Source organism: Dethiosulfatibacter aminovorans DSM 17477, from assembly GCF_900142005.1.
GTDB classification, from domain to species: Bacteria; Bacillota; Clostridia; order Tissierellales; family Dethiosulfatibacteraceae; genus Dethiosulfatibacter; species Dethiosulfatibacter aminovorans.
Genome location: NZ_FQZL01000013.1, coordinates 1 through 57671 on the forward strand (window position 1 = coordinate 1; position 57671 = coordinate 57671).

51 protein-coding genes (1 of these 51 running past the window's edge) are annotated in these 57671 nt (G+C 43.2%); 42 read left to right on the plus strand and 9 right to left on the minus strand.

The features are described 5' to 3' along the window. Positions 1–119 precede the first annotated feature (119 nt). Both BUB05_RS09580 and hcp read left to right on the plus strand, forming a co-directional pair. Entirely contained in the window at positions 120–362 is a 243-nt protein-coding gene (locus BUB05_RS09580) for a hypothetical protein (RefSeq protein ID WP_073049390.1), read from the plus strand. Between the two features lie 108 nt (positions 363–470). Continuing rightward, positions 471–2117, plus strand: coding sequence for a hydroxylamine reductase (hcp, locus tag BUB05_RS09585; RefSeq protein ID WP_073049391.1), 1647 nt, complete (start codon positions 471–473; stop codon positions 2115–2117). 130 nt (positions 2118–2247) lie between these two features. Here hcp and BUB05_RS09590 read toward each other — a convergent pair whose 3' ends face one another. After that, positions 2248–3495, minus strand: coding sequence for an MFS transporter (locus BUB05_RS09590; protein ID WP_073049392.1), 1248 nt, complete (start codon positions 3493–3495; stop codon positions 2248–2250). 512 nt (positions 3496–4007) lie between these two features. On the opposite strand from BUB05_RS09590, the gene BUB05_RS09595 reads away from it, so the two are divergent. The 4 genes from BUB05_RS09595 (at position 4008) to BUB05_RS09610 (ending at position 8396) form a co-directional block, all read left to right on the plus strand. Next, on the plus strand, positions 4008–4964 hold the full coding sequence (locus BUB05_RS09595; RefSeq protein WP_073049393.1) for a TAXI family TRAP transporter solute-binding subunit: 957 nt from the start codon (positions 4008–4010) through the stop codon (positions 4962–4964). A gap of 2 nt (positions 4965–4966) precedes the next feature. Further along, the gene (locus tag BUB05_RS09600) at positions 4967–6646 is read left to right on the plus strand and encodes a TRAP transporter permease (protein WP_073049394.1); all 1680 of its coding nucleotides are present in this window, start codon (positions 4967–4969) and stop codon (positions 6644–6646) included. A gap of 23 nt (positions 6647–6669) precedes the next feature. Next, the gene (locus BUB05_RS09605; protein ID WP_073049395.1) at positions 6670–7710 is read left to right on the plus strand and encodes a mannose-1-phosphate guanylyltransferase; all 1041 of its coding nucleotides are present in this window, start codon (positions 6670–6672) and stop codon (positions 7708–7710) included. A gap of 128 nt (positions 7711–7838) precedes the next feature. Further along, positions 7839–8396 carry a helix-turn-helix domain-containing protein gene (locus BUB05_RS09610; protein ID WP_073049396.1) on the plus strand — a complete coding sequence of 186 codons (558 nt, stop codon included), beginning with the start codon at positions 7839–7841 and terminating at the stop codon, positions 8394–8396. A gap of 102 nt (positions 8397–8498) precedes the next feature. On the opposite strand, the gene BUB05_RS09615 is transcribed toward BUB05_RS09610, so the two are convergent. Together BUB05_RS09615 and BUB05_RS09620 are read right to left on the minus strand one after the other, a co-directional pair. After that, complete coding sequence (locus BUB05_RS09615; RefSeq protein ID WP_073049397.1) at positions 8499–9164, minus strand: helix-turn-helix transcriptional regulator; 666 nt, start codon at positions 9162–9164, stop codon at positions 8499–8501. A 160-nt stretch (positions 9165–9324) separates the two neighbouring features. Further along, entirely contained in the window at positions 9325–10278 is a 954-nt protein-coding gene (locus BUB05_RS09620; RefSeq protein WP_073049398.1) for an ornithine cyclodeaminase family protein, read from the minus strand. 269 nt (positions 10279–10547) lie between these two features. Between BUB05_RS09620 and BUB05_RS09625 the strand changes: the two genes are divergently transcribed. Then, positions 10548–10925, plus strand: a complete 378-nt coding sequence (locus BUB05_RS09625) for a RidA family protein (protein WP_073049399.1) — start codon at positions 10548–10550, stop codon at positions 10923–10925. Between the two features lie 70 nt (positions 10926–10995). On the opposite strand, the gene BUB05_RS09630 is transcribed toward BUB05_RS09625, so the two are convergent. Next, the gene (locus BUB05_RS09630; RefSeq protein WP_073049400.1) at positions 10996–11628 is read right to left on the minus strand and encodes a helix-turn-helix transcriptional regulator; all 633 of its coding nucleotides are present in this window, start codon (positions 11626–11628) and stop codon (positions 10996–10998) included. A 277-nt stretch (positions 11629–11905) separates the two neighbouring features. Here BUB05_RS09630 and BUB05_RS09635 point away from each other — a divergent pair, with 277 nt between their 5' ends. The 24 genes from BUB05_RS09635 (at position 11906) to htpG (ending at position 39855) form a co-directional block, all read left to right on the plus strand. Beyond that, positions 11906–12301 (plus strand): RidA family protein, encoded by a 396-nt coding sequence (locus tag BUB05_RS09635; protein ID WP_073049401.1) that lies wholly within the window; start codon positions 11906–11908, stop codon positions 12299–12301. 311 nt (positions 12302–12612) lie between these two features. Further along, on the plus strand, positions 12613–13536 hold the full coding sequence (locus BUB05_RS09640; RefSeq protein WP_175548543.1) for an ABC transporter ATP-binding protein: 924 nt from the start codon (positions 12613–12615) through the stop codon (positions 13534–13536). Then, positions 13537–14595 (plus strand): ABC transporter permease, encoded by a 1059-nt coding sequence (locus tag BUB05_RS09645; RefSeq protein ID WP_073049403.1) that lies wholly within the window; start codon positions 13537–13539, stop codon positions 14593–14595. Positions 14596–14603: 8 nt separating this feature from the next. Continuing rightward, on the plus strand, positions 14604–15608 hold the full coding sequence (locus BUB05_RS09650; protein WP_073049404.1) for an ABC transporter permease: 1005 nt from the start codon (positions 14604–14606) through the stop codon (positions 15606–15608). Positions 15609–15852: 244 nt separating this feature from the next. Continuing rightward, positions 15853–16659 (plus strand): FAD binding domain-containing protein, encoded by an 807-nt coding sequence (locus tag BUB05_RS09655; protein WP_073049405.1) that lies wholly within the window; start codon positions 15853–15855, stop codon positions 16657–16659. Beyond that, positions 16649–17098: a (2Fe-2S)-binding protein gene (locus BUB05_RS09660; RefSeq protein ID WP_073049406.1), complete on the plus strand. Its 450-nt coding sequence runs from the start codon at positions 16649–16651 to the stop codon at positions 17096–17098. Before BUB05_RS09655 ends, BUB05_RS09660 begins: the two co-directional genes overlap by 11 nt. Next, on the plus strand, positions 17095–19416 hold the full coding sequence (locus BUB05_RS09665) for a xanthine dehydrogenase family protein molybdopterin-binding subunit (RefSeq protein ID WP_245819841.1): 2322 nt from the start codon (positions 17095–17097) through the stop codon (positions 19414–19416). The genes BUB05_RS09660 and BUB05_RS09665 overlap by 4 nt, the downstream gene beginning before the upstream one ends. A gap of 2 nt (positions 19417–19418) precedes the next feature. Next, positions 19419–19772, plus strand: a complete 354-nt coding sequence (locus BUB05_RS09670) for a CGGC domain-containing protein (RefSeq protein WP_073049407.1) — start codon at positions 19419–19421, stop codon at positions 19770–19772. Between the two features lie 325 nt (positions 19773–20097). Next, positions 20098–22170 (plus strand): xanthine dehydrogenase family protein molybdopterin-binding subunit, encoded by a 2073-nt coding sequence (locus BUB05_RS09675; RefSeq protein WP_073049408.1) that lies wholly within the window; start codon positions 20098–20100, stop codon positions 22168–22170. Continuing rightward, positions 22167–22637: a (2Fe-2S)-binding protein gene (locus tag BUB05_RS09680; protein WP_073049409.1), complete on the plus strand. Its 471-nt coding sequence runs from the start codon at positions 22167–22169 to the stop codon at positions 22635–22637. The genes BUB05_RS09675 and BUB05_RS09680 overlap by 4 nt, the downstream gene beginning before the upstream one ends. Beyond that, a complete protein-coding gene (locus tag BUB05_RS09685) occupies positions 22630–23472 on the plus strand; it encodes an FAD binding domain-containing protein (protein ID WP_073049410.1) in 843 nt (280 codons plus the stop codon). The genes BUB05_RS09680 and BUB05_RS09685 overlap by 8 nt, the downstream gene beginning before the upstream one ends. Further along, complete coding sequence (locus BUB05_RS09690) at positions 23465–24682, plus strand: YgeY family selenium metabolism-linked hydrolase (RefSeq protein ID WP_073049411.1); 1218 nt, start codon at positions 23465–23467, stop codon at positions 24680–24682. Before BUB05_RS09685 ends, BUB05_RS09690 begins: the two co-directional genes overlap by 8 nt. Continuing rightward, positions 24667–25629 carry an ornithine carbamoyltransferase gene (locus BUB05_RS09695; protein ID WP_073049412.1) on the plus strand — a complete coding sequence of 321 codons (963 nt, stop codon included), beginning with the start codon at positions 24667–24669 and terminating at the stop codon, positions 25627–25629. The genes BUB05_RS09690 and BUB05_RS09695 overlap by 16 nt, the downstream gene beginning before the upstream one ends. Before the next feature lie 219 nt (positions 25630–25848). Further along, on the plus strand, positions 25849–27258 hold the full coding sequence (locus BUB05_RS09700; protein ID WP_073049413.1) for a PLP-dependent cysteine synthase family protein: 1410 nt from the start codon (positions 25849–25851) through the stop codon (positions 27256–27258). Continuing rightward, on the plus strand, positions 27251–28531 hold the full coding sequence (locus BUB05_RS09705; RefSeq protein WP_073049414.1) for a dihydroorotase: 1281 nt from the start codon (positions 27251–27253) through the stop codon (positions 28529–28531). Before BUB05_RS09700 ends, BUB05_RS09705 begins: the two co-directional genes overlap by 8 nt. Positions 28532–28534: 3 nt before the next feature. Continuing rightward, complete coding sequence (locus tag BUB05_RS09710; protein ID WP_073049415.1) at positions 28535–29800, plus strand: amidohydrolase family protein; 1266 nt, start codon at positions 28535–28537, stop codon at positions 29798–29800. After that, positions 29797–30867 carry a 4Fe-4S binding protein gene (locus BUB05_RS09715; protein WP_073049416.1) on the plus strand — a complete coding sequence of 357 codons (1071 nt, stop codon included), beginning with the start codon at positions 29797–29799 and terminating at the stop codon, positions 30865–30867. The genes BUB05_RS09710 and BUB05_RS09715 overlap by 4 nt, the downstream gene beginning before the upstream one ends. After that, positions 30867–32096, plus strand: a complete 1230-nt coding sequence (gene thrC / locus BUB05_RS09720) for a threonine synthase (protein WP_073049417.1) — start codon at positions 30867–30869, stop codon at positions 32094–32096. The genes BUB05_RS09715 and thrC overlap by 1 nt, the downstream gene beginning before the upstream one ends. Continuing rightward, positions 32086–32826: an FAD binding domain-containing protein gene (locus BUB05_RS09725; RefSeq protein ID WP_073049418.1), complete on the plus strand. Its 741-nt coding sequence runs from the start codon at positions 32086–32088 to the stop codon at positions 32824–32826. The genes thrC and BUB05_RS09725 overlap by 11 nt, the downstream gene beginning before the upstream one ends. Next, a complete protein-coding gene (locus BUB05_RS09730; protein WP_073049419.1) occupies positions 32817–33269 on the plus strand; it encodes a (2Fe-2S)-binding protein in 453 nt (150 codons plus the stop codon). The genes BUB05_RS09725 and BUB05_RS09730 overlap by 10 nt, the downstream gene beginning before the upstream one ends. Continuing rightward, positions 33266–35551, plus strand: a complete 2286-nt coding sequence (locus BUB05_RS09735; protein WP_073049420.1) for a xanthine dehydrogenase family protein molybdopterin-binding subunit — start codon at positions 33266–33268, stop codon at positions 35549–35551. Before BUB05_RS09730 ends, BUB05_RS09735 begins: the two co-directional genes overlap by 4 nt. A gap of 9 nt (positions 35552–35560) precedes the next feature. Then, positions 35561–37291 (plus strand): adenine deaminase, encoded by a 1731-nt coding sequence (gene ade, locus BUB05_RS09740; protein ID WP_073049421.1) that lies wholly within the window; start codon positions 35561–35563, stop codon positions 37289–37291. 43 nt (positions 37292–37334) lie between these two features. Continuing rightward, positions 37335–37787, plus strand: coding sequence for a nucleoside deaminase (locus tag BUB05_RS09745; RefSeq protein WP_245819843.1), 453 nt, complete (start codon positions 37335–37337; stop codon positions 37785–37787). Between the two features lie 181 nt (positions 37788–37968). Next, the gene (gene htpG, locus BUB05_RS09750; RefSeq protein ID WP_073049423.1) at positions 37969–39855 is read left to right on the plus strand and encodes a molecular chaperone HtpG; all 1887 of its coding nucleotides are present in this window, start codon (positions 37969–37971) and stop codon (positions 39853–39855) included. Between the two features lie 100 nt (positions 39856–39955). Here the strand turns inward: htpG and BUB05_RS09755 are convergent, their stop codons facing one another. From BUB05_RS09755 to glsA, 5 genes are all read right to left on the minus strand, one after another. After that, positions 39956–40642: an ABC transporter ATP-binding protein gene (locus BUB05_RS09755; RefSeq protein ID WP_073049424.1), complete on the minus strand. Its 687-nt coding sequence runs from the start codon at positions 40640–40642 to the stop codon at positions 39956–39958. Continuing rightward, positions 40635–41792, minus strand: a complete 1158-nt coding sequence (locus BUB05_RS09760; RefSeq protein ID WP_073049480.1) for an ABC transporter permease — start codon at positions 41790–41792, stop codon at positions 40635–40637. Before BUB05_RS09760 ends, BUB05_RS09755 begins: the two co-directional genes overlap by 8 nt. After that, positions 41776–42438 (minus strand): cobalamin B12-binding domain-containing protein, encoded by a 663-nt coding sequence (locus BUB05_RS09765; protein ID WP_073049425.1) that lies wholly within the window; start codon positions 42436–42438, stop codon positions 41776–41778. The genes BUB05_RS09760 and BUB05_RS09765 overlap by 17 nt, the downstream gene beginning before the upstream one ends. 4 nt (positions 42439–42442) lie before the next feature. Further along, complete coding sequence (locus BUB05_RS09770) at positions 42443–43714, minus strand: efflux RND transporter periplasmic adaptor subunit (RefSeq protein ID WP_073049426.1); 1272 nt, start codon at positions 43712–43714, stop codon at positions 42443–42445. An 88-nt stretch (positions 43715–43802) separates the two neighbouring features. Beyond that, positions 43803–44702, minus strand: coding sequence for a glutaminase A (gene glsA / locus BUB05_RS09775; RefSeq protein ID WP_073049427.1), 900 nt, complete (start codon positions 44700–44702; stop codon positions 43803–43805). Between the two features lie 333 nt (positions 44703–45035). Between glsA and BUB05_RS09780 the strand changes: the two genes are divergently transcribed. From BUB05_RS09780 to BUB05_RS09830, 11 genes are all read left to right on the plus strand, one after another. Next, on the plus strand, positions 45036–46463 hold the full coding sequence (locus BUB05_RS09780) for a sodium:solute symporter family protein (RefSeq protein WP_073049428.1): 1428 nt from the start codon (positions 45036–45038) through the stop codon (positions 46461–46463). Continuing rightward, on the plus strand, positions 46447–48090 hold the full coding sequence (locus tag BUB05_RS09785; RefSeq protein ID WP_073049429.1) for a sensor histidine kinase: 1644 nt from the start codon (positions 46447–46449) through the stop codon (positions 48088–48090). Before BUB05_RS09780 ends, BUB05_RS09785 begins: the two co-directional genes overlap by 17 nt. After that, positions 48065–49426 carry a sigma-54-dependent transcriptional regulator gene (locus tag BUB05_RS09790; protein ID WP_073049430.1) on the plus strand — a complete coding sequence of 454 codons (1362 nt, stop codon included), beginning with the start codon at positions 48065–48067 and terminating at the stop codon, positions 49424–49426. The genes BUB05_RS09785 and BUB05_RS09790 overlap by 26 nt, the downstream gene beginning before the upstream one ends. A 311-nt stretch (positions 49427–49737) precedes the next feature. Continuing rightward, positions 49738–50967: an Nramp family divalent metal transporter gene (locus tag BUB05_RS09795; RefSeq protein ID WP_073049481.1), complete on the plus strand. Its 1230-nt coding sequence runs from the start codon at positions 49738–49740 to the stop codon at positions 50965–50967. A 183-nt stretch (positions 50968–51150) separates the two neighbouring features. Next, positions 51151–51897, plus strand: coding sequence for a LamB/YcsF family protein (locus tag BUB05_RS09800; protein WP_073049431.1), 747 nt, complete (start codon positions 51151–51153; stop codon positions 51895–51897). Positions 51898–51912: 15 nt separating this feature from the next. Next, the gene (pxpB, locus tag BUB05_RS09805) at positions 51913–52611 is read left to right on the plus strand and encodes a 5-oxoprolinase subunit PxpB (protein WP_073049432.1); all 699 of its coding nucleotides are present in this window, start codon (positions 51913–51915) and stop codon (positions 52609–52611) included. Then, positions 52604–53632, plus strand: coding sequence for a 5-oxoprolinase subunit C family protein (locus BUB05_RS09810; RefSeq protein WP_073049433.1), 1029 nt, complete (start codon positions 52604–52606; stop codon positions 53630–53632). Before pxpB ends, BUB05_RS09810 begins: the two co-directional genes overlap by 8 nt. After that, positions 53632–54420 carry a putative hydro-lyase gene (locus BUB05_RS09815; RefSeq protein WP_073049434.1) on the plus strand — a complete coding sequence of 263 codons (789 nt, stop codon included), beginning with the start codon at positions 53632–53634 and terminating at the stop codon, positions 54418–54420. Before BUB05_RS09810 ends, BUB05_RS09815 begins: the two co-directional genes overlap by 1 nt. Before the next feature lie 441 nt (positions 54421–54861). Further along, positions 54862–56001: an acyl-CoA dehydrogenase gene (locus BUB05_RS09820; RefSeq protein ID WP_073049435.1), complete on the plus strand. Its 1140-nt coding sequence runs from the start codon at positions 54862–54864 to the stop codon at positions 55999–56001. A 17-nt stretch (positions 56002–56018) separates the two neighbouring features. Further along, positions 56019–56798 carry an electron transfer flavoprotein subunit beta/FixA family protein gene (locus tag BUB05_RS09825; RefSeq protein ID WP_073049436.1) on the plus strand — a complete coding sequence of 260 codons (780 nt, stop codon included), beginning with the start codon at positions 56019–56021 and terminating at the stop codon, positions 56796–56798. A gap of 16 nt (positions 56799–56814) precedes the next feature. After that, positions 56815–57671 carry the 5' portion of an electron transfer flavoprotein subunit alpha/FixB family protein gene (locus BUB05_RS09830; RefSeq protein WP_073049437.1) on the plus strand. The gene runs 154 nt beyond the window's last position, so only the first 857 of its 1011 coding nucleotides appear in the window; it begins with the start codon at positions 56815–56817; its stop codon lies beyond the right edge, outside the window.

The window sequence follows — 57671 nt, forward strand, 5'->3', positions numbered from 1 at the left end:
TACAAAGCAAGTTTCGTACTTATTCATTCAATAGATGATGTACAGTAGAACCATCTATACTTCATCTCTCTCATGAATAAACTCAACTAAGCTTTGTCTTGAAACTAGGAGGTAATAATATGCATGAAGGATGTACAGGAAAGTTTGAAACAGGTAAGGATACGGTGGACAAGGTAAGGATGATGGGATTTTCAGCCCAGTACATGCCAATGCCCTTTGACATCAAATGCGAGGACTGCGGCGATACCTTTGAGATGGACAAGTTTGAAGGCAAGTGCCCAAGCTGCGGCATGGTATACGGGGTGACTCCCTGCCACGCATTCGACCCGGCCAATGTCATGGCGGCAGGGAAGGACTATTAATTTACCAACTTCGTAACAACGGTTACGGATAATGGTTTCTTAATGATGTATTATTAACACATGGAAAAGAATTAATACATAAAAAAATAAATCTAAGGAGATATTATTATGAGTATGTTTTGTTATCAATGCCAGGAGGCTTCAAAAGGAACGGGGTGTACAGTAAGGGGGGTATGTGGAAAGACTGATATTGTGGCAAACCTTCAGGACCTGTTGATCTATACACTTAAGGGTGTGGCCCTTGTTGCCAAGGAAGGACTGGAAGTGGGAATAAAATTCCCTGAAGCCAACCATTTCATAATGAATGGACTTTTCATCACAATCACAAATGCAAATTTTGACGATGCGGCCATAGCGGCGAAAATTACTGAAGGACTTGCCCTTAGAGATGAAATGAAGAAAGACCTGGCAGCAAAGGGTGTGGAATTCAAGAACACTCATGATGCTGCAACATGGACAGGAAACACTGTTGCTTCATTTGAAGCAAAGTCTGATGCCGTAGAGGTTGGAGTTCTTGCTACTGAAAACGAGGACGTAAGGTCATTGAGGGAGCTTATCATTTACGGGGTCAAGGGAATGGCTGCTTATGCGGAGCATTCATTCAACCTTGGAAAAGAGAACGAAGAAATATTTGAATTCATGATCAAGGCCCTTACAGCAACCCTTGACGATACGCTTACTGTAGAGGAGCTTGTGGCCCTAACCCTTGAAACAGGAAAGTTTGGTGTGGACGTAATGGCTGACCTTGATGCTGCAAATACGGGAGCATATGGAAATCCGGAAATCACGGAAGTGAACATAGGAACAAGAAACAAGCCTGCGATACTTATTTCAGGTCACGACCTGAAGGACCTGGAGCAGCTTCTTGAGCAGACCCAGGGGACTGGTGTAGATGTGTATACACACGGTGAAATGCTTCCTGCGCACTATTATCCTGCATTCAAGAAGTATGAAAACTTCGTGGGAAACTATGGAAACTCGTGGTGGAAGCAGAAGGAGGAATTCGAGACATTCAACGGCCCTATCCTTTTCACAACGAACTGTATAGTTCCTCCAAGAGAAGAGCATATCAAGAGAATCTACACAACCGGAGCTTCAGGATATCCAGGATGCGTACATATAGAAGCTGATGAGAACGGCAGGAAGGACTTCTCCCGGATAATCGAGCAGGCAAAGACTCTTGAAGCGCCTGTCGAAATCGAAAACGGAACAATAGTAGGCGGATTCGCCCACGAGCAGGTGTTTGCCCTTGCCGACAAGGTAGTTGATGCAGTCAAGTCAGGAGCCATAAAGAAATTTTTCGTAATGGCGGGATGTGACGGAAGGATGAAGTCTAGAGAATATTATACCGACTTTGCCGAGAAGCTTCCTAAGGACACAGTAATACTTACAGCGGGATGTGCGAAATACAGATACAACAAGCTTGACCTTGGTGATATAGGTGGAATACCGAGGGTTCTTGATGCTGGTCAGTGCAACGACTCTTATTCACTGGCCGTAATAGCACTTAAGCTCAAGGAAGTGTTCGAGCTCAACGATGTGAACGACCTTCCCATAGCATACAATATAGCATGGTATGAGCAAAAGGCTGTAATAGTCCTCCTTGCACTTCTTTACCTGGGAGTGAAGAACATAAAGCTTGGACCAACTCTTCCTGCATTCCTTTCGCCAAACGTGGCAAAGGTGCTTGTTGAAACATTCGGAATAAACGGAATAGGAACCGTAGAGGAAGACTTGGAGCAGTTTCTGGGATAATTCTCTATTACAGACACTTGGATTGAATGATTAAAATTAAAGTGCAAATGCATAACATCGAATTAATGATATAGAGCATTTGCACTTTTTAGTTCATAGTACTTATTATAGATTCGATCTGTACTGAATGTTACTCCTCCACAAATACGCTGACCTTTTCCGTATCTTTTGGAACGGCCAGCAATACAAGGAATCCAAGGATGAAGAGAGGAATGATGCCAAGTATTGAATACCTTGCAACACCTGTCATGTCTGTAACCAGGGACATGATGAAGGGGCCTATGATTGCAGCGAATTTTCCGAATACATTGTAGAATCCAAAAAACTCATTGGAATTCTGTTTCGGTATAATCTTGGCATAATAGGACCTGCTGAGAGCCTGAACGCCTCCCTGTGCGGAGCCTATCAATGCACCCAGTATGAATATATCACTGAGTGCATCTATGCTGTAGGCGAAGATACAGGCGACTATATAGGTGAATATTCCAAAGAAGAGCATTCCCTTGGCTGTGAATTTCTTTGCAAGCTTTCCATAAATGAGAGCGCAGGGGAAGGCAATAATCTGGATTACGAGTAGTATCCCCAGTAGTACGAACATGTCAAAGGAGTCTCCGCCAAGAACGCTTTGTGAATAGGGCACTGCCATCTTTATGATTGTTCCAACTCCGTCGATATAGAAGAAATAGGCGAAGAGGAATACGAAGACGGTCCTGTGCCTGCTGATGTTTTTGAACGTTTTGCCGAGTCTTGTGAAGCTTCTTGAAATGGCATGAGGTTCCGTCTCTATATAGTGGTTTTGATGTACGTTTTTGATCATAGGGATCGTGAAAAGCCCCCACCAAACAGCTGTTATTACAAAGCCCAGCTGATAGCCAAGAAATTTGTCCAGACCCATAAACCACACTACGGCAAGGCTTATGCCGAAGGGGATTATACTTGCTATATATCCGAAGGCGAATCCGCTTGAGGAAACACAGTCCATTCTGTCATTGTCTGTTGTATCCACAAGGAATGAATCATAGAATATGTTGGATCCTGCAAAGCCTATGGCTGTCAATATGTAGAAAAAAACAAGAAGTTGCCACTGTCCTTTTGGTACTATGGCCAAGGCTCCTGTGAATATTACTCCAAGGAGGAAGAAGAATATGAAAAATCTTTTCTTTTTATCCTTGTAGTCTGCTATGGTGCCCAGAACGGGACTGAGCACTGCAATTAAAATGCTGGCAATGGAGTTGAAATATCCAAGGTCCATGCTCTCTCCGGCTTTAAACATTCCGAAATAAATTGGAAGAAGTGCCGTAGTTATTGACATGGAATAGGCTGAATTACCACAATCGTAGAGTATCCAGCTTTTTTCAGTTTTTGTAAGTTTTCCCATAAAACCATCCTTTGTTTTGAATTCGTGAAGTTAATAATATTATACTACAAGATTGAATCTTAATTCGTGAATTTTTCATAAATAATAACCCTGCTTATGCATTGAAAGCCAGCTAAATGTAAAAAATGAGTAAATATGCATTTCACAATTAGTTAACATGGCACAGACAACATGTGGATAACTCTGTGGATAATGTGCACAACTTAGAAAAATCAGTGTATACAATATTCTTTATTGTTTTCAAATGTATGTTCGAAAATAATGAACAGTTGAAATTTCAATGGTTGCGGCTATTGTTAACAAGTATTAATATTTGGATAAATATTATATGCGGGTATAAAACATCCATGACCTGGAATTCTAAAAAAAGAATTTTTGTATAATTATCTTTCAAATTCATTATTGATGAGATTTTGTTTCCCGTTGAATAAATGAATTGATTAACCTTTGTTTTTCTAATATAATGGATGAGATATATTTATTTGTTGGAAATCTTTTGTGGAGGAGACATAATGTTAAAAAAAGTGAATTGTTTGTTTATTGCGTTAATGATAATGATAACTTCAACTGGATGTTCATCTGAAAATGTAAAGAACTACACCTTTGCTGCAGCATCACCGGGTGGAACATACTATGCAATGAGTGGCGGCTTCAGTACTGTATTCGGAGAAATCATGAAGGGATACAGTCTAAATGTTCAGACGACGGCAGGTTCCGCCGAGAACATCAGGCTGGTGAACAGCGGTGAAACAGACATGGGACTGGCTAATGGCTCGGAACTGTACTGGGCATGGAATGGCGAAGGTGTCTTTGAGGGACAGAGCATAGACAATATCAGGATAGTAGGCTTTGGATGGACAAATGTCTATCACTGTGTAGTACTTGAAGATTCAGGAATCAATGCCTTTGAAGATTTCAAGGAGAAGAATGTGGGTGTGGGACCACAGGGTTCGGCTGCAGCCATATTCAATGAGATTCTTCTAGAGGAAGCAGGTGTGTGGAATGAACTGTCTCCTGTGTACCTGCCTCCCGGAGACCAGGTTTCTGCCATGAAGGATGGAAATCTTGATGTCTTTGGATATTTCAGTGGATTGCCATTGTCACTTGTAATGGACCTTTCTTCAGTTAAGGATGTGAAGCTTCTTGATATTGGAAAGTTTGGAGATGACTTCGGATTCAGTGAGAAGTATCCATTCTATGGAAAAAGTATAATACCTGCAGGGACCTATGAAGGACAGGATGAAGATGTGGTGTCGTACTCCAACCTTACATATATAATTGCAAACAAGGATGTATCTGAAGAAACCGTCTATGAGTTTTTGGAAGCCTTGTATTCGGAAGAGGGTCTTGAACACATGCGTTCTGTCCATACCAGGGCGTCGGAACTGTCTGTAGATTCCATAGACAAGATGGTTGACGTGCTTGGGATACCAATGCATGATGGAACATTGAGGTTTCTTGAGGAATAAAGATGAATAATAAAGGCTGGCTTTTAAGGATTTGCTATATAGCCTTTTCACTGTTTTTTTTGACAGCGGGAAAGTCAGGGATTTTTGCTCCACAGATAACAAGGGGATTGTTCATTGGTGGAGTTTCTTTCATTGCGATTATCGAAAGCATGACTGATAGAAACAGGGCAGTGGATGTTGTCCTGCTTCTAATGACTGCAGCTTCAACTGCTTACTTTATTTTGGAATATCCAAATCTTGGGAGCAGGGCAGGAATTGTGAACGGTTTTGATAAAGTCCTGGGGATGATGATGATTACGGTCTGTATTGAAACAAGCAGAAGGAAAAACGGATTGACTCTTTCCCTTATAGCCTTGTTTTTCTTTGCCTACAACATTGGAGGTGGATTACTTCCGGGCATTCTCGGCCACGGAGGGCTCAGCCTTGGAAGGACTGTTGGATTTTTATATACATCCCTTTTCGGAATATATGGAAGCGTTGCAGGGATCTTTTCAACCTATGTCTTTATGTTCGTACTTTTTGGTGCAGTATTGAGGATGACGGGGGGAGCAGAGTTCTTTACGCAACTTCCCTACCTGGTTACCGGAAAGTCAAAAACAGGCTCGGCAAAATCAGCCGTAATTGCCAGTGCACTTATGGGTTCTGTGACCGGAAGTGCAGTTGCAAATGTCATGACTACGGGGACATTTACGATTCCTCTAATGAAAAAGGCAGGATTTGAAAGCCATGAAGCAGCCGCAATAGAAACGGCTGCCTCCACCGGAGGCCAGCTCATGCCGCCGGTCATGGGGGCGGGAGCTTTTGTAATGGCGGAACTGACGGGGGTGCCCTATTCAAGGATCATACTTGTTTCCGTAGCGCCGGCGCTGCTTTACTTTATAAGCATATATATAATGATAGACATGAAGAAAGAAAGATCATCCAGGGTGGGGATTGACAGGAAACAGGTTGTAGACCTTGTCAAAGGAGGCTGGCATCATTTCATTCCCCTTGCAATGATATTTTTTCTTCTTATAAAAGGGCATTCCCCTGTATTTGCATCTTTCTGGTCCATTATGGCTGCAATTGCCGCTAATCTGATTTTTTCAAGGGAAAAGATAGGACTAAGGAATATTATGGATTCTTTAGAGGATTGCGGGAAAAACATTGCATTTATAGGAACTACAGCAGGAGCCATTGGTATAATAATAGGGACGGTTTATCTTACTGGCCTTGGATTCAAGTTTTCAAGCTTGATACTCGGAGCATCCATGGGTATATTGCCGCTTATGATATTTTTCGTTGCGCTTGCCTCGTATGTACTGGGAATGGGTCTTACGGTTACATCTTCATATATAATACTTGCTGTGCTTGCTGCCCCTGCCTTTGTCGATAAGGGAGTCAGCGTCCTTGGAGCCCATATGATAATTTTCTGGCTCAGCCAGGACGCCAATATAACTCCACCTGTATGCCTTGCGGCATATGCAGCAGCTGGCATCGCTGGAGCAAATCCCCTGAGGACAGGAGTTGCAGCCCTTAAATATGCAAAAATAATCTATGTCGTACCTCTGCTTATTGTCTATACCCCACTTATAGACGGCAGTCCAGTTGAAATAATAATTTTATCTTCAGCAAGTATTTTGTTGATATTTGTAGTGCACAAGTTATATAATATTATTAAAATAAAAAGAAAGACCGCATAAAATTACACAACGGAGGAAAGGGAATGATTACTACATATATAATGGCAGGAGGATCAGGAAGTAGATTTTGGCCTTTGTCAACAAAGAAAAGACCGAAGCAACTGCTGAATCTTGCATCGGAAAAATCAATGATAAGAGAAACCGTAGACAGGGTTTTGCCGATAATAAGACCGGAAAACATTTATGTAGGAACCAACATACTTCAGGTTGATGAAATGAGGAAAGAGCTTCAGGACATACCGGCGGAAAATATTATTGTAGAACCTGAATTCAAGGATACGGCTGCCGCCATAGGATATGGAGCATTGATAATAGAGAATAACCATGGGAACATACCAATGATTGTATTGCCGGCAGATCATATAATAAAAGACGAGATAGGCTTCAGACATATACTGTTAAAGGCTGTAGAGGAATCCAAAAGAGGAAATATCATAACCCTTGGAATCAAGCCAAGCAAGCCGGATACTGGATATGGATATATAGAGACGAATTCTACGATATCAGTTGACTTGTTCAAGTCTACGTCTATAGATGTAGTGAAATTTTGGGAGAAGCCTGATATAACCAAGGCGACTGAATATATAAATTCAGGAAAGTTTTTGTGGAACAGCGGCATGTTTGTATTTACTACCAACATGATTCTTTCGGAATTTGAAAAGTATTTGCCGGAACACTACAAGATACTTATGGAAATAAAGAGCATACTTAAAAATGATAATGTGAATTTAAAATCCCATTTTGACAAGTTTGAGAAAGTTTCGATAGATTATGGCGTAATGGAAAAATCTGATAAACTAAAGACCATTCCTGTTGATTTCGGCTGGAACAATATTGGCAACTTTACAGCCCTTGAGGATATCTTTGAAAAGAATCAGAATGGATCCATCAACAAGGCGGGAAAGCTTATCGAAATAGATTCCAAGAACAATATAGTAATATCCAATCAGACAGTAGCTTTGGTTGGAATAGAAAATGCGGTAGTTGTTGAGAAGGATGGAAACATACTAATATGCAGCAAGGACTGTGTTCAGAACATAAAGAATGTTCCCGACAAGCTGTAGCAAAAGCAAAAGGGATATATTATTAAGAAAAATTCATATAATCGTCTGCAATTTCAGGATACATTGTGGTATAATCAGGTGCCGAGTATCAAACTAACGATAAAAGTAATGGATTTCAGGAGATTATAGTGGAAGAGTTGAACAGCATTATAGCTGATAATTTAAAAACCATAAGGACCCAAAGGGGATTGAGCCTGGACAATGTGGCTGCCCTGTCCGGAGTCAGCAAGAGCATGCTGGGACAGATTGAGAGGGGAGAGTCCAATCCTACAATTGGCACCGTATGGAAGATAGTCAACGGTCTTAAGGTTTCACTCACATCCCTGGTGCAGAAGCCGGTGCAGGAGAACAAGGTAATACTGAGATCGGACATGGCTGCTATTGTAAGCGATGAAGGAAAGTACAGCATATATCCTTTCTTTCCCTTTGAAGAGGGAAGAAACTTCGAGATGTACCAGGTTGAGATAGAACCCGGCGGAGGAATAGACGCTGAGGCGCATAATATGGATACTCTTGAAATGGTCGTAGTTTTCGACGGTCAAATTACCATATCCTTTGAAGGTGACGATTATGTGATAAACAAAAACGACGCCTTCGAATTCAGGGCGGACAGGATGCATTCATATCATAACGATGGAACTGAAACAGCCAGGATAGCCATGGTCATATATTATCCTGAAGTATAGATTTCGCTAATATACTAAATATGTAAATTTGAGATTTTAAAAATCTTCCCGTTTCCGGAAAAAGGAAAGGGAAGATTTTTTTGCAGCACAGCCGCTTTCTTGTTATGAAGTTGTATTTTCAAGTTCCTTCAAATACCTGTAAATAGTTTGTTCGGAAACCTCCAGCGCCTTTGCAACTTCGACTACAACACCCTTGAGCCTGAAAACATCCTTTTCCGACAGATGCCTTACGATTTCCTTTTTTTCCTTCATTGTCATTCTTGAAGGCTCGGCATCGAATTCATCCATAGCCTGGCTAATATATGAGTTTATCAGGTCGTTCAGGTTCAGGTCGAAGTTTTCCTGTGTTCCCTTGACATTGTTGTTAAGAAGCTCTTCGTTGATAATAAGATCATCGATGGCTTCTCTTGCCTTTAACAATGGTGTTATGTCTATATTTATGCAAAGCATGCCGATGAGATTCTTTTCGCCATCCCGTATGAGATACGTTGACGAACGGAGAGTCTTGTTTCCTCTGCTGGTCTTGCCCGTATAGTTGCATATGAAGTTCTTGTCCTGGTATTTGTCCAAATTATGGAGAATGTTCAGAGCCATGTCGGTGACAGGGCCGTTTTCTTTTCTGCCTGTAATATGATTGTTCCTTATTGCGATTATTGAATTTTCAAGATCCCTAAGGTCGTGCAGCACTACTTCGCAGTTTTTGCCGTATGTATTGGCCATGAAGTCTACCATTGGAATATAGCTTTTTAATATTTCATCTGCATTCATAATTATTCCCCTCTGATTAATAACAAATATCTGTCGTCAAATAACAGAATAAATTACATGCCCTGTGTTTGTCAAGTTTTAATAAAAAACACAGAATCTGCAATTGAGTCAGATTCCATGTTTTGTTATAGTTGATTTATTTTATTATCATGGGGTTTGATTATTTGATTCCTGCTGCTTTTTGGTAGATGTATGTAGCGGATGCGATATCTTCTACTGCAAGTCCCATTCCTTCGAACATTGTTATTTCGGTATCTGTCTCTCTTGCGCCTGCTTTGCCAAGGAGCACATCTCCGATTTCTGCAACTATGTGGTCATCTGATATTTTGCCTTCGCTTAGAGGGACTAGATAGTCACTGCTTTCTCCGGTACAAGATTCCTTTTTGTCCACATACAGTCTTGCCTGTGCAACGGCATCACTGTCGATTTCCCTGTAGGCTTTGGCAGATGCTCCGATTGCGTTGATATGAGTTCCAGGCTTCAGCCATTCTCCCTTAAGAACGGGCTCTTTTGCAAGGGTTACTGTTGTTACTACATCTGAGTTTGAAACCACTTCTTCTGCGTTGTTGCATACTATGACTTTTACATTATGCTTTTCTGACATTTCCTCTGCGAATTTCTCGGCTGCTTCCTTATGAAGGTCCCATACCCTAATTTCTTCGACATCCCTTACCAGCATAAGCGATTCAACATGGTTTCTTGCCTGCACTCCGGCGCCAAGGAATCCAAGCTTGTTTGCATCCTTTCTTGCCAGAAGGTCCGTCGCAACTGCTGTTACAGATGCAGTTCTAAGTGCTGTTATTGATATACAGTCTATTGTGGCCTTTTCCTGTCCGTCTTCTGCACTGAAAAGAAGGACAACTCCCTGGTGAGATGGGAGGTTTTTTGCGTGGTTGGATGGCAATATGGTTATGAGTTTGACTCCGAAATATCCCTTTTCGTTCAAGTAGGCAGGCATCAGGAGGTAAAAATCGTCTCCGGCAAGTTTGTTCATGGATCTTAATGACATAGAAGCCTTTCCTTCGTTAAGATCCATTAGTGTTCCCTTCATGAGTTCGATACATTCTTTCATTGATAGAAGTTCTCTGACTTCTTCTTTTCCAATTACTAGCATTTAAATTCTCCCTTCAAATATATATTTTATTTTCATTGACTTAATAAATTATTATCATAATAACAAAAAATTAACAAAATGTCAAACTGGGGAGTGGATTTTTGCAAAAATATCGACAATGTTCACATAATAAATACAAATGTATTTACCTTAAATATAATGATGACAAAAACGTAACAATACTGTATAATCTAAATAATAACCAAGAAATTAAATTTAAGTAATGAGAAAAAATTCTTATTACTGAATGAATGGACAGGGAGGAATAGATGAAAAAAGTAATATCAACAAAGAATGCGCCATCGGCTGTTGGACCGTATTCACAGGGAATTGAAGCAAATGATACATTGTTTGTATCCATGCAGATACCTTTTGTTCCGGAAACAATGACTTGTGTAGGGGATGATATTGAATCCCAGACGAGGAGATGTCTTGAGAATATAAGGGGAATAGTTGAAGAAGCGGGATATGAGTTGGAGGACATAGTCAAATGTCAGTGTTTTCTGGCTGACATCAATGATTTTGTTGCCATGAACGGTGTTTATGAAGATTTTTTTGAAGGACACAAGCCTTCCAGAAGTGTAATTGAAGCTTCAAAGCTTCCAAAAGGGGCAAGAATCTGTATAGATGCTGTAGCTGTAAAATAAGATGAAATATTGTTGCAAATAGAACAACTGTTGCCGGATTGATTATGATATCAACCTGACAACAGTTTTTTTAACTCAATTCCTTAAGGTAACGATAGAGTGTGGGTTCTGAAATTTCCAGGCTTCTGGCTGCTTCTGAAGCTCCGCCCTTTATGTCGAAGAGTCCCTTTTCCTGCATCTGTCTTACTACCTCGATCTTTTCTTTCTTTTTCATCCTACTAATGGAAATATTTTGTGTTTTCAATACATCCTGGATTATGGACTCGGAAAATGATGAAACGGGAGCTGAAATTTCCTCCTGGTAGTCCGATGTTGTCTTGGAGAAATATTTTTCCAGTTTGCCGAACTGTTCCTTGAATTCCAGATAATCCGTCACATCGTTGTTTATGCAAAGGAAGCCTTGAAGGGTGCCCTCGTCATCCTTGATGAAATATGTTGAGGAAATGAACTTGCGCCCGCCTTTACCCTTTCCTTCATAATTGACGATATAGTTCTTCTCTTCGTACTCCTTCTCATTGAGTATCATAAGTGAAAGATCCGTGAATGAATCTCCTACTTTCCTGCCTGAGATATGACTCTTGTCTATCCATATTATTGAACTTTCCGGTGAACTAATATCATGGATTACTACTTCGCTGTTGTCTCCCATGACTTGGCTGATGAATTCTCCGATGACAATATATTTTTTGAAAATATCCTTCAATTAATATCACATCCTAATAGTTTATAATATATTATACTACAGTAAATTTATTCACATGGCAATAGTTAGATTGTCTGTTGCTTCTTTTGAAGTCCTGGAATTTCAAAGCATAGAGCTGAGATGAATATATGGAGGAATATGAGAGGGTTAATAAAAATACATTGTTGATAAAAATATTATCATAATGAAAAAAATACTTGCAATTTATTGGCGAAAGTACTATACTATTATTGAGAGGTAGGAAAAAACTACCCGGAATGAATTAGGAGGCATATTCATGATAGAAGAAAGAACAAAGAAGAATTTTGTAGCAACAAGTGATGCGCCGGCGGCAATAGGACCATATTCCCAGGCAGTTGAAGTCAAGGGTACACTTTATGTGTCGGGACAGATTCCATTCGATCCAAAGACCATGACACTTGTAAGTGAAGATATTGCAGAGCAGACAAAGCAGTCCCTTGCAAACATCAAGGCCATAATCACTGAAGCAGGATATGAAGTGAAGGATATAGTCAAATGCCAGTGTTTCCTCAAGGACATGAACGACTTTGTTGCAATGAACGAAGTATATGCAGAGTTCTTCGGAGATCACAAGCCTGCAAGAGCGGCAGTGGAGGTAGCAAGACTTCCAAAAGACGTTAAGATTGAAATTGACGCAATAGCTGTGAAGTAAGTGAAACTTGAATAATAAACATCCCTAATCCCGTGGTATAATGATACTGCGGGATTATTACTTTTTCAGTAATCCAATTGCAGCGGTAGACATAATATTCCACTACAACTCCCTATTTCAGCTTAGGAAAGATAAACTTACAAAACGCCTTGGAACGTTGGTGTTTTGCCACTGGTACAACAATTTTTTGTTTCTATAAATGTGATTGTTGGTACCTATTATTCGAGACCTCGATGTTATACGAAATTACTCCGAAAATATTAAGTCCAGTATAGAAATCCAGTAAAGTCAAAAGTACAGGAGACATAGCCATGATAAGAGTCAAAAACCTTAAGTATTCCTATGATAAAAAGAAATATGCAGTGGACGACATAAGCTTCCTGGTAAAAAAGGGCGAGGTCTTCGGTTTTCTTGGTCCAAACGGTGCGGGTAAGTCGACGACACAGAAGATTCTTACGGGACTTCTGCCCATTCAGGAAGGGAAAGCCCATGTTGCCGGCATGGAGGTCATGGGGCAGAGAAGTCGATTTTTTAACAAAATAGGAGTATCCTTTGAAATTGCAAATGCCTATGACAAGCTTACGGGACTTGAAAACCTGGAATACTATGCAGGCCTTTTTGATGTGGATACATTGGATTGCAATGAGCTGATAAAATCTGTCGGTCTGGAAGATGCAAAGGATGTGAGGGTAGGCAACTATTCCAAGGGAATGAAGCAGAGGCTCATATTTGCACGGTCCATGATCAACAATCCGGAGGTCTGGTTTCTTGATGAGCCTGTTACAGGACTGGATCCTTCTTCAAGCAGGGATATTCTTGATATAATCAAAAGAAGGAACGAGGAGGGAACAACCATACTTCTGACGACCCATAATATGACTGTTGCCGAGGAACTGTGCCACAGAATAGCCTTCATGAACAACGGAAGGCTCATTGCAGTTGACACTCCAAGGAATCTCAAGCTTAAATACGGTGAAAAAAGAGTCAGGATAGAGTACAGGTCCGATGCTGAACATGGCAGGACTGGAGACAATGATAACATTGATTATGGAAAAGGCAGCAGAGGCATGAATGGTGATGGAAGTTTGATTTCCGAAGACATTAGCCTGGAAAGCGAAGAGGGCAGGAAAAGGATAAAGGAGCTTGTGGATTTCGGGAAAATTGAGACCATTCATTCAGAAGAGGCAACCCTTGAGGATATTTTCATTGAACTGACGGGCAGGAGGCTGGTATAAATGGGTCGGCGGTTTTATTCCACATTGAAAAAAGACATGAAGATTGCATGGAGGGAATATTTCTTCCATGTCACCATTATTACAGCAGCTGTTTTTTGTCTTGTTCTCAAGTTTATCATTCCATATACATTTGAAAACATAACCTTCTTCGTCTACATGGAGGAGGGAGCGCTACCCTTTGCGATTGACGGATTTGAATCGGAATTTTCTTCAGGTAATCTGACCTTTGTGGATTCAAGGGAGGACCTTGTTGAAAGGGTTGGAAAGAATACGGAAAGCTACGGTGCGGCAATTACAAAGGGAGATGAATATCCTGAAATAGAACTTGTTCTTCAGGGATATGAAAACAGCAGATTCAGAAATCTCATTGAGCTTCAGGTTGAGAGAGGATTGTCTGAATTTCTTAAAGGCAACTTCTTCTACAGGATGGATTACCGGGTGAAGGTGCTGAATCCACAGTATGGGAGCAGGATTCTTTCATATAGTGATGTATTGCTGCCTTTGTTCATAGTAATGGAGTCATCATTCATCGGATACTTTCTTATAGCCGTACTTCTTTTCATGGAAAAGGAACAGCGCATGCACACTGCATTTCTCGTTTCACCTGGAAGGGCGGGTGAACACCTTCTTTCAAAAGTGGTTGTCATGCTTGTCCTGGGACTCATATCGGCCTTTGGTACGGTTATTTTTCTTAGAGGCTTTGATTTCAATCCTGTATATCTCTTCATGTTTCTTGCAGTGTCGTCGTTTTTCGGCTCGTCACTGGGATTGCTTATAGGGAGCTTTTTCGATACCTTGTCAAAGTCGACATTATGGGTCATGGCTACCATGGCTGTAATTGCCATCCCTGTTATTTCATACATATATCCTGCATTTGCACCTATATGGGTAAAAGTCATACCCACATATACAATGATATATGCAGCTGCAGAGGCATTTGTTGATTCTGGTGGAGGAGCTGTTTTTTATAAAAATCTGTCATTGATCCTTGTGGAGGGGATGGGGATTTTTGCACTGGCCCATTATTTTTTCAGGAGGGCCTTGCTGCGCAAGAACTAGGAGGTAAAATGAAGATATCAAGAGTGTTTAAGGTTTTTAGAAGAGACACAATAAGCCTTGTCAGGGATTTCATGATATTCGTAACGGCAGTACTGCCCATAGTACTTGCCATGGCTCTCAATCTATTCATTCCGGATGTTGAAAACGCCTCCATCAGATTTGTTGTGAATTCAAGTATAGATAGTGAGGTCATGGATGAGTTCGGAAAATACGGGGTGGTTGAGCTTGCGGGAACGAGAGAAGACCTCTATGAGAGAGTTGAGGGGTCTGACGAGGTTGCAGGAATCGACTATGTGGACGGTGAATATGTCATAGTCCTTCAGGGCAATGAAAGGACAGTGTCAAGGAATACTGCAGCCATGATACTCGATGAATATTTCAATCCCGGAGAAATCCTTGTTGATGTGAAAATCACAGATGCAGGAGTGAAGGAATCTCCAATCAGAAGGCTCGGAACAATATTCATATTGTTGTTTTCCATGGTTGCGCCTGGACTTATGGTGGGAATAAATCTTGTAGAGGAGAAGGAATCAAATACTCTTTCCGCACTTAATGTTACACCCTTGACCAGGTGGGAGCTGTACAGCGGCAAGATAGCCGTTGGCCTTGCATTAAGCATGTTTCATGTATTTGCGGTAACATTCGTCATGGGTTATGGTGATGTGAATATGTTCATGCTTTTTGCCGCATTTCTGTCATCTGCATTCATAGCAACCGTTCTTGGATTTCTGACAGGGGCAGTTGCAGAAAATCAGGTTGCTGCAATAGCCCTGGTGAAGCTGAGCTTCACCCCTGTAATGCTGTCCTTTGCAGGAGCCATAATCGTACCGGAAAGATGGCAGGTGTTTCTATACTGGTCCCCCTTCTACTGGGACTTCAAGGTTCTTGACGGGATACTGGCAAAATCCATTGAATGGAGCCAGACGCTGTATTTTTGCGGGTTGATATTGTTGACTTCAGCAGCATTCTATCTTGTTTTCAGGAGGAAGATCATTAAAGGTCTTCAGGGGTAGAATTCTTTTGATTTTTTCATATTATATTGTTTTAATGCCGTATTCCTTGTGATATACTACATAGTTGGACAAGAAAGCGGCTCTGCCGCGTTATCCGTGTCACACTTAATATAATTGACACGGATATTAAGAGGTCTAAGAAAGTCACCTTAACCGAGTAATACTAAAGCTTCAAGGGATTACTCATTTTTAACTGTCTTAGACTATAAATAATCATAATCAATTGTGAATTTAGGAGCAAAAAATGATCAGGATAAGAAGTTTGAACAAACCAAAGACAATGGAGGAAGCCTGGGAACTATACAGCAAAAACAAGAAAGCAAAGCTGATTGCCGGCGGAGCCTTCCTCAGGCTTTCAACAGACCTTTACATAGGAGAGGCCATAGACCTTTTCGACTTGAATTTGAATGGAATAAGGGAGACGGAGAATGAATTTACAGTGGGAGCAATGACTACCTTGAGGCAGTTGGAGACCGATGCTTCCCTAAACAGTTATTTCAACAACTATTTCTCAAAATCACTTGAAAATATTGTTGGTGTTCAGTTGAGGAATATAGCTACCATTGGAGGGACTGTATATCCCAGATATGGATTTTCGGATCTGTTGACTGCACTCCTGGCGCTTGATGTGGATCTTCAGTTCTACAAAGCCGGAAGAATGAATCTTCAGGAGTATATGGAAAAGGGTCTTTTGGAAAAGGATATTCTGGTTGAAATTATTATAAAGAAAAATATCAGGAATGCAACCTTTGAGATGATGAGGAATTCAAAGGGAGATTATGCAATACTCAATTGCGGGATATCCCTTTGTGATTGTAAATACAGGATTTCCATAGGTGGAAGACCGGGAAGAGCCGTTGTTGCAGAGGAAGCCATGGAGATACTTAATGCTGCAGAGGAAATGGGTGAAGAAACAATTGGAAAAGCCTGTGATGCAGTCGCAGGGCTGACCTATGGAACAAATATGCTTGGATCAGGACGGTACAGAAGTGCCGTAAGCAAGGTCCTTCTAAAGAGAGGAATTATGGAGGTTCTTGAAAATGATAATTAATCTGAAAGTCAACGGAAAAAATATAAAGGTTGGTGTAAGGGCAGATGAATACCTTTCCGATACCTTGAGGAACAACGGATTTAAAAGCGTAAAAAGGGGATGCGACAAAAGCACCTGCGGAGCCTGTACGGTGCTTGTTGACGGGGAGCCTGTACTTTCATGTTCATACTTCAGCCACCGGGCGGAAGGGAAGAGCATAACAACTCTTGAAGGGGTTTATGCAGAGGCCGAGAAGCTTGGAGAATACATAGTTAATGAAGGCGCGGATCAATGTGGATTCTGTACGCCGTCCCTTGCCTTGACTGCAATTGCCATGAAGAATGAGCTTGAAAACCCTACCGAGGAAGACATCAAGCACTACTTAAACGGCAATCTTTGCAGATGTACGGGTTATGAATCCCAGATGAAGAGCATCAAGAAATATCTGGAGGTGGAATGATGAAGGTAAGTGAAAAGAAGCTTCCAAAGATACTCAATGTTGTAAACCAGCCCATACCGAAAAGAGACGGCAGGAAGCTGGTCACTGGTGCTGCAGTATATACGGATGACCTTGCTCCTGCTGATGCCCTCGTAGTGAAGGTGTTGAGAAGCAAGCACCATTTTGCGGAGATACTGAATATTGATACTGAAAAGGCTGAAAAGGTGGAAGGCGTGGAGTGCATCCTCACATACAGGGATGTGCCTGATGTGAGGATTACAAGAGCGGGACAGACATATCCCGAGCCGTCACCTCTGGATTGGAAGATACTGGACAAATATGTAAGATATATTGGAGACGAGGTTGCCGTAGTGGCTGCAAGGACCGAGGAACAGGCTGAAAGGGCGCTCAGGCTTATTAAGGTTGACTATCGTGTCATGGAGCCCGTTCTTGACTACAAGACTGCAGCCAAGTCCAAATCAATAGTCCATTTTGAGAAGGATTCCAGTGTAAACTATGACATAGGCTTTGAACCTGAAAGAAATATTGCTGCCCATATTGATTTTGAAATAGGAGATTATGAAAAAGGTTTCAGGGAAAGTGAGATAATACTGGAAAGGGAATATGAGACACAGGCGACAAATCCTGCAATGATGGAGCCTGTCACAACATTCACCTATTTGGATGAATATGACAGGATGACAGTTGTCTCGGCAACCCAGGTTCCCTTCCATGTAAGAAGGATGATTGCAAAGTCACTGGATATTCCCGTGAGCAGGGTTAGGGTGAAAAAACCGAGAATAGGTGGAGGCTTTGGACTCAAGCAGACTGCCGCTTCAGAATTCTTCCCGGCCCTGGTTACCCTCAGGACAGGAAAGGCTGCAAAGATTTATTATTCAAGAAAGGAAGTTTTCCTGGCTACATCAAGAAGACATCCTTTTGTAATGAAGGTAAGAATTGGAGCCAACAGGGACGGCAGGATAAGGGCTTTTGATTTCCAGGCCATTTCTGATACGGGAGCCTTTGGAGAACATGCCAGTACGGTTATTGAAGCCTGCGGCGAGAAGATAATGGCCATGTACAACAAGGTGGACGGTTACAGGTTTGACGGTACTGCAGTATATACAAACCTGCCGCCTTCAGGAGCCTTTAGGGGCTATGGAAAGACACAGGGGCTTTTTGCCGTGGAATCCATTGTAAATGAACTGGCAAAAGAGATTGGAATGGACCCTACGGAACTTAGAAAAAGGAACCTTATCAAGAAGGGGGAAAACCTCCTTCTTGGGACAAGCCATGTCTACGGCGACGACATACTGAGACAGGACAGCTGCGAACTGGATTTTCTAATAGACAGGGGCAAGGAACTGATAGGCTGGGATGAAAACTATCCTGGAAAAGATATGGGCAACAGAAAATTCAGAGGAGTTGGAATGGCCCTTTCAATCCAGGCGTCGGGAGTGCTCAACATTGACTCTGCAAATGCCACGCTGAAATTCAACAGCGACGGTTTCTTCACCCTTCTCATAAGTGCAACGGACATGGGTACGGGATGCGATACCATACTGTCCCAGATGGCTGCAGAAGCGCTGCAGGTACCCCTTGAAAACATAGCTGTATATGCTGCAGACACTGATGTTACACCCTATGACGACGGATCCTATGCTTCCAGCTCAACCTATGTTACCGGAAGGGCTGTAGTTGAAGCATCGGAAAAGATTCTGGAAAAGCTGAAGAAGGAAGTATCGGAAATTTTTGATGCGGAAATTGATGAAATAGAATATGAAAACGGAGTTTTCACCTGGGACGGAAGCAGTGCAAGTCTCAGTGACCTGGGATACAGGCTCAACTGCAGACAGGTCATGGCAACCGGCAGTCATACATGCTCAACGGAAGCGCCTCCCTACAAGTCTGGCTTTGCCCTTGTAGAGGTGGATGCAGAAACGGGAAAGGTGGACGTGCTGGAGTGTGCAGGCGTAGTTGACTGTGGAACAGTCATAAACACAAACCTGTGTACGGTCCAGGCCCAGGGAGGAATACTCCAGGGGATAGGAATGGCCCTTTATGAGGACATCAACCATGACTTTGCAGGAAGGGAAATGAATGACAGCTTCATGACATACAAGATACCCACAAGGAAGGATGCGCCGAAAATCATGGTGGATTTTGCAAAAAGCTACGAGCCTACGGGACCATACGGAGCCAAATCCATAGGAGAGGTAGTTTTAAATGCGGCGGCACCAGCCATAGCCGATGCAATTGACAATGCAATAGGTGTCAGGTTCAGGAAACTGCCTATAACTCCCGAGAAGGTATTCTTCGCACTGAATAAGGACGAGTAATCATGAAGATAGCCATTATAGCAAGAGAAAAGACCATGGAAAGATGTACTGCAAAGGGTTGTTTCAGGGCCTTCAACAACAGGGAGGACTCCTTTTGCGACTACGGCGAAGATGTGGAGCTTGCATCATTCATGAACGACGGTGGGGAGTTTGATCACAAGATTCAAAAGCTTATTGACCTGGGAGTTGATACGGTGCATATTTCCACCTGCATAAGGGGAAAGAATGAAAATTATGAGGAAATGGCTGAACAACTTTCCGAATATTTCAATATTGTAGGATATACCCATGGCAGTGTTGAAGGAAAAGCAAGAAGAGCTGTGTTCCTGGACAAGAAATCCGGTTCATGGAAATGATTGCGTTAAACCTGACAATATAATACGATTTGAAAAAACACCGGAACATTTTATATAAACTGTTCCGGTGTTTTTTGCTTTACATGAAGTTGTCTTTTCTATTACTCTGGGATATAATATATATAATGAGATACAATCGGTGAAGACTTGCTGCACGCTTGACATCTGAGGGAAGTAAAAGCATGTTTTCTTTTGTATTTATTGGCTAAAAAAGCATATCCATCTTGCTTGGTAAAATCCAAGACTACATGAAGGCATGCATCCATATTCTGGTATGGGTAGTTTGCTGTGTAGTCTTTTTTTATATTTTTTTACGGAGGTGCCCATGAAAATAACGGACAGGATTAGCAGGGTAGATGTTGTTGAAAAAATAAGTGGAAAAGCCCGGTATATCGAAGATATGAAATTTGAAAACCTGCACTATGGAAGGACACTGAGAAGCGAAATAGCAAAAGGCAGGATAAAATGCATTAAATACCCGGATATTCCGGAAAACCTTTGGGTTATAGATGCAGATGATACCTTCATTAACCAGGTAAAGATGATTGAGACTGACATGCCCATATTTGCAGACGGCTATGTCAACTACAGGGGAGAACCCATCGCCCTCATAGTGGGAAGGGACAAGAATGAAATCATAAGGTTCATGAAAAATATTGAAGTGGAATATGAAGAGGAAGAGCCCGTATTTGAGTTCGGAGGCAATGAAAATATCTTTTCCGAACAGGAATACACCAAGGGGGACATCGAAAACCTTGATTACGACGAAGTATTTGAAAGGTCATATTCTACAGGATATCAGGAACAGCTATACATGGAGAAGCACGGATTGGTGGGAGACTATTCCGATGGAAAGCTTATCATCCACGGTTCCATGCAATGCCCCTACTATATAAAAAACGCCCTCATACATTCCACAGGACTTGCCGACCACGACATAAGGGTAATACAGACTGAAACAGGGGGCGCTTTTGGAGGCAAGGAGGAGTATCCGTCACTTCTGGCATGCCAGGTCGCTGCAGCTTCCATGAAGATAGGGGCTCCCGTAAGACTCATCTTCGACAGGAGAGAAGACATAGTCTATACAACCAAAAGACATCCCTCGAAGACCATTGTGAAAACATATTTGAAAGACAACAGAATTGCAGGTATGGAATTTGACTTTGGGATAGATGCAGGACCATATCTTGGCCTGTCCGATGTAGTTCTTCAGAGAGGTATACTTTCCCTTACAGGATGCTATCTCATAGAAAACCTTAGGGTAAAGGGAAGGACATACAGGACAAACAATGTATTCACCGGAGCATTCAGGGGATTTGGTGCTCCCCAGACTCTGTTTGCACTTGAAATGCATATGAACCAGCTTGCAAGCCACCTGGGCTATGATCCGCTGGAATTTAGAAGACCGTATTTTGTGAAAAGAGGAGATCTTTCATCGACTTCGGGAATTTACAACGAGGAAATAAAGCTGGATGAAATGGCCGACAGGCTTGTTGAAATGGCAGGATATTACAAGCTCAAGGAAGAAATGGGAAATTACAGGGGAATAGGAATGTCCTTCATCCCCCATGGAGGAGGCTTTACCGGGGACGGTGAGGCAGAACATATAAAAAGTGTTGTTAAGCTGGTGAAGGATGTGAACGGGTATGTACGCATACTGGTATCGTCGGTGGAAATGGGCCAGGGAGCAAAGACTGTACTTTCAAAAATTGTTGCATCGGTACTGGAGATAGATATGGACAAGGTTATATATGACAATCCCGATACTTTGTATGTGCCGGACTCCGGGCCCACAGTCGCATCAAGGACCACCATGGTCGTTGGAGGATTGTTGTATAAGGCTGCCCTCAGGCTTAAGGACAAAATGGATTCTTCTGATGAAATAGAGGTGATCGAGCACTACAGGCAGCCTGACTATGTGAAGTGGGACCAGGAAAATCTCAGGGGAAATGCATACATGTCATACTCATGGTCTGCAGTCCTTGCCGTTGTGGAAATCGATCCGCTGACTCTTGAGATTACCTGTAAAGACATATATGCAGTATATGATGTGGGAATGCCAATAGATGAAAGGACGTTTCTTGGACAGGTTCACGGAGGCATAGCCCAGGGACTTGGATATGCCATCCTTGAAGTGATGACTTCAAAGGACGGACTCATAGAACACAACAATTTTTCATCCTATACCGTACCTACGATTGTAGACATGCCAAGGATGCATACTGACTGGATACTAAACCCTTACGAGGAAGGTCCATTTGGAGCCAAGGCTGCTGGCGAACTGACACTGGTGGGGGTTGCACCGGCTATAGCCGCTGCAATTGAAAATGCATTGGATGTTGAAATCAGGGAACTCCCTGTCACTTCGGAAAAACTGCTAAAGGAGCTGCTGATATGATCATAGAATTCAAGTTGAACGGAGAAGATGTAAAGGTGGAAACGGGTCTTGCAATGAGACTTCTTGATGTAATAAGGAACGACTTTGGACTGACGGGAACCAAGGAAGGCTGTGCGGAGGGAGAGTGCGGAGCCTGCATAGTATTCCTGGATGGAATGATAGTGAACTCCTGCATGGTGCCTATGAACAATGTAATGGGAAAAGAGGTTGTAACCATAGAAGGGTTTTCAAGGACTGAAAGGTACAAGAAAATTGAGAAGGCCTTCATGGAAGAAGGTGCAGTACAGTGTGGATTCTGCACTCCTGGAATGGTTATGGCTACTGAAGGGCTCCTGAGGCTCGGCATATCCCTTACGGAGGAAGATATCAAGAAAGGGCTTTCAGGCAACATATGCAGATGTACCGGATATGAAGCCATATACAGGGCTGTCAGGAAACTTACACAGGAGGCGGTATTGAATGATTGATTGCAGAAGACCGGAAAATGTCGACGAACTGCTGGAAACCCTGGATTCAGGCAAATTCAGGATTTTTGCCGGTGGAACCGACCTTATGGTAAGGAAGAGACAGTGGCAGGGAGCCGAAAGAAGATTTGAAGAAGATATTGTATTCATTGAACAGATAGATGAACTAAAGGGAATAACCGAGGACAAGGAGCATTATCATATAAAGACATGCACCACCCATTCAAGCATGGAAAAATCATTGGTACTTCCCGAGTGCATAAGGCTTCCTTACAGGCTTATGGGAAATCCGGCCATCAGGAATGTGGCAACTGTAGGTGGGAATATCGTAAATGCGGCACAGGTGGCGGATAGTCTTCCCCTTCTATATGCAATGGATGGGAAAATACTTCTCAAAAGCAAGAACGGATCAAGGATACTGCCAATGGATGAATTCATAAAGGGCAAGTACCGGACGGAAATCAGGGGAAATGAATTTCTTTACGAGGTTATCATACCCAAGCTGAACATAAGGGGATTCAGATATAAAAAAGTTGGCTCCAGGAAGGCAAGCATACTGTCAAAGTTTTCAGTGGTTTTTCTTTACGGCATGGATGGGGTCAATCTTGAATATATAAGGGTTGCCATAGGAGCGGTCAATGAAACACCCGTAAGGAACAGGGACGCTGAAGAAAAGTTTGTGGAAAACCGAGACGTAGGGGAATTTCTTACAGCTATAAGGAAGGACCTTCATGGATCCGACGACAAGAGGTCTACCAGGCTTTACAGGGAGGAAGCAAGTCTTAGGATCGTTGCTGAATACCTCAATGAATTGCTGAGGGGTGACAGCTATGAATAGGCTGAAAAGGATGGATAAGATCGCTGATGAAATGAAGAATGATGTTGAAGGTTTCCTGAGGGACCTCATAGCCATAAAGTCCACCAGTACGGAAGAGGAAGAGGTGGTGAAAAGGATCAGGGAGGAAATGGAAGTCCTTGATTTTGATGAAATAATAATTGACAGGATGGGAAACATCCTTGGAAGGGTAGGAGATGGAAAAAATGTCTTTGCATATGACGGTCACATAGACACCGTTGATGTAGGCTGGGAGGACAATTGGGAATTCCATCCTTTCCAGGGCAAGGAAGATGAGGAATATATTTACGGCAGAGGCGCCAGCGACCAGAAGGGAGGCTTTGCATCCTGCCTCTATGGAGCGGCCATTGCGAAGAAGGCGGGGTTTCTTGACGGAGTAAGCCTCTGGGTTGTGGGGTCCGTTCAGGAGGAAGACTGCGACGGGTTGTGCTGGCAGCATATACTGGAGGAAGAAACAATAAATCCTGAATTTGTCGTACTCACCGAACCTACAGGCTTGAACGTCTACAGAGGCCATCGGGGCAGGATGGAAATAAAGGTTTCCGTCAAGGGCATAAGTGCCCATGGTTCAGCTCCTGAAAGGGGAGATAATGCAATCTACAAGATGGCATCAATCCTGAAGGAACTGGAGGTTTTAAATGAAAGACTCAAATATGATGAATTTCTTGGAAAGGGCACGCTGACAGTTTCAGAGATTTTCTACACCTCGCCGTCCAGATGTGCAGTGGCGGATGGCTGCTCCATATCCGTGGACAGGAGGCTTACCTTTGGGGAAACAAAGGATTCAGCCATAGGAGAGATAAAGGATTTGAAGAGTGTATCTGAAAGCGGTGCAGAAGTTGAGATGTATACATATTCGGAAGAGTCATATACGGGACTTGTACAGGAGGTTGACTGCTATTTTCCTACCTGGGTTGTAGGTGAGGACAGCAAATACTGCGCAATTCTTCTTGAATCATGTGAAAAGGTACTGGGAAGAAGACCTCTTCTCGATAAATGGACATTTTCCACCAACGGTGTTGCAATAATGGGTATGAAGAACATTCCCTGCATAGGCTTCGGTCCAGGAAGGGAGGAGGAAGCCCACGCTCCCAATGAGAAGATTCTGAAGGAAGAGCTGATGAATGCAGTGAAGGTTTATGCAATTATTCCGGAATTATATAAAGGAGGACAGCAATGGCAGGAAGATTAAAGGGAAAGGATTTCATTACCTTGAGGGATTGGACAAACGACGAGATAAACATGCTTTTGGATGCATCGGCAGACCTTAAGAGAAAGTTTTACATGGACATACCTACGCCTATACTTCCATACAAGACCATATTCCTCATGTTTTTCGAGCAGTCCACAAGGACACGGAATTCCATGGAGGCGGGAATCGCCCAACTGGGAGGCCATGCAAACTTTCTTGACACTTCAACAATGCAGATCAGCCACGGCGAGGTCGCACGGGATACTGCAAAGATACTGTCAAGCTACGGACACGGCATAGCCTGCCGGAACTGCAACTGGCAGGAGGGGAACAAGTATCTGAACGACATGGCGGCGAATTCATCCACTCCCATAATGAACCTCCAGTGCGACCTTTTCCATCCCATGCAGGGTATAGCCGACCTTATGACCATAAAGGAAAAGCATCCCGATACCGAAAGACTGAAGGTTTCCATAATATGGGCGTATGCAACATCCCACAAGAAACCAATAAGCGTTCCACTTACCCAGATACTTCTGTTCCCTAGATACAAGATGGATGTTACCCTTGCTTATCCCGAGGGATTTGAGCTTCCCGACTGGGCAATAGAAGAGGCGGTGGAAAACGCAAAGAAATACGGCGGTGGATTCAGGATAACCCATGACATGGAGGAAGCCTACAGGGACGCCGACATAGTCATACCGAAGAACTGGGGTTCGTGGAGTTCAAAGAATCCCCATGTGGACATAGAGGATTTCAAGGACTGGAAGTGTATCGGGAAGCTCATGGAGATGGCTTCCAAGGATGTTTATTACATGCATGCTCTCCCTGCAGACAGGGGAAACGAGGTGGAAGATTCCGTAATTGATGGAGACCATTCCATAGTCTACCAGGAGGCGGAGAATCGGCTTCATACGGCCAAAGGAGTGATGAGTCTCATCTTGTAGATTTCAGAGTTCGTTCATGTGAAATATGGCAATTTTTCAATAACCACAAAAGGATAATCGGTGAATTTGTGAGGTCTCGAATTCGAGATACGTCAATTGTCCTTATGAAATCAAAATTGACGTGTTGAGTGAGTAGGGAACAAATTCAGCGATTATCCTGAAACCTGGCTGAAAACAAAAAGCTACATATATTCAATTCCATATAAAGGAGACGATACCATGAACAAAGTACCTGTTGTGGGACCAACCTACGAGGAGATGCTTCATCCCTGGAAGATTGATCCTGAAACGAGAAGAGCGGCTTTTTATATGAAGACCAAGGACATGCTTCATCCCTTGAACCTATACAATATTACATGGAGAAGTATAAATGATGAAATTGCATATTTCATGCTTCCTCCAAGTTTTACAGGAATCAAGGCGAACATAGTTGTTATGTATGCCAAGGATTTTCCCACTGGCAGCCACAAGGTGGGACCCACCTATTCGGTTCTTACTGAGAAGACTGTGCTGAAAGAGGTTGATCCCTTGAACCACAAGCTTATCTGGCCTTCCACGGGAAACTACGGTGTTGGAGGTGCATGGGTGAGTTCTAGGATGAACTACGACTCTCTTGTGATACTGCCGGAAGAAATGAGCAAGGAAAGATTTGACCTCATAAGGCTATATGGGTCTGATGTAATCGCCACTCCTGGTTGCGAGTCAAACGTGAAGGAAATTTATGACAAAACCAAGGAGCTTAAGCGTCATGATCCTGAAAGGATAAGGATACTTAACCAGTTTGACAGTTTTGCAAATTACAGGTTCCATGAGTATGTGACGGGAAATACCATGGTGGAGCTGGTAAAGGAGGAGAATATAGGAAACGGGGAGATAGCTTCAGTCGTTCTGACAGTGGGATCGGCAGGAACCATAGCCTGCGGAGACCGTATCAAGAAGCACTTCCCAAATGCCAAGATTGTCGCAGGGGAGCCTGTACAGTGTCCCACACTGTCTCTTAACGGTTATGGAGGACATGACATCCAGGGCATAGGGGACAAGCATGTCACATGGATACACAATGTCATGAACTGTGATGGTGTGGTGCAGATAGACGACATGGACTGCAAGAGGATGCTCAAGGTTTTCACGACGAAGGTAGGAAAGGAATATTTGAAGACCGTTCTGGGAGAGGAAACTGTTGAATTCATTTCCGACAAGATAGGAATATCCAGTGTTGCAAATATCATTGCTGCAATAAAGACTGCAAAATACTATGATCTGGAGGAGGGAGACAACATCCTTACGGTTGCCACGGATTCAATAGACAGGTACCATTCCGTGATAGACAAGATGCCTGAAATCGACAGATACAGTGCCAAGAACATCTATGACAGGGTAATAAGGTTCCAGGAGCCTTCCTTCTTCTTTGAGGGAGACATGGACAACAGACGGAGATGGCACAATCTCAAGTACTATACATGGATTGAACAGCAGGGCAAGACAATAGAGGAGCTCAATATGCAGATGAAGCAGTCATACTGGAACGAAAAAGCTGCACAGGTAGAGGATGCAGATAGGCTTATTGTTGAATACAGGGAAAAGCATGCCGCAGAGCTCAGGGAAATCTTGGGTGTTTTAAATGTTTGATCTTGGCATTGTAAAGGGGAAAGTGTATCTGGACGGCAAATTTGCTGAAACAAACGTATATATAAGAGATGGAAGCATTGAAAAGGTCAGTGATGAAGAACTTGACTGTGAAAGGACCCTTGATGCAAAAGGAAGGCTTGTCCTTCCGGGATTCATCGATCCCCATGTGCATTTCTCCCTTGACCTTGGGGAATTCAGTTCCAGGGACGATTTTGAATCAGGATCGAGGGCGGCAGCATTTGGCGGGGTTACAACATTTTTGGATTTCACCAGACCTATACACAACCATGATGAAGCATTGGAAGCGATAAGGGAAAGGAAGAAAGAAGCTGTAAAATCATGTGTGGATTATTCCCTTCATCTAACCCTTGGAAATTTTTCGGGAGATGTTGAAAAACTCGTGGGTATCTGCAGGGAGGAAGGTCTTGGCAGCATAAAGGTATTTACTGCATATTCAGAATCAAACAGGAGATGTTCCTATGAAGTGATTGAAAGGATTCTGAAAAAGGATATTCTTCTCATGTCCCATTCCGAGGAGGACGAGCTTGTAAGCCCCGTATGGGATGAGGTGGCAACATACGAGGAGTCAAGACCCGTAGAAGCTGAAATGACTGCTGTTGAAAGGTTATGTATTTCCGCATCAAGCAAGGGAAGACTTTACATAGTCCATGTTTCGTCAGGGTCAACCGTTGAGATGGTCAAGGATAAATTCGGACAGTTCCTGAATAGAAGCATATTCCTTGAAAGCTGTCCCCACTACTTCAACCTTTCTTCCGACCTGTATGGGAAAGAGAATGGCAGGATTTATCTCATGGCGCCTCCCTTGAGGTCGAAGGATGAGGTAAAAAAAATGAAAGAAAACATTGGTTTTCTTTCAACTGTGGGAACTGACCATTGTCCATTCATGAAGGAAGAAAAGCTCAAGTATGAAAGGGCTGACAAGGTGCCAAAAGGAATAGGCAGTATAGAGTATTCGTTCTCTCTCATGTATACACTTTTTGGAAATGAGATTATTCCAAAATTCACATCTTCTCCTGCTGAAATATTCGGATTGAGGAAAAAGGGAAGGATAGCCGAAGGATTTGACGGTGATATTGTAGTCTACGATGAAAATATTTCCCGGGAAATAGACGGAGGAGTTTCCAAATGCGACTATTCCGTTTATGAAGGAAAGGAAACAAGGGGAAAAGTAGTCACTACCATATCAGGGGGCAGGATAATAATGGATGATGGAACATTCTACGGTGGAAGGGGAAGATTTATCAGGAGGTGAACCATGAAGGCAATAATAAATCTCAAGATTTACGATTATGAGAATTATATAGACAACGGATATATAATCTTCGACAAGAAGATTATAGAAGTAGGCCACATGGATGGCTTCAAGTCATCCCATGAAAGGATTGACGGAAAGGGAAAGCTGCTCATTCCAGGGTTGGTGAATTTTCACACCCACGTTTATTCGACACTTTTCAGGGGTTTGGATATGAAGGCATCGCCACAGAATTTCAAGGAATTGCTTGATGATGTCTGGTGGAAGTTCGATTCAAGGTTGCTCCTTGAAGATATTGGCCTAAGTGCTGAAGTATACTGTGACGAATGCCTGAAGTCGGGAGTCACATCAATTATAGACCACCATGCCAGCGGTGAGGTAAGCGGAAGCCTTGACGTTTTGAGAAATGTAATCATCAAGAAATTTGGAATGAAGGCAATGTTCTGTTTTGAAACCAGCGACAGGTTTGATCTTGGAGAATGCATAAGGGAAAACCTCCATTCTGTTAACCTGGGAGATGGATTGTTCGGGTTGCATGCGCTCATGTCCTTGAGTGACGAGTCACTTGAAAAAATTAAGATATATGCAAAGAACAGTCCCATACATGTTCATGTTGCCGAGAGCATCGAGGATGAAGAGCACTCCATAAGAGAATATGGAATGACGGTTGTGGATAGGCTTGATAAATTTGGACTCCTTAACGAAGACTCAATACTTGCCCATTGTGTCAACATAAACGACAGGGAAGGAGAGCTTATAGGAAGAAAAAAATGCGCAGTGGCGCTTAATCCGACATCCAATATGAATAATGCAGTAGGCATCTTCGATTACAATCTCTTCACAAGGAATAATATAAAAATACTGATAGGTACTGACGGACTTGGCGTCAATGTCATGAGGGAGTGGCAGAACTTGTATTATATGGGGAAGCAGTCCACTGGAAATCCCAGCGGAATAGTACTTGATGAAATAAGAAACCATATTGTGGAGTCCTACAGATATTTCAACAGAATATCAGGATCCAGGATAGGAAGGATTAAAAGCGGTTATGATGCTGATTTTCTGGTTTTCGACTACAATCCTCCAACTCCAATGAATAGTGACAATGCATTTGGCCATGTATTTTTTGGAGTATTCGACAGTATGAAGCCCAGGTATGTCATTGCAGACGGGCATTACAAGATCAACGACTACAAACCACAGATTGAATTTGAGATGAGGCACGATCTGGTGAATGATCTATGGGAAAGGATCGGTGAGACACTATGAAGACAGGAGTAAAGCTGTTTGGAAAAACTTTTAACAATCCCCTGTTGCCTGCATCAGGACCGATAGTGGGAGAGCTTGAGACCCTTGAATATTTCAATGATTCATTGACAGGTGGAATAGTGACCAAAACAATTTCAGTGGAAGGTGCTGTTGTTAAAAAGCCATGCATAATAGCTACAAGGCACTGTGTATACAATACGGAATTGTGGAGCGAATATCCCCTGGAGAAATGGTCTGTGGATATCCTTCCCAAATTAAGGAAGAATCTCAAAAAGCCCCTTATAGTAAGCGTGGGATATACTGCGGAGGAACTTGAAATAGTGGTTCCCCAGGTTGAGGAATATGCTGATTTTTTCGAAGTCAGCACCCACTATGGGAAGGACAGGCTGGATTCCCTGGTTACGAGGATATGTGAGCTTACGGACAAGCCTGTATTCATAAAGCTCAGTCCCCATATAGAGGATTATCTCGAGTTTGTTGAGATAGCCGTCAAATGCGGAGCAAAAGGAATAGTTGCAATAAATTCCCTTGGCCCCGGAGTCGTAGTTGATTTGAAAACCAGAGCCGTGAAGCTTGGAATAGACGGCGGGAAATCATGGGTTTCCGGACCAAGCATAAAGCCTGTGGCCTTGAATCGCGTCGTCAACATTAGAAAGAGATTTCCCGATCTTCCCATAATAGCCTGTGGAGGAGTGGAGAATGCAGAGGATGTCCTTGAATTCATTCTGGCGGGGGCAGACCTGGTGCAGATGCTTTCATCTGCCCTTATGAAGGGAAGGGGTCTTTTTGACAAGATAGTTGGGGACCTTCCTGAAGTAATGGAAAAATACAATATAGAATCAATAGAGGAATTGAGGAAGACGGATCTTGTACTTGAACCGAAAGGTGAAGGAGGCTATCCCCTGGTGGATTATGATGTTTGCACAAGGTGTGGCATCTGCACCGGGATTTGCCCCCAGATGGCACTGACCCTTGAGGATAAAATAATTGTAGACAACGAGAAGTGCATCAATTGCGGACTTTGCCAGTCAAAATGTCCCGTTGAAGCAATAAGGGGAGTTCTCTAATGGCCGAGTACTACCTGGAATGTATAACCTGCGGCAGGAAGTACAAACCTGAAAAAGGATTGTACTGGTGCAGCGATTGCGGTTCAATCATGGGTACACTTCAGGTCATATATGATTATGAATCATTGAAGAAATTAGAAGACTGGAAAAAGGTTTTTTCGCCAAAGGGCAGTATAGTGCAGTTTGAGAAGCTTCTTCCTGTCGGGTTTTCAACCGATATCGACAGATTCATTGGAGGGACACCTCTGTTTAAGTTCAGGAATAAATTCGGAATTAAAGATATGATGATTAAGTTTGACGGAATAAGCATGTCGGGGTCATACAAGGACAGGGCGAGCATCATAGCAGTTAACAAGGCGCTGGAGGAGGGTTATGATACCATATTCTGCGCTTCCACCGGCAATGCAGCATCATCCCTCGGCCTTTTGAGTGCCCATACAGCACTGGAAACATATATCTTCGTTCCTGCCACAATACCGGGAGGCAAGCTTGCCCAGCTGGTTGCAGCGGGAGCGAAGATCATATCCATAGAAACTACTTATGACCAGGCTTTCGACATATCTCTGGAAATAGGTCTCAGGAACAACTGGTACTGCAGGAATTCCGCAGTGAATCCATATCTGTTGGAGGGTAAGAAAACGGGAGCTTATGAGATACTTGTACAGAACAAATATGAAGTTCCGGATTATTGCATAGTGGCAGTTGGAGATGGAACCGTGATAAGTTCTCTATGCAAGGGTTTCAGTGAATTCTACAAGCTGGGCCTTGTTGAAAAAACACCAAAGGTAATAGGCGTACAGGCTGAAGGCGCTGCCACAGTGAAGCATGTATTTGAAAAGGGAAGACCATTCAAGCCCATAATTGAAGATGCAGACACAGTGGCGGACAGCATATGCGTAGGAAATCCAAGGGATGTAATAAAGGCATGCTCCTTCATGGAGGAAAACGGAGGATATTTCGAAAGTGTAAGTGATGAGGAAATATTGGCTGCAATAGCCCAACTGGCAGGAGAAACAGGGGTCTTTGCGGAGCCTGCAGGAGCTGCACCTCTTGCCTGTCTAAAGAAGCTGCTTTTTAAGGGAGTTATTAACCCTGGAGACGATGTATGCCTTATGGTTACCGGCAATGGTCTGAAGGACGTGGATGCCCTTGGAAAGATGAGCGATATCAGGAAATACACTGTTGAAGAAGCATACAAACTGTTTGAGGGGGTAAAGAATGAGGTTTAGAGAGATAGTACAACCGACGACCCTTGATGAGGCCGTCAATGAAATGAAAAACAGTAAATTCACCGTCATTGGAGGAGGGGTCTTTCTCAAGCTCCAGAAGGGATGTGTAAACAAGGGAATAGACCTGTCGAAGCTCGGCCTTGATTATATCAGGGAAGAGGAAGGCAGGATATGCATAGGATCCATGACTACCCTGAGGGAGATTGAAAAAAGTACTGTCCTTCCGGACTGCATGGTTCAGTCTGTCCTTCAGATTGGAGGAGTTGGACTTAGGAACATAGCAACCATAGGTGGAAGTGTATGTGGAAAATACTCTTTCTCAGATATAGGAACTGCTTTGATAGCCCTGGATGCCAGGCTCAAGTTCCATCTTGGAGGAGAGCTTCCAATGATTGAGTACTTCCATTCAAACATAATGAAAAACGACATACTTTTGGAGATATCCTTTAAAAAACCAGGGTTTTCTTCATTCAAAGCCTTCAAGCACAACTATACGGATTTTGCCCTTGTGAACATCTGCCTCACTTCGGGAGACAAGATAAGGATTGCAGTGGGGGCAAGGCCGGGTAAGGCTGTGATAATAAAGGATATAAATACAAAGCACAATGCACGGGAGCTTCTGAGGGATGTTGAGTTTTCAAGTGACTTCAGGGGAACGGGAAACTACAGGAGAAGCGTAGCTGAAACCATGTTGTCGGACATATTGAAGGAGGGATTGTTTTGGAAGTAAAGCTGAAGGTAAACGGAAGGGAATATATTCAATCAATAAAACCGGACGAATTCCTTTTGGACACTCTTAGGGACCTTGGAATCAAAAGCGTCAAAAGGGGCTGTGACACAACCTCCTGCGGAGCCTGTTCAGTGATCGTTGATGGTAAGCTGGTCCCGTCATGTTCCTTTCATACCATAAGGGCACAGGAAAAGGAAGTAACTACTGTCGAAGGGATATACGAAGAAGCCGACAAGATTGCAGGATATCTCACTGCAGAAGGTGTGGAACAGTGCGGATACTGTTCACCCGGTCTTGTGATGGCGGTTTATTCAATGAAGGATGAACTTGAAGATCCAACACTTGAAGAAATAAAGCATTATCTTGCAGGGAATCTCTGCAGGTGTTCCGGATATGAAGGCCAGCATAGGGCCATACTAAAATATCTGGAGGTGGAAAGATGAGTGTAAACAAATCGGTACCCAAGCTGGACGGGAAGGGTCTTGTACACGGCAAGCCAGCCTATACGGATGACCTGGCTCAGCAGAATTCCCTCATAGTAAAGGTTTTGAGAAGTCCACATCCCTTTGCGGAAATAATAGACATAAATATTGAAAAGGCAAATGAAGTAAAAGGAATAAAATGCATACTCACCTGGAAGGATGTGACCGACAAGCTCATGTCAAGGGCCGGACAGGGCTATCCCGAGCCGTCGCCCTATGACAAGAGGATACTGGACAGGTATGTAAGATATGTGGGGGATGCAGTTGCAGTGGTTGCAGGAGAAGACGAGGAATCCGTAGAGGCTGCAATGGACCTTATAGACGTGAAATACAAGGTTATGGAGCCTGTAATCGATTTCGAGAAGGCGAATGGTTCCAGTACTGTAATCCACAGGGGAACTTTCAGCCAGTTTGAAATAGGTCACAATCCGGAAAAGAACCTGGCTGCAAGCTATGAAATGGAGATTGGAAATGTTGAAGATACATTGGACAACTGTGACTATGTATACAAGGGAAGATACTATACCCAGCCTCAGGCACACTGCATGATGGAGCCTCATTCGGCAGCGGCGCATCTGGACTGCCAGGGAAGGCTAAATGTCATGACTTCAACCCAGACTCCCTTCCATGTAAGGAGGATATTGAGCCGCAGCCTTGATATGCCCATTTCCCAAATCAGGGTAATAAAGCCAAGGATAGGAGGAGGTTACGGAGGGAAACAGGCGATACACGGCGAATTCTTCGTCTCCATGGTAACCCTTAAGACAGGACAACCATCGAAAATCACCTATACAAGAAAAGAGGTCTTCCAGTCCACCTATACCAGGCATGAGATGAGAATAGATATGAAAATCGGTGCTATGAAGGACGGAACCATAAGGGCTATAGACATGGCGGTGCTCTCCAATACAGGAGCTTACGGAGAGCATGCACTGACGGTCCTTATGGTTGCAGGATCCAAGTCACTTCCTCTTTACAACAAGGTGGAGGCTGTTGCCTTCAGGGGAGATGTTGTCTATACGAATACCACTCCTGCAGGAGCCTTCAGGGGGTACGGTGCAGTTCAGGGAAACTATGCACTGGAGTCATCTGTAGACGAATTGGCATCAATGATAGGAATGGATCCTGTGGAAATAAGAAGAAAGAACATGATACGTGAGAAGGAAACTTCCAAGATATTTGAAATAATGGGAGAAGGCAAGGAAGGGACTGCAATGATCATTGAATCCTGCAAGCTCAATGAATGCCTTGACAGGTGCCTTGAAATGATTGAATGGAAGGACAAATATCCAAGAGTTGAAGTGAACGGCGACAAGGTGAGGGGAGTAGGATTAGCTCTTGCCATGCAGGGGTCCGGGATACCCTATGTCGACATGGCTTCCAGCATACTGAAGCTTAACGACGATGGCTCCTTCAACCTCCTGCTGGGAGCTACGGACCTTGGAACAGGCTCCGACACAATACTTGCCCAGATAGCGGCAGAGGTGCTAAAGGTTCCCCTGGACAAGATAATAGTGTATTCGTCGGATACGGACCTTACCCCATTTGATACGGGAGCATATGCATCCAGTACAACCTTTGTTTCAGGACACAGCGTGAGGATAGCGGCGGAAAAGATGGTTGAAAGAATCAAGGAAGCGGGAAGGAAGCATTTCAATGCCCTTGAAGTTGAATACGAGGGCAACTGCATATCGGCGGGACAGGATTCTGTTGAACTCAGTGAACTGGCAACTGTACTCTATTACTCTGAAAACATGGAGCAGCTTGTTGCAACCGGATCATACTACGGAACCAATTCGCCTCCTCCATACATGGTGGGAGCGGCAGAGGTTGAAATAGACAAAAGGACCGGAAAGGTTGATCTTCTCAAATATGTTGCATCCGTTGACTGTGGAACAACAATAAATCCGAATCTCGCCAAAATACAGGTTGAGGGAGCCCTCCTCCAGGGAATAGGAATGGCAATGTACGAGGATGTGTCATATACTTCAACGGGTAGACTCATAAACAACACGATGATGAAATACAACCTGCCAACGAGGATGGAGGTAGGAAAGATAGAGGTGGAATTTGCGGATAGTTATGAACCGACAGGACCCTTCGGAGCTAAATCCGTCGGGGAAATAGGAATAGATACGCCTCCTGCAGCAATATCAAATGCAATAAAGAATGCACTGGGGATAAGGCTCAACAGGCTTCCCATGAAGAGTGAAGAAATCTGGGAGAATACGAGGAAGAAATAAGGAGGCTGCATGGATATAAAGAAGAAATACAAAAGAAGGGTGGAACTTGCCTCCGGAAGGGACAGGGTGGAGCTTCTGCTTAAGAATTGCAGGATAGTCAATGTTTTCAGCCACTCCATAGTCAGGGGAGATGTGGCAATTGATTCCGGAAAGATAATAGGAATTGGAGACTACGAGGCTGTAAAGGTGGTGGACATGGAAGAACAGTTCATTGCTCCAGGCCTGATAGACAGTCATGAGCATATGGAGTCATGTCTTGTGACTCCGGAGCAACTTGCAAGGGTCATAGTACCCAAGGGAACCACTACAATAATTGCAGATCCCCATGAAATTGCAAATGTATGCGGACTTAAGGGCATCAAGTTCATGATGGATGCCACAAGTGACATACCTCTCAATGTGTTCTTCATGTTGCCCTCCTGCGTGCCCGCTACGGAATTCGAAACATCGGGAGCAAAGCTTGATGCAGAGGACCTCAAGACACTAATGGGTGAGAGCATAGTTCTCGGTCTTGGTGAGCTTATGGACTATCCGGGTGTCATTGCAGGGAAGGAGGATATAATAGACAAGATTCTACTTGCCGACAGGAAGATAATAGACGGACACAGTCCATTGATTTCAGGCAAGGAACTTAATGCCTATGCCATAAACGGAGTAAAGACGGACCATGAATGCACCAATCTTAAGGAAATGGAGGAGAAGTTGTCCTTAGGAATGTATATAGCAATAAGGGAAGGGTCCGCCGCCAGAGATCTCGAAAAGCTTATACCAGGAGTAAACAAGCATACTGAAAGACGGTGCACATTCTGTACGGACGACAAGCATCCCGGAGACATACTCGAGGAAGGCCATATAGACCACAATGTCAGGAAGGCCATAAACTTGGGAGTGGATCCCATAAGCGCAATAAAGATGGCTACGGTAAATACTGCCGAATGCTACAAGTTGAGGGACATAGGGGCAATAGCGCCTGGATACGACGCAGACATAATAGTCCTGGACAATCTTGAGGATTTCAATATCAGGCAGGTATACAAGAAGGGCATTCTCGTTGCCGAGGAAGGTCAGGTAAAATTTGAAGTCGAAAAGCCGGAATTGTCAGCGGTCAGCAACACTGTAACAATTGGAGACATCTCGGAGAAGGACCTTGAGATACATTTGGATACGGACATTGCAAAGGTGATCAGAGTGAACACATCGTCCCTTCTTACGGAGATGGTGGTGAGGAAGGTGAGCATTGACGGAGAAAGAAGATTCATATCTAACAAGCATATAGACATATTGAAAATCGCAGTAATCGAAAGGCACGGAAAAACAGGAAACATAGGGCTTGGTCTCATAGAGAATTTCAGATTCAAGGGAGGGGCGCTTGCCTGCACAATAGCCCATGATTCACACAACCTCATAGTCATAGGCGACAGCGATGCCGATATGGTGCTGGCCATAGAGAAAATCAAGGAAATGGACGGGGGTATAGCAATCGCTTCAGAGGGTGAAATAGTTGAATTCCTGGCACTTCCCGTGGCGGGACTCATGTCAGGTGAAGACATGGAAACTGTTGCGGAAAAAATTTCTAAAATAACTAAATATTTACACAATAAAATGGGTAGGAATAGTTTGAAGGATCCTTTGATGACTTTAAGCTTTTTGGCACTGCCGGTAATTCCGGATATAAAAATAACCGACAGGGGACTCTTCGATGTGAATGAATTCAGCTTTACAGATATAAATGTAGAATGATTTCCCATAAAATTCCCAGGAAGGTGATTACTTGAATGAGTTTATGAAAAAAGCTGTTGAAGAGGCTTTGGAAGGTATCAGGAACAAGGAAGGAGGACCCTTTGGTGCAGCCATCGTCAAGGATGGAGTGATAATTGCCGTAGGCAACAACAAGGTCATAGCCACAAACGATCCCACAGCCCATGCTGAAATTGTTGCAATAAGAAGGGCCACCGAAATACTAGGAAGATTCGACCTTTCCGACTGTGAGATATACACTACCTGCGAGCCGTGCCCCATGTGCTATTCGGCAATACACTGGGCAAAAATTCCTGTAATGTATTATGGTGCAACGAGAAAGGATGCCGAAGACATAGGTTTCAGCGACAAGTATCTCTACGATGTCCTATCCGGTGAAATAGAGGACACCAGACTTGAAAGCAACCAGATCGATGTGGAGGAGTGCCTCGAGGCATTCAGACTCTATGATGAAGACGAGGACAAGACTCTGTATTAGAAGTATATTGAAACTTGTGTTTTCGCAATATAATTTGCACAAATATGAGTTGCCAAAAGATGTTACCTATTGACATGAACAAAATAATATGATATACCATTATTAGCACTCTTGCAATGAGAGTGCTAATAATTTTGTAGATTATTCATGCATATATTTAATTTGAAAGGAGTGGTTGAACTTGGCTAAAAAAAAGTTCAAGGCAGAATCGAAAAGACTGCTGGACATGATGATCAATTCCATTTACACCCACAGGGAAATTTTCTTAAGGGAGCTAATATCGAATGCAAGTGATGCAATAGACAAGATATACTACAAGGCTCTCACGGATGAGAACCTTGAGTTCGACAGAAGCAACTACTATATTAAGATAGATATAGACAAGGAAAACAGGATTTTAAAGATATCCGATACAGGTATAGGAATGACTGTGGAAGAGCTTGAAAGCAACCTGGGAACAATTGCAAAAAGTGGATCCCTTGCATTCAAGAAGGACAACAACCTGAAGGACGGTTACGATATAATAGGGCAGTTCGGTGTAGGATTCTACTCGGCGTTCATGGTTGCAGACAATGTCACTGTGATTTCAAAAGCCCTTGGAGAAGAAACCGCATGGAAGTGGGAATCTAACGGAACTTCCGGCTATACCTTAGAAGAATGCGAGAAGGACTTAACAGGCACCGAAATAATTCTCAAGGTGAAGGAAAACACTGAAGACGATCAGTTCGACGACTATCTTGAGACTTACAGACTCAAGTCCATAATTAAGAAATATTCGGACTTTGTTAGATATCCGATCAAGATGGATATTAAAAGCACAAAGCTCAAGGAAGGTACAGAGGATGAGTACGAGGACATCACCGAAGAGCAGACTGTAAACAGCATGGTTCCGATTTGGAGAAAGAACAAGAACGAACTTACAGACGAAGACTACGAGAATTTCTATTCTGAAAAACGCTACGGATTCGACAAGCCTCTCAAGCACCTTCATGTAAGCGTTGACGGAATGATAAGGTATGATGCAATAATGTTCATACCTGAAAGCATGCCTTTCGATTATTATTCAAAGGAATTCGAGAAGGGTTTGGAGCTTTATTCAAGCGGAGTTCTCATCATGGAGAAATGCCAGGACCTATTGCCTGACTATTTCAGTTTTGTAAAGGGAATGGTTGATTCGGAGGATCTGTCCCTCAATATTTCAAGGGAGCTCCTTCAGCACGACAGACAGCTCAAGTTCATAGCAAAGAACATAAAGACAAAGATAAAGAACGAGCTTTCCTCAATGCTCAAGCATGAGAGGGAAGACTACGATAAATTCTACAAATCTTTCGGAAGACAGCTCAAATACGGTATCTACGACAACTACGGAGCCGACAAGGATATGATTCAGGACCTTATCATGTTCTATTCCTCAAAGGAGAAGAAGATGGTTACCCTTGACGAATACGTGGAGAGGATGCCTGAGGACCAGAAGTATATCTACTATGCAACCGGTGAGTCCTACGACAGGATTGAAAAGCTTCCACAGACGGAGCTTGTATCAGACAAGGGATACGAGATACTCTACTTCACAGAGGACATAGACGAGTTCGCAATAAGGATGCTCATGAACTACAAGGACAAGGAGTTCAAGTCCGTATCAAGCAACGACCTTGGTCTTGAGACGGAAGAGGAAAAGAAGGAAATCGAGGCTGCAAACGAAGAGAGCAAGGAGATGTTCCAGTTCATGAAGGAAGTCCTCGGCGACAAGGTGAAGGAAGTGAGGATTTCCAAGAGGCTCAAGAATCACCCCGTTTGCATAGCAAACGAAGGTGAGGTTTCAGTTGAAATGGAAAAGATCCTCAGCCAGATGCCAAATGCAATGGGACAGGAAATAAAGGCTGACAAGGTTCTTGAAATCAACTCAAATCACGAGGTTTATCAGTCGTTGAAGGATGCCTTTGAAAACGACAAGGACAAGCTAAGCCTCTACACTAAGCTTCTCTACAACCAGGCGCTACTGATAGAAGGACTTTCAATAGGAGATCCGGTAGAGTTCACCAACGACATCTGCCAGTTGATGAAGTAAATCAATTGAATCATTGTAACGTGGTTAAATAAAAATATCATGGGACAGTTCCTACATGGGATTCACTGTTACATGATATTTTTTTGCCTGACAATTGGGTCTACTTCACAATATCCAGCCCTATCCTCCCATCCCTTATCTCAATAATCCTGTCAGTCTTTTCGGCAATTCTCTGGTCATGGGTTATTATGAGGAAGGTGGTGCCGAATTCCCTGTTTACATCCCTCATGAGGGAGTAGATGTTTTCGGTGGTGTCCGAGTCAAGATTGCCTGTGGGTTCATCGGCAAGGATGATACCCGGCCTGTTTATAAGGGCCCGTGCTATTGCAGTCCTTTGCTGCTGTCCTCCGGACATGTCCGTTGCAAGGTTGTCGGCCACATCCCTTATTCCGGTCAGATCTATGAGTTTGTCCGACCATTCTTGTATTTCCCGGGAAATATTGTAGTTGCTGATTCTATAGGGCATCAGGATGTTTTCCCTTGCCGTGAATTCGGGAAGGAGATAGTGGAACTGGAATATGAAGCCTATTGTGGTGTTTCTCAGTTCTGCAAGCTGGTCCTTGTTCATGTTCCTTGTATCTGTTCCGTTTATTATGACCTGTCCTTCCGTAGGCTTGTCAAGGGTTCCGATTATGTTAAGGAGGGTGCTCTTTCCGCTTCCCGAGGACCCTATGATTGAATTGAAGCTCCCTTTCCTTATCTGAAGATCAATGTCGAAAAGCACCTTTGTCTTTACCCTTTCTCCGTATGACTTGCAAATTTTTCTGAGCTCTATGATATTATCCATTCCTTATCACCTCTATTGGATTGAGTCTTGATGAAATCCTTGCTGGAATAAGGGAAGCGATTACGGCTGATGATACTGCAAAGAGTCCGGAAAGTGCAATGAAGAATATGTTTACGTAAATAGGTACAACGGGACTTCCATCGGGATTCACTGCGAAGGTCGTAAAAATGTAAAGGAGTACGAAACCCAGCATTATGCCTATTAGGGCACCTGCTACTCCAAGGATGAATCCCTGGAATATGAAAATCATGCTGGCGCTTCTGTCCCTTATGCCCATGGCTTTCAGTATGCCAAGCTGCTTGGATTTCTGGACTGCTGAAATTGCGAGGACGCTTGCTATTCCCAGAAGTACAGCTATGAGTACGAAAGCCTGGATCATATAGCTGGATACGGACTGGCTGTTGAGACCGGAAAGAAGCTGCCGGTTCCTGTCCTTCCAGTTTTCCACCTTCAAACTGTCATCGGAGATTGTATATTCAAGTATTCTCGCCAGGTTGTCAGCCTCAAAGACTTCCGTGGTCTGCATTTCAACGGAGGTTACCGACTTGTCCAGATACAGGATATCCTGGGCTGTTTCCAGGTTTGTCACTATCCATGACTCGTTTATGGATGCAACCTGCAAGTCGAAAAACCCGGTTACAGTAAGACGTGAAGTGTTTCCGTCAGGCCTTGTGACGAGGATTCTATCGTTTATTCCGGTATCTGTTGTTTCTGCCAGAGCCATTCCTATAATGGCTTCATCCTTTTGCCCGGGAAGCCTGCCTTCCATGAGCCCTTCTGAAAACTTGTATATCCTGTCACCATCTTCAATATTGAATCCTCTCACGAGAACAGGGTCGCTCTCGTTTCCATATTCAATGTTTGCAGTACCGTCAGCAGCGGCAGCAATATTTATGATTTCATCCGAGCTTATTTCAGCTTCATAAACAACCCTTTCCCACTCCTTAATGGATGTTTCGTCATCGGGAAGGACAGTGATCTGGGGCGAGCTTCCAATGGTTGAATCTATGAGGCTTGTCTGAAGGCCTCCAATGAGAGAACCGAGGAATACCTGCACGGAGACTCCAATGGATATACCGAGTATTATGAGAAGGGTCTGGCTTTTTCCCGATTTCAGGAACCTGTAGGCTATGCTAAATGCCAGTCTCATTTTTTTCATCTCTCTTTCTCAAGTTCACAATGTCCTCATACTTTTCAAGATATAGGTCAGCATCTATCTGGTCTACTGTACGCTGATTGCTTTTAAAGGCGTTTCCGCCTACAAGGACTTTAATATCCCTGCCGTATGTTTTCCTTATCCTTTCCACAAGCTTTTTCGCTTCAAGGATATGATAATAATCCGTGACGCTTATGGCCACATATTTTGGCTTGGTATTTGATATTGCCCTGCATATCTGGTCCCGAGGTGTATGGCTTCCGATATATATGGGGGTATATCCTTCCAGAGTGAAAAAATCGGATGTCATCTTAAGTCCTATATCGTGGTGTTCATCCTCGGGACAGATGAGGATTACATTTATATCGAGCTTTTTTCTGCTTCTTCCCATTTGTATGACAAGGGGATAGACGGATCCGATTATTGTTCGAACTATTGAAGATTTCACATGCTCGTTCCAGATGCAGTCTTTCTCATCCATGCATTCATCAAGGGAGTAAAGTGCCGGCTTAAGAATCTTTTCATATAGGTCGGGTATGGAGAAGTCGCCATTTCTTATACCGGTGATAGAATATTCAACGCAGCCGTCCTTGTCGTTTCTGTTGAAAAAAGCAAGAAATTCTTCAAGATATCTGTACATGGCATCATTCCTCCCTTATCATGATTTTCTGGCCGTTTGAAATATCCGGTGAAGGATTGTCGATTATTTCCTCACCTTCCAGGAGACCGTCGGTAACAGCAATTCTGTAGTCGTCGTATATGCCCGTCTCCACATATTTTTTCGAAGCCGTCCTGTTCACTACTGCAAAGACATAAGAGCCGCCATCATCTTTTTTCACCGATTCCCTCTTTACAACAATGATTTCATCAAGTTCCGAGACGGTAATTCTTGCATCACCGTCAAATCCAGGATATATGTTGTCGTCACGGGAATCTATCCCTATGACTATCTCGGTTCTTGGTGTCTTGCTGTTGCCGTCCGTATTTTCAATTCCTGCAGTTCTTCCCGTTCTTGATACAGTGCCTGAATATGTCCTGTCCACGCCCTTTACTGTAATTTCTACATTCTGGCCTTCTTTTACCAGGATTGCATCTTCCTGGGGAGCGTATCCAATGAAATTGTATTGGTCATCGGAATGGATGGATATGAAGGTGTCTTCGGGGACCGTCCTGTTTTCCTTGAGGCTGAATTCAGTGACTATGCCTGATATGCCTGCCTTTATTGTATTGTCCTCAATGGAATCTTCCAGGTCCTTAATATCGATTTCAACTGACTTGATCTGTCTTCGCAGGGATTCAGCAAGAGAATCGTTGTCGTCGTCATAGGATTCAAGATTCTTTCTTGAATTTTCAAGATCCAGCCTTGATATCTCCAGCCTGCTTTTGGCATCTGCAAAGGCTGACAGGTAGTTTTCGTAGGAAGCCTTGCTGATTACATTTTCTTCATAAAGGGTTTTGTTCTTTTCAAGGTCCCTTAAGGATTTTTCATAATCCTCCAGTGACTGATTATATGACTCTTCAGCCTTGTCCAGCTGGTTTTCCAGTATGCGTCTGTCTACATCATCTGCGTCACTCAGATTTTCAAGGTCGCTCTTCAACTGGTCCATGTTCAGTTTCGTCTTCTCAAGACTTGTCATCAGCTGGGATGAATCAAGAACCGCAAGAACGTCTCCAGCCTCAACAATGTCATTTTCCTCCACGAGGACTTCAATCACCTTGCTTCCACTGGCTATGGATATTTCTTCAAAATCCGATGCCTCTATCTTCCCAGAGATGTCCACCGTCTTGACTATGGTACCCCTTTCAACAATGGATGTCTTAACTTCAATAGGATCGTTGCCCCTACAGAAAGCAAGGAAAAGGGCAAGACTCAATATTATGATTATCAGGATTATATATCTTGTTTTTATTTTCAAAGAAAAAACCTCCTTCATGTATTTATATTATACACTAAATGAAAGAGGAAAATAATGCATGAGAATATTTTTTTACTTGTGGATAAGGTTATACAAAAATATTCAATCCAAGCTCTTCATTAAGCTCTTCTATCATCCTCACACCAAGTATTGAATTTCCCTTTTCATCAAGACGGGGTGAAAACACTCCAATCCCCATCCTGCCGGGTACACAGGACAGTATGCCGCCGGAAACTCCACTCTTGCTGGGAATTCCTATCTTAACTGCAAATTCTCCCGAGTAGTCATACATTCCACAGGTGAGCATAAGAGTCTTTATTATTCTGAGATAGTTCATATCTATTCCACATTTTTCGTCGTTGAAGGCCAGTAGATGTCCAAGACTCGCCAAGTCTGTGCAGCTTACTTCCAATGAACATATCCTGAAGTAGAGGTCAAGAATTTCCTCCACATTGCCTTTCAGCAATCCCTTTTCCTTCAGAAGATAGGCAAGGGCCCTGTTTCGGTTCGCATTATCCCTTTCGGAGGTGTATACTCCATCATTGAAGCCTATGTCCCTTCTCATGAATATGCATTCAGCAAGATCTCTTACCCGTGAAAGTTTCTCGTCGTAGGAGCTTCCCCTTATCATTGATGCCGTAAGTATGGCTCCTGCATTTATGAAGGGGTTGTATGGCTTTATTACATTGTTGAAGTCCAGTTTGGATATGGAGTTGAAGGAGTCTCCCGAAGGCTCCAGCCCCACGTGGTTGAAGACATAGTCGTAGCCGTTGTCCTGGAGTGCAACCATGAGCATTAGCACCTTTGACATGCTCTGGAAGGTGAAGCGGTAACCGGCATCACCGGCTGAAAATGTTCCTTCACTTGTCATTATTGATATCCCCAGCTTGTCGGGAACATTTTTAAGTTCTGGAATATATGATGCCTTTTCTCCCAGTGTTATGTCCTTTATGTTTTTATTGATGATTTTTTCCAATATTCTTTCCATAATAAATACCTCTCTGAATGGATATGTCACTATATTACCACCATATAACTAATAGTGTCAATGAGACTCGGACGATGAAAATGTATCATTTATGTCACAAATTGTTTTCCCGAAAGCTGTTTTATAAATTGCCGATACTCCCATATGAGCTGGTTTATGTTGTTTTGGTTGATTAATAAATATGCAGATAATATAATGAATACATGAACAATCAGGAGGAACTTATGATATTTGGGATATCTGTAAAATATTTCATCACTATATTCGGCATATTTGCCATCTCTGCCCTCACCCCCTATATGATCATGAAATATACTGAAAGGAAGAAGGAAAATGAATAAGATAATGATGTATCTAATAGCCTTTTCGGTATATTCTCTTCTCATCCTCATTGCAGGAAAGGGAGGACTGAAGGAGACGGAGACTGTGGAGGATTTTTTTGTTGGAGGAAAGTCCATGAAGCTCATGCCTTCCATATTCACCTTTACAGCCACATGGTTCAGCGTAGCCTCCATGATGGGATTCACCGGCTCCGTATACAATTCGGGATACGAGGTTTTTCTCATGTCTGTAGTTGGCTGGTTCTTCGGTGCCGGATTTTTGGTGCTCATAGTTGATGTCATAAGGGATTACGACCTGACGACGATCCCTGAGTTTTTCAGGAAGAGATACGGCTCAAAGGGGCTTCAGGTTTTCGGCGGCCTTACGGTGATCTTCTGCTATATAATGTATATAATAATCCAGATAACGGGATTCGGCATAGTAGTGTCAAATCTTCTTGACATCAGTTATTCAATGTCCATTTTCCTGGTATACCTTTTCATAGTGTATACTACCTACGGAGGATTCTTTTCCGTTGCAAGGACGGATGCATTGAATATAATAATTACAATTATCGGTGTTGTAATTACAGCATTCCTGATACTTGGCAGGTTTGAATCAATATCATCACTGCATTTTCTTGCCAAAGAGGCGGCTGTTGAAAACAGCGGCAGCATATTCCGAATCAACACTCCCGTACCCGTTCTCATATCCACATCCATGGCCTGGGGGCTTGGACTGGCTGTGAATCCACAGTATCTCATAAGGATATCTGCGGCGGATTCGGCTCTCACTGCAAAGAAGATGATATCCTATTCAGTATTCATACTTGCGGTGTTGTATGTGCTCCTTGCCCTGGTGGGATTGGGTGGAAGGGTTCTGGAACCACAGATACAATCAATTGTTCCAGTTGACGAGATATATTCCTACCTCATAAACAATACCATATACACAAGGTTCAGCGGCCTTATACTAATAGGAATGGCTGCAGCCGCCATATCCACCATAAACTCCCAGCTTCTCATACTGTCAAGCGGTTTTATGGTGGACATAGTCACGACTGTTGCAGGAAGGGAAATAAGACAGGACAGGATGCTCAACTATTCAAGAATAGTAATAGTCGCAGCGGCAACGGCAAGCCTCACCCTGTCGTTTACACCTCCATCGAGCCTTTTGATTTACGGCTCCATAATTTGGTCCATATTTTCCATTACATTCTTCATTCCGGTCTATGGAGGAAGCATATGGAAAAAGGCCAACAGCACAGGTGCTACAGCTTCCATAACGGCAGGCCTGGTGGTCATGTTATATTCGCTGCAGAAGCAGGGATTTTTCAACAGCAGCTACAATGTACACCCTGTAATACCTTCCTTTGCTGCGGCTGTAGTTTTCTTCATTCTTTTTACATATATAGGTGAGTTGTATGAAAATAAAGCTTGATATAGAAAACAAGATACTTTTTCCTCTTTTGGCACTGGTGGTGATACCCATAATTGTACTGGGAGCCATATCCTATTACAATGCCAGCCAAATGGTCTCCGAGAGGCAGCTGGAACATATGGAGGAGCTTATGGACAATATTGAGGTCATATATGAGAAGAACGGAAACAGCCTGGACGATATCGAACTCGACTATGACGTATATGACCTTGAAATCATGACCTCTGCAGAGCTTTTGCCTCTTGGGGCAGGTGATGGATACACCATGGACGAAGAGTATATAACAACATACAGGAGACTTGACAATGACAGTTATCTGGTACTTGGATACGACAGGGGCATAATTGCCCTGGAGCTCTTCTCATTCCAGAAAAACTCCATACTCATAGCCATAGTTTCAATGCTTGCATCGGCCCAGATCATTATAATCCTGGCCTTCAACATCTCAAGGCCCATCAAGAAGCTTACTGAAACCTGCGTAGGAATCGAGGAAGAAAAGGATGTTGAAATCGAGGATTCATACAGGAAGGACGAGCTTGGAGTACTGAACGATTCCTTCGGCAAAATGATGAGGACAATCAACCAGAACACGGAAAAGATAGAATACCTGCGGGACCTTAACGCGAAGATAATAGAGGATGCTCCAATAGCGCTTTTCCTCATGGATGAAGAGAATGAAGTGTACAAGACCAACAGGCTGGGAGAAGGCATACTGTCTCGAGGTCTTGGGGTGAAGGACGATTCCAAAAAGCTTGAAAACTTCATCAAGGAAGTTGCCGAAAACGATATATACACCTTCGATGACGGTGAAGGCAACGACAGATATCTTGACATTGCTATAACATCCATAGAGGACTTCGGGAAAATCGTCAGCATCCAGGATATAACAAAGAGGAAGGAAATGGAAAGCAGGATGGACCATATGAACAAGCTTTCCTCCCTGGGGAATGTGGCTGCAAGCCTTGCTCATGAAATAAGGAATCCCCTGTCTGGAATAAGGGCCGGAATTCAGGTCTTGGGAAAAAGATACGGAGAAGATGACTCCTCCCGGGAGATATACGAGATGCTCATAGGAGAGGTGGACAGGCTCAACTACCTCATTAATGACATTCTCAACTATTCAAAGCCCGGCAGGGCAATGAAGGTCAAATGTGACTATATGGAGGTGCTGGAATCAAGCTTCGACCTCTACAGGGACAGCATGGCAACCATCGGTGTGAAGCTTGAGTTGGAGAACAATGCGGAAAATACCACGGGATACTGCGACCCCAACCAGATGAAGCAGATATATATCAACATAATAACCAATGCGCTCAATGCAATGGACAAGAGGGAGAAGAAGCTGAAGGTATCCGTTGCAAATTCAAGGGATGCGGACGGCAATGAATACATAAACATTACATTCAAAGACAACGGCAAGGGCATTAAAAAGGAAGATATGGAAAAGATATTCGACCCCTTCTATACATCCTACGAAAAGGGTGTAGGACTGGGACTTTCTGTCGTTAAGAATCTTGTCAATGAAAATGGTGGCAGGATTAAAATGGAAAGCGTGCCTGGACAAGGCACGGATGTCAAACTAAAATTCGAGGTGGTTGCAAATGAGCAGGATACTGATTATAGATGATGAAGCGGGAATAAGGCTGACCCTTGGTGAAGGGCTCAAGGATTTCGGACACCAGGTGAAGGCTGCAAAGAATTCAATGGAGGCATACAAGGTTAATTCGGAATTTTCACCTGAGCTTATAATTCTTGACCTCAACCTTGGTTTTGAAAACGGACTTGACCTCATAGAAAGCCTGAGGGAGTCAAATCCCAATGTGCAGATAATAATACTGACGGCTTACGGAGACATAAAGTCTGCTGTCACTGCAGTCAAGAAAGGAGTATTCGACTTTCTCAACAAGCCTTTCGACATTGACGAGCTTCAATTCATAATCGAAAAGGCCCTGGACATGAAGATAATGAAGAACAAGATCTATCTTCATGAAAAGGAAAAACAGCTTAACAAGGTCAACTTCATAGGGGAGTCTCATGTCATAAGGAACATGCTTGACGATCTCCTTAAGGTTGCGCGCATGAACGATGTGACAGTACTCATAAGGGGAGAGTCCGGTACGGGGAAGGAGCTTGCTGCCGAATACGTATACAGCAACAGCCCGAGGGCCGACAAGCCCTATGTGAAGGTAAACTGCGCAGCCCTTCCCGCCAATCTTGTGGAAAGCGAGCTCTTCGGTTATGTGAAGGGAGCCTTCACAGGAGCAGACAAGGAAAAGATAGGCCTCATAGAGGCTGCAAGCGAGGGAACAATCTTTTTAGATGAGATTGGAGAGATATCAACAGAGGTTCAGGCAAAGCTCTTGAGAGTGCTTGAAAGCAAGAAGCTCATGAGGGTTGGAAGCGTCAAGGAGATACCGGTGGATGTTAGAGTCATAGCTGCCACAAACAAGGACCTGGTGGAAGCCATAAAGCAGGGAGAGTTCAGGGAGGACCTTTACTACAGGCTGAACGTTTTTCCAGTCAACATACCTCCCCTCAGGGAAAGGATTGATGATCTGGGACTCCTTATAAGGCATTTTCTGAAGGTATACTCAGCAAAGTTCGGAAAGAAAATCGAAGCATCGGATTCCTTCATAGAGGCTGCAGGAAAATACAGCTGGCCAGGCAATGTTAGGGAGCTGAGCAACATAATAGAGAGGCTATGCATACTTTCTTCCGACAGGGTCTTGAAGGATTCCGACTTCACCATGTTCAGCGACGGAGATAGGGGCTTGGATAAGGCCATTAAGGACTTCGACCTGCCCGAAGGTTTCGACCTTGAAGAAGAAGTGGCAAGGATTGAGAAGGGATATATAACAGAGGCAATGGAGATGTCCGGCAGCAATGTATCCAAGGCTGCGGACCTTCTCAATATGTCAAGGTACTCGCTCATGAGAAGGCTGGAGAAGTATGGATTGAACTGATTACAACTGTGCGAATCCGCAAGAATGTGCGAAAACGAACAAAAAATATGTGCGGAATCACACGACGTGCTGGAAACCATAAGGGTTTTCAGCGTTTTTTCTTTTTTGTGGAATAGTATTTTTTTATAGGCAAAATCCATTTCAATGTTGAAATACAAGGTTTTAAAGAGTTTGATACCTGGAGGTGTATTCAATGTGACTACAAAAGTCCTCTATATTGGCACGGTTATTGCTTTTGTTATAGGCAAGTGAATAATATTAAGGAGGAACAGATGAGTACAAGTACAAAAGAGAGTTCAAGAATGAACCAAATGGAACAAGAATCATCAAAGGGATTTATAGCGAAACTCAAGACAATGGGACCGGCGGCAGTAGTAACGGCTGCATTCATAGGGCCGGGAACGGTGACAACGGCATCCCTGGCGGGAGCAAACTACGGATATGCGCTTTTGTGGGCAATGGTGTTTTCCGTAATTGCAACAATAGTTCTCCAGGAAATGTCTGCAAGGCTTGGAATCGTAACGAGAAAGGGTCTTGGAGAGGCGCTGAGGGAGCAGTTTGACAATCCGGTAATGAAATATGTGAGCATCTTCCTTGTAATATCGGCAATAGGAATAGGTTGTGCAGCATATGAGACTGGAAACATCCTTGGCGGAGCGCTTGGCCTTGAAGCTGTAACTGGAATATCAATGAATATCTGGGGACCTTTAATGGGAATAGGAGCCTTCGCACTTCTTTATACGGGAAGCTACAAGCTTGTGGAGAAATTCCTGGTTGGACTTGTTGTGGCAATGAGCTGCATATTCATAACAACTGCAATTATAGTAAGACCTGACCTTGGCATGATAGCAAAAGGACTCATACCTTCAGTACCTGAAGGATCAGTATTCATAGTAATAGCACTTATAGGAACAACAGTCGTACCATACAACCTATTCCTTCATTCTTCTGCAGTACAGGAAAGATGGAAGGACGCATCGGGAATAAGCGAATCAAAGGCTGACATATTGGTTTCAATGATTTTAGGCGGCCTCATATCCATGGCTGTAATAGTGACTGCATCTGCAGCTTTCTTCGGTACCGGTATAGCAATATCCAATGCAGGAGAAATGGCTCAGCAGCTTGAACCACTTCTTGGTTCATGGGCTAAAAACATCTTCGCACTTGGACTATTCAGTGCGGGTCTGTCATCGGCAGTAACGGCTCCTCTTGCAGCAGCCTATGCAACTGCAGGTGCCCTTGGATGGGAAAAGGACATGAAGGACAAGAAGTTCAGAATAATCTGGATGGCAGTTCTCATTATTGGAATAGTATTCTCTGCAATAGGTCTTAAGCCTCTAAGTGCAATAATATTCGCACAGGCAGCCAATGGAATCATGCTACCTATAGTTGCAATATTCCTTCTCTATGTAATGAACAACAAGTCAAGACTTAATGAATATGTGAATTCCAAGGCATCCAACATTCTTGGATTCATGGTTGTTCTGGTAGCTATAGGTCTTGGACTTAAGAGTCTTGCCAAGGTATTCGGATTGATGTAAGAGACAATGGGAGGTGGACGCGAATCCACCTCTTTTTACAGCTTAGGGAAGATGAAAATGCATACCCGATTTATACACTTTTGCTTTTATTGTAAATGTTATGAAAATTGAAGTATAATGAATTATTGGACATATGAAATGAAGCTTATAATAAATTGATGATGATATTTTGAGAGGTGTAAAATGATAATAGATCTTAACAGCGACCTTGGTGAAAGTTTTGGAGCATACAACCTTGGAATGGACAGTGAAATACTGAAATTTGTTTCATCAGTAAACATAGCCTGCGGATTCCATGCAGGGGACCCCATGGTAATGGACAAAACTGTTGAAATGGCCCTTGAGAACAACGTGAAGATGGGAGCCCATCCGGGAATGCCGGACCTTATGGGTTTTGGAAGAAGAAACATGAACATTTCCGGAGATGAAGCCAGGAATTATGTGATATACCAGGTTGGTGCGCTCAAGGCCTTCGTTGAAGCCAGGGGAGGAAAGCTTGCACACGTGAAGCCCCACGGAGCCCTTTACAACATGGCGGCAAAGGATAAGATACTTTCAGAAGCCATAGTGAAGGCAGTGAAATCAATAGATCCAAACCTTGTTCTATTTGGACTTCCGGGTTCGGAGACCGCAAAGGCTGCAGTAGAAATCGGACTTGAGTTCAAGAATGAAGTATTTGCTGACAGGGGATACACTGATGAAGGAGTGCTTGTGCCAAGAAGTCAGCCTGGAGCATTCGTAAAGGGTGCCGAGTATTGTGCCGACAGGATAGCGAGGATGGTCCAGCAGGGCGAGGTGGAAAGTGTAAGCGGAAAAATAGTGAAGATCAAGGCGGATACGGTCTGCGTTCATGGAGACAACGACGAGGCACTGAGTTTTGTGAAAACACTGAGGCAGAGACTTGAAAGCCTTGGATTCGAGATAGGATGATGGAAGGTGGAATCGATGAAACCAAAAGTTATGGCCATAAGCGACAATTCCATAATGATAGAATATCCTGCTGAAATAAGCGAGGAAATAAACAGATGCATTCGTTCCGTTACCAGGGAAATTGGTGATAGAATATCAGATTTAATCGTAGACATAATACCTGCATACCATACCATTACAGTGAACTACGATTGTCTGGATGTTGATTATAACTCTCTCCTGGAGAAAATAGAAGAAATAGTCTCCATGTCCATGGATGATGGAGATGAAGAGAGGGAAATCGTGGAAATTCCAGTCTGCTACGAAGAGCCCTACGGACTCGATATTGATGAAGTTTGCAGCATCCACAATATGACCAGGGAGGAGCTTGTCAAGAGGCATACGGCCCCTGAATATCTTGTCTACATGGTGGGCTTCACTCCCGGATTCCCATACCTTGGCGGAATGGACGAGTCCATTGCAACACCTAGAAAGAAGGAACCAAGGAGCAGGATACCTGCAGGGTCTGTAGGCATAGCAGGATCACAGACGGGAGTATATCCCATAGAGAGTCCAGGGGGATGGCAGATCATAGGCCGCACACCCCTGAAACTCTTTGATCCGTACAGGGAAAATCCGGTTCTCATTGAAGCAGGCCAGTACATAAAGTACAGAAGCATTTCATCGAAGGAGTATGAAGAGATGGAAAGGAATCCGGAGGTGGATCATGGGTAGCATGAAGATATTGAAATCGGGAATGTTTTCAACCATACAGGACCTGGGCAGGTTTGGGCATCAGGCGAAAGGAATATCAGTGTCGGGAGCAATGGATCAGCTGTCTTTGAGGCTGGCAAACATACTTGTTGGAAACGATGAGAAAGCTCCATGCTTAGAGATGACCGTGAAGGGAGACAAGATAGAGTTCCAGAAAGATGCAGTTATTGCAATAACCGGATGCGACATGGGATTCACAGTCAACGGAAGGCCCGTATGGATAGACAGGACGCTCTTTGTCAACAAGGGAGACGTCCTGGACAGCGGATTCTGCAGATATGGAAAGCTTTCATATCTGGCCGTTAGAGGAGGTCTTGACATACCCAAGGTTCTTGGAAGCAGCTCCACGTTTTTAAGAGCATCCATTGGAGGACATAAGGGAAGAAAGCTTATGGCTGGAGACGTGCTGGATTTTCCAGACCTTGAGTCTTCAATGTCGAGAGCAGTGCAGGTCACCAGGGAGATAAAGGACCTTTTATTCCATCCTAGAAAGGTTAGATTTGTATACGGCAATGAAAAGGACAGGTTCACGGAAAAGGGAGTGGGAACGTTTTTGAACTCCCAATACACCATACAGAACGATTCGGACAGGATGGGATACAGGATGAAGGGCGATGTTGTGGAACATGTCACAAATGGAGACATCATATCCGGGGGCATAAACTTCGGTTCCATACAGATTCCCGGAAACGGACAGCCAATAGTGATGATGGCCGACAGGCAGACCACCGGAGGATATACGAAGATAGGCCAGGTAATCCAGTCAGACCTGCCCTACCTTTCACAGAAGAAGCCACAGGATATTGTGGAGTTTCAGTCTGTGACTGTTGATGAAGCAATTGAGCTGTGGAGAGAACTTAACATGAAGATTCGTGCATGGAAGGAAAGCCTTGACTACGGATACTACAGGGTAAATGAGCTGAGAAGGTTTACTCTCAGCTTCAACAACAAAACATACAATGTAAAGGCGGTGGAGGTATGATGGACTATTCAAATGCAACACCGGAAACAATAAGGCAACTGATCAGGAACAGGGAATTCATGATGCCCACCTCGGGCGTGGCTTCAGGTTATGCCCAGGGAAATCTTGTTATACTTCCCAAGGAATATGCATATGATTTCCTTCTTTTTGCATACAGGAATCCGAAGCCTTGTCCTCTGCTCTACGTATCGGACACGGGAGAAAAACATCTGGATAAAATAGCAGCCGGGTCAAACATCTATACTGATATAGGGAACTACAATATCTACAGGGATGGGAAGCTGGTTGAGAATATCGAGAATGTGGAAAAATACCATTCCGATGACCTGGTGTCATTCATAATAGGATGCAGCTTTACCTTCGAGTCTGAGCTGGTGAAGGAGGGAATCAGGATTCCCCATATTGAGAAGAAGGCCAATGTAGCCATGTACGATACAAACATAAGGCTGGAGGACAGTGGAGTTTTCAGCGGAAACATGGTTGTATCAATGAGGCCGATCAAGGCCAGGGACGTATCAAGGGCTGTAATGATAACATCAAGTTTTGCAAAGGTCCACGGTGCTCCCGTACATGTCGGAAATCCTGCTGATATTGGTATTGATGATATAACAAAGCCCGACTATGGAGATTTTGTGGGAATAGAGGAAGACGAGGTGCCTGTATTCTGGGCCTGCGGCGTGACTCCCCAGAATGCCTTGAGACAGAGCAAGATACCATTTGCAATCACCCACGGTCCGGGATACATGTTCGTTACGGGCATAAAAAACAGCGACCTCATAACATATTGAATAATGGAATTTGACAAAAGTGAGACCTATCCCGTTGGATGGGTCTTTTTTTGTTGTATTTTAATACTTGCAAATATGACTTGCGGCAACGAATTAAGTTGTATTTGAATTATTTACTGATAAAAATATAACAAATTTTTTAGCCTTTATTGTTATTTTTATAAAGAAAATTGCAAAAAAAATTTCAGTTAATAAGCCGGATTTTTTTGCTGAAAAAACGCGTGAAAAACCGTTTATTTTTTGAAATGATGGCTGTATGGCTTGATAAAACTCGGTTTTAGAGCTTATGTATACAAATTGTAATTTAGTATCAAAATAGTAACTATATATCCATTTTGGTACATAATACCTAAAAAGTGCGATATTGTACATAGTTTAACAATGTAATATCATTAACCCATATTAAATAGTAATTATGTTTGATTCACACAGGAGGAAAAAATGAATTTTGAACTAAGTAAAGAACACAAGTTGGTTGTTCAAACAGTAAGAGAATTTGCGCAAACTGAATTGGAACCTCAAGCAGCTGAAAATGATCAGAATGGAACGTTTCCAATAAATGAGTACAAGAAAATGGGTGAGATCGGACTTCTTGGTCTACCTTTCAGCACTGAATACGATGGAGCAGGTGGAGACTACCTTTCATACATCCTTGCAGTAGAGGAAATCTCAAAGGTAGATGCTTCTGTAGGTATATCATACTCGGTACAGACTTCACTGAACATGGGAGCAATAAACGCATTTGCATCTGAAGAGCAGAAGAAGAAATATCTTCCTGCACTTTGTACAGGAAAGCATATCGGATCATTTGGACTTACAGAGCCGGGAGCAGGAACTGATGCGGCAGGAGTTAGAACAGTAGCGGTTAAGGATGGAGACAAATATATACTTAACGGACAGAAGTGTTTCATAACTAACAGTCCAATAGCAGATACATTCGTGATATTTGCAATGACTGACAGATCAAAAGGAACCAAAGGATTGTCAGCTTTTATAGTAGAAAAGGATTTCCCTGGAATCTCAATAGGAAAGATTGAAGACAAGATGGGAATAAGAGCATCACAGGTTGGAGAGATCGTAATGGAAGATTGTATCGTTCCTGCCGAGAACCTTATGGGCAAGGAAGGAAAAGGTTTTGGAATAGCGATGAAGACTCTTGACGGCGGAAGAATCGGTGTTGCTGCACAGGCTCTTGGTATAGCAGAAGGAGCAATGGAGCATACTATTGAATACATGAAGGAAAGAAAGCAGTTTGGAAGACCTATCCACAAGTTCCAGTACCTTCAGTTCAGAATGGCAGACATGAAGGCTAAGATCGAGCAGGCTAGATACCTTGTATACAAGGCTGCAATGGATAAGAACAACGGCAAGTCATACTCAGAGTCGGCAGCTATGGCAAAGATGGTTGCATCTGACTGTGCTATGGAAGTTACAACAAACTGTGTACAGATGATGGGTGGATACGGATTCATCAAGGAATACCCTGTTGAGAGAATGATGAGAGACTCAAAGATCACTCAGATTTATGAAGGAACAAACGAAGTAATGAGAATGGTTATCTCAGGAAACATGTTTAGATAATTGGGAGGAATAAAGAGATGAATATAGTTGTTTGTGTAAAACAAGTACCAGATACAAATGAAGTAAAGATAGATCCGGTAAAAGGAACACTTATCAGAGACGGAGTTCCATCAATAATCAATCCGGATGACAAGAATGCAATAGAAGAGGCTTTGGCTCTTAAGGATAAGCACGGTGCAAAGGTAACAGTAATAACAATGGGACCACCACAGGCGGAAGTTGCGCTTAAGGAAGCAATTGCAATGGGTGCCGATGATGCAATACTGGTTTCAGACAGAGCATTTGCAGGATCTGACACTCTTGCAACTTCAAGAACTCTTGCAGGAGCAATAGCAAAGCTTGACTATGATATAGTAATGGCAGGAAGACAGGCAATAGACGGAGATACTGCACAGGTAGGACCTGGAATCGCTGAAAGTCTTGGACTTCCACAGGTAACTTATGTTGAGAATGTAGAAGTTGAAGGAAAAAGCCTTAAAATAAGAAAGGCTCTTGAAGATGGATATGAAATGCTTGAAATCCAGACTCCATGCCTGTTGACTGCTATCGATTCCCTTAACGAACCAAGATACATGCAGATGAAAAACATCTTTACAGCATATGACAAGGAAGTAACTATGTGGAATGCAAGTGACATTGATGTAAATCCTGAGCATCTTGGACTTAAAGGTTCACCTACTAAGGTTAAGAAGACTTGGACCAAGGAAGTAAAGGGAGCAGGAGAATTAGTTGAATTGCCTGCTAAGGATGCAGCAGCTGTTGCACTTTCAAAGCTTAAAGAAAAGCACTATATTTAAGGTGGAGGTTTCGAAAATGAATTTAAATGAATATAAAGGTGTATGGGTATACGCTGAACAAAGAGATGGAGAATTACAAAAAATAGGACTTGAGCTTCTTGGAAAGGCAAGAGAAATTGCTGATGGCATTAATGAAGAATTGACAGCCGTATTGCTCGGAAACAACATGGAAGAATCAGCAAAGGAACTTCTTGCATATGGAGCTGACAAGGTAATATATGTTGAAGACGAGAAACTTGCTCACTTCACTACTGATGCTTTCACTGAAGCAATCTGTGATTTGATAGAAAAAGATAAGCCTGGCATGATGCTTGTTGGCGCTACTTATCTTGGAAGAGACCTTGGACCTAGAATTGCAGCAAGAGTAGGAACAGGACTTACAGCAGACTGTACGGCCCTTGCTACAGAAGAAGGAACTGGACATCTTATGATGACAAGACCTGCATTCGGTGGAAACCTTATGGCTACAATCATGTGTACAGACCACAGACCACAAATGGCTACAGTTAGACCTGGCGTTTTCGACATGATTGCAAAAGACGAGTCAAGAGTGGATGCAGCAAAAATAGACAAAAGAACAACAACGTTCTCAGCAGACGTTGATAGAATAAAGGTTCTAGACGTAATAAAAGAGCTTAAGGATACTGTTGACCTTACTGAAGCGCAATTCATAGTTTCAGGCGGTAGAGGAGTAGGCAGCGCTGAAAACTTCGAAATCTTGAAAGAACTGGCACATGAGCTTGGCGGTACAGTAGCAGGTTCAAGAGCTTCAATCGACAACGGTTGGTTGGATCATGATCTTCAGGTTGGACAAACAGGTAAAACTGTAAGACCTTTGGTTTATGTTGCATGCGGTATATCAGGAGCTATCCA

Coding starts and splice junctions, on each gene's coding strand:
- BUB05_RS09580 (WP_073049390.1), top strand. CDS start 120: ATGCATGAAGGATGTACAGGAAAGTTTGAAACAGGTAAGGATACGGTG.
- hcp (WP_073049391.1), top strand. CDS start 471: ATGAGTATGTTTTGTTATCAATGCCAGGAGGCTTCAAAAGGAACGGGG.
- BUB05_RS09590 (WP_073049392.1), bottom strand. CDS start 3,495: ATGGGAAAACTTACAAAAACTGAAAAAAGCTGGATACTCTACGATTGT.
- BUB05_RS09595 (WP_073049393.1), top strand. CDS start 4,008: ATGTTAAAAAAAGTGAATTGTTTGTTTATTGCGTTAATGATAATGATA.
- BUB05_RS09600 (WP_073049394.1), top strand. CDS start 4,967: ATGAATAATAAAGGCTGGCTTTTAAGGATTTGCTATATAGCCTTTTCA.
- BUB05_RS09605 (WP_073049395.1), top strand. CDS start 6,670: ATGATTACTACATATATAATGGCAGGAGGATCAGGAAGTAGATTTTGG.
- BUB05_RS09615 (WP_073049397.1), bottom strand. CDS start 9,164: ATGAATGCAGATGAAATATTAAAAAGCTATATTCCAATGGTAGACTTC.
- BUB05_RS09620 (WP_073049398.1), bottom strand. CDS start 10,278: ATGCTAGTAATTGGAAAAGAAGAAGTCAGAGAACTTCTATCAATGAAA.
- BUB05_RS09625 (WP_073049399.1), top strand. CDS start 10,548: ATGAAAAAAGTAATATCAACAAAGAATGCGCCATCGGCTGTTGGACCG.
- BUB05_RS09635 (WP_073049401.1), top strand. CDS start 11,906: ATGATAGAAGAAAGAACAAAGAAGAATTTTGTAGCAACAAGTGATGCG.
- BUB05_RS09640 (WP_175548543.1), top strand. CDS start 12,613: ATGATAAGAGTCAAAAACCTTAAGTATTCCTATGATAAAAAGAAATAT.
- BUB05_RS09645 (WP_073049403.1), top strand. CDS start 13,537: ATGGGTCGGCGGTTTTATTCCACATTGAAAAAAGACATGAAGATTGCA.
- BUB05_RS09650 (WP_073049404.1), top strand. CDS start 14,604: ATGAAGATATCAAGAGTGTTTAAGGTTTTTAGAAGAGACACAATAAGC.
- BUB05_RS09655 (WP_073049405.1), top strand. CDS start 15,853: ATGATCAGGATAAGAAGTTTGAACAAACCAAAGACAATGGAGGAAGCC.
- BUB05_RS09660 (WP_073049406.1), top strand. CDS start 16,649: ATGATAATTAATCTGAAAGTCAACGGAAAAAATATAAAGGTTGGTGTA.
- BUB05_RS09665 (WP_245819841.1), top strand. CDS start 17,095: ATGATGAAGGTAAGTGAAAAGAAGCTTCCAAAGATACTCAATGTTGTA.
- BUB05_RS09670 (WP_073049407.1), top strand. CDS start 19,419: ATGAAGATAGCCATTATAGCAAGAGAAAAGACCATGGAAAGATGTACT.
- BUB05_RS09675 (WP_073049408.1), top strand. CDS start 20,098: ATGAAAATAACGGACAGGATTAGCAGGGTAGATGTTGTTGAAAAAATA.
- BUB05_RS09680 (WP_073049409.1), top strand. CDS start 22,167: ATGATCATAGAATTCAAGTTGAACGGAGAAGATGTAAAGGTGGAAACG.
- BUB05_RS09685 (WP_073049410.1), top strand. CDS start 22,630: ATGATTGATTGCAGAAGACCGGAAAATGTCGACGAACTGCTGGAAACC.
- BUB05_RS09690 (WP_073049411.1), top strand. CDS start 23,465: ATGAATAGGCTGAAAAGGATGGATAAGATCGCTGATGAAATGAAGAAT.
- BUB05_RS09695 (WP_073049412.1), top strand. CDS start 24,667: ATGGCAGGAAGATTAAAGGGAAAGGATTTCATTACCTTGAGGGATTGG.
- BUB05_RS09700 (WP_073049413.1), top strand. CDS start 25,849: ATGAACAAAGTACCTGTTGTGGGACCAACCTACGAGGAGATGCTTCAT.
- BUB05_RS09705 (WP_073049414.1), top strand. CDS start 27,251: ATGTTTGATCTTGGCATTGTAAAGGGGAAAGTGTATCTGGACGGCAAA.
- BUB05_RS09710 (WP_073049415.1), top strand. CDS start 28,535: ATGAAGGCAATAATAAATCTCAAGATTTACGATTATGAGAATTATATA.
- BUB05_RS09715 (WP_073049416.1), top strand. CDS start 29,797: ATGAAGACAGGAGTAAAGCTGTTTGGAAAAACTTTTAACAATCCCCTG.
- thrC (WP_073049417.1), top strand. CDS start 30,867: ATGGCCGAGTACTACCTGGAATGTATAACCTGCGGCAGGAAGTACAAA.
- BUB05_RS09725 (WP_073049418.1), top strand. CDS start 32,086: ATGAGGTTTAGAGAGATAGTACAACCGACGACCCTTGATGAGGCCGTC.
- BUB05_RS09735 (WP_073049420.1), top strand. CDS start 33,266: ATGAGTGTAAACAAATCGGTACCCAAGCTGGACGGGAAGGGTCTTGTA.
- ade (WP_073049421.1), top strand. CDS start 35,561: ATGGATATAAAGAAGAAATACAAAAGAAGGGTGGAACTTGCCTCCGGA.
- BUB05_RS09745 (WP_245819843.1), top strand. CDS start 37,335: ATGAAAAAAGCTGTTGAAGAGGCTTTGGAAGGTATCAGGAACAAGGAA.
- BUB05_RS09755 (WP_073049424.1), bottom strand. CDS start 40,642: ATGGATAATATCATAGAGCTCAGAAAAATTTGCAAGTCATACGGAGAA.
- BUB05_RS09760 (WP_073049480.1), bottom strand. CDS start 41,792: ATGAGACTGGCATTTAGCATAGCCTACAGGTTCCTGAAATCGGGAAAA.
- BUB05_RS09765 (WP_073049425.1), bottom strand. CDS start 42,438: ATGTACAGATATCTTGAAGAATTTCTTGCTTTTTTCAACAGAAACGAC.
- glsA (WP_073049427.1), bottom strand. CDS start 44,702: ATGGAAAGAATATTGGAAAAAATCATCAATAAAAACATAAAGGACATA.
- BUB05_RS09780 (WP_073049428.1), top strand. CDS start 45,036: ATGAATAAGATAATGATGTATCTAATAGCCTTTTCGGTATATTCTCTT.
- BUB05_RS09785 (WP_073049429.1), top strand. CDS start 46,447: ATGAAAATAAAGCTTGATATAGAAAACAAGATACTTTTTCCTCTTTTG.
- BUB05_RS09790 (WP_073049430.1), top strand. CDS start 48,065: ATGAGCAGGATACTGATTATAGATGATGAAGCGGGAATAAGGCTGACC.
- BUB05_RS09795 (WP_073049481.1), top strand. CDS start 49,738: ATGGAACAAGAATCATCAAAGGGATTTATAGCGAAACTCAAGACAATG.
- BUB05_RS09800 (WP_073049431.1), top strand. CDS start 51,151: ATGATAATAGATCTTAACAGCGACCTTGGTGAAAGTTTTGGAGCATAC.
- pxpB (WP_073049432.1), top strand. CDS start 51,913: ATGAAACCAAAAGTTATGGCCATAAGCGACAATTCCATAATGATAGAA.
- BUB05_RS09810 (WP_073049433.1), top strand. CDS start 52,604: ATGGGTAGCATGAAGATATTGAAATCGGGAATGTTTTCAACCATACAG.
- BUB05_RS09815 (WP_073049434.1), top strand. CDS start 53,632: ATGGACTATTCAAATGCAACACCGGAAACAATAAGGCAACTGATCAGG.
- BUB05_RS09820 (WP_073049435.1), top strand. CDS start 54,862: ATGAATTTTGAACTAAGTAAAGAACACAAGTTGGTTGTTCAAACAGTA.
- BUB05_RS09825 (WP_073049436.1), top strand. CDS start 56,019: ATGAATATAGTTGTTTGTGTAAAACAAGTACCAGATACAAATGAAGTA.